At 42.7% G+C, this 55,741-nt stretch carries 69 protein-coding genes, 1 rRNA gene and 2 other annotated features (2 of these 72 cut by a window edge); of the genes, 68 read left to right on the forward strand and 2 right to left on the reverse strand.

The annotated features are described in order from the left end of the window. From GOP56_RS16620 to pssA, 10 genes are all read left to right on the forward strand, one after another. Positions 1-368, forward strand: a 23S ribosomal RNA gene (locus tag GOP56_RS16620) (it extends 2,562 nt beyond the left edge of the window). A 408-nt stretch (positions 369-776) separates the two neighbouring features. Further along, the gene (locus GOP56_RS16625) at positions 777-1,877 is read left to right on the forward strand and encodes an MGDG synthase family glycosyltransferase (RefSeq protein ID WP_163246096.1); all 1,101 of its coding nucleotides are present in this window, start codon (positions 777-779) and stop codon (positions 1,875-1,877) included. A 52-nt stretch (positions 1,878-1,929) separates the two neighbouring features. Further along, on the forward strand, positions 1,930-2,601 hold the full coding sequence (locus GOP56_RS16630) for an HAD family hydrolase (protein WP_101667182.1): 672 nt from the start codon (positions 1,930-1,932) through the stop codon (positions 2,599-2,601). Positions 2,602-2,826: 225 nt separating this feature from the next. Then, complete coding sequence (locus GOP56_RS16635) at positions 2,827-3,291, forward strand: CtsR family transcriptional regulator (protein WP_163246097.1); 465 nt, start codon at positions 2,827-2,829, stop codon at positions 3,289-3,291. A gap of 77 nt (positions 3,292-3,368) precedes the next feature. Continuing rightward, positions 3,369-3,905: a protein-arginine kinase activator protein McsA gene (locus tag GOP56_RS16640; RefSeq protein ID WP_022585128.1), complete on the forward strand. Its 537-nt coding sequence runs from the start codon at positions 3,369-3,371 to the stop codon at positions 3,903-3,905. A gap of 26 nt (positions 3,906-3,931) precedes the next feature. Then, positions 3,932-4,996, forward strand: coding sequence for a protein-arginine kinase McsB (locus GOP56_RS16645; protein WP_003345125.1), 1,065 nt, complete (start codon positions 3,932-3,934; stop codon positions 4,994-4,996). Between the two features lie 27 nt (positions 4,997-5,023). Next, the gene (locus GOP56_RS16650) at positions 5,024-7,486 is read left to right on the forward strand and encodes an ATP-dependent Clp protease ATP-binding subunit (RefSeq protein WP_022585126.1); all 2,463 of its coding nucleotides are present in this window, start codon (positions 5,024-5,026) and stop codon (positions 7,484-7,486) included. 191 nt (positions 7,487-7,677) lie between these two features. Continuing rightward, positions 7,678-9,042 (forward strand): DNA repair protein RadA, encoded by a 1,365-nt coding sequence (gene radA, locus GOP56_RS16655; RefSeq protein WP_096888201.1) that lies wholly within the window; start codon positions 7,678-7,680, stop codon positions 9,040-9,042. Between the two features lie 9 nt (positions 9,043-9,051). Further along, positions 9,052-10,098 (forward strand): DNA integrity scanning diadenylate cyclase DisA, encoded by a 1,047-nt coding sequence (gene disA, locus GOP56_RS16660; protein WP_121473234.1) that lies wholly within the window; start codon positions 9,052-9,054, stop codon positions 10,096-10,098. A 140-nt stretch (positions 10,099-10,238) separates the two neighbouring features. Continuing rightward, the gene (gene pssA / locus GOP56_RS16665) at positions 10,239-10,958 is read left to right on the forward strand and encodes a CDP-diacylglycerol--serine O-phosphatidyltransferase (RefSeq protein WP_003345131.1); all 720 of its coding nucleotides are present in this window, start codon (positions 10,239-10,241) and stop codon (positions 10,956-10,958) included. A 101-nt stretch (positions 10,959-11,059) separates the two neighbouring features. On the opposite strand, the gene GOP56_RS16670 is transcribed toward pssA, so the two are convergent. Continuing rightward, entirely contained in the window at positions 11,060-11,452 is a 393-nt protein-coding gene (locus tag GOP56_RS16670) for a nucleoside triphosphate pyrophosphohydrolase family protein (protein WP_003345132.1), read from the reverse strand. Between the two features lie 307 nt (positions 11,453-11,759). On the opposite strand from GOP56_RS16670, the gene GOP56_RS16675 reads away from it, so the two are divergent. The 26 genes from GOP56_RS16675 to GOP56_RS16800 all read left to right on the forward strand — a co-directional run bounded on the left by GOP56_RS16675 (position 11,760) and on the right by GOP56_RS16800 (position 38,513). Next, entirely contained in the window at positions 11,760-12,851 is a 1,092-nt protein-coding gene (locus tag GOP56_RS16675) for a PIN/TRAM domain-containing protein (RefSeq protein WP_163246098.1), read from the forward strand. Between the two features lie 30 nt (positions 12,852-12,881). Continuing rightward, on the forward strand, positions 12,882-13,583 hold the full coding sequence (ispD, locus tag GOP56_RS16680; RefSeq protein ID WP_003333825.1) for a 2-C-methyl-D-erythritol 4-phosphate cytidylyltransferase: 702 nt from the start codon (positions 12,882-12,884) through the stop codon (positions 13,581-13,583). Continuing rightward, positions 13,580-14,053 carry a 2-C-methyl-D-erythritol 2,4-cyclodiphosphate synthase gene (gene ispF, locus GOP56_RS16685; protein WP_003333824.1) on the forward strand — a complete coding sequence of 158 codons (474 nt, stop codon included), beginning with the start codon at positions 13,580-13,582 and terminating at the stop codon, positions 14,051-14,053. The genes ispD and ispF overlap by 4 nt, the downstream gene beginning before the upstream one ends. Before the next feature lie 50 nt (positions 14,054-14,103). Further along, the gene (gltX, locus tag GOP56_RS16690; RefSeq protein ID WP_163246099.1) at positions 14,104-15,567 is read left to right on the forward strand and encodes a glutamate--tRNA ligase; all 1,464 of its coding nucleotides are present in this window, start codon (positions 14,104-14,106) and stop codon (positions 15,565-15,567) included. A gap of 17 nt (positions 15,568-15,584) precedes the next feature. Next, positions 15,585-15,836: a binding site (T-box leader), on the forward strand. A gap of 151 nt (positions 15,837-15,987) precedes the next feature. Beyond that, positions 15,988-16,653: a serine O-acetyltransferase gene (gene cysE / locus GOP56_RS16695; protein ID WP_003333821.1), complete on the forward strand. Its 666-nt coding sequence runs from the start codon at positions 15,988-15,990 to the stop codon at positions 16,651-16,653. Continuing rightward, entirely contained in the window at positions 16,634-18,040 is a 1,407-nt protein-coding gene (cysS, locus tag GOP56_RS16700) for a cysteine--tRNA ligase (RefSeq protein ID WP_003333820.1), read from the forward strand. Before cysE ends, cysS begins: the two co-directional genes overlap by 20 nt. Before the next feature lie 11 nt (positions 18,041-18,051). Continuing rightward, a complete protein-coding gene (locus tag GOP56_RS16705; protein ID WP_096888199.1) occupies positions 18,052-18,459 on the forward strand; it encodes a Mini-ribonuclease 3 in 408 nt (135 codons plus the stop codon). 5 nt (positions 18,460-18,464) lie between these two features. Beyond that, a complete protein-coding gene (gene rlmB / locus GOP56_RS16710) occupies positions 18,465-19,220 on the forward strand; it encodes a 23S rRNA (guanosine(2251)-2'-O)-methyltransferase RlmB (RefSeq protein WP_003333818.1) in 756 nt (251 codons plus the stop codon). 1 nt (position 19,221) lies between these two features. Further along, positions 19,222-19,746 (forward strand): NYN domain-containing protein, encoded by a 525-nt coding sequence (locus GOP56_RS16715; protein ID WP_003333817.1) that lies wholly within the window; start codon positions 19,222-19,224, stop codon positions 19,744-19,746. A gap of 79 nt (positions 19,747-19,825) precedes the next feature. Beyond that, a complete protein-coding gene (gene sigH / locus GOP56_RS16720; protein ID WP_003333816.1) occupies positions 19,826-20,476 on the forward strand; it encodes an RNA polymerase sporulation sigma factor SigH in 651 nt (216 codons plus the stop codon). A gap of 288 nt (positions 20,477-20,764) precedes the next feature. Then, positions 20,765-20,914: a 50S ribosomal protein L33 gene (rpmG, locus tag GOP56_RS16725; RefSeq protein WP_003333815.1), complete on the forward strand. Its 150-nt coding sequence runs from the start codon at positions 20,765-20,767 to the stop codon at positions 20,912-20,914. 29 nt (positions 20,915-20,943) lie between these two features. After that, a complete protein-coding gene (secE, locus tag GOP56_RS16730; protein ID WP_003333814.1) occupies positions 20,944-21,138 on the forward strand; it encodes a preprotein translocase subunit SecE in 195 nt (64 codons plus the stop codon). Positions 21,139-21,186: 48 nt separating this feature from the next. Further along, a complete protein-coding gene (gene nusG, locus GOP56_RS16735) occupies positions 21,187-21,723 on the forward strand; it encodes a transcription termination/antitermination protein NusG (RefSeq protein ID WP_003345138.1) in 537 nt (178 codons plus the stop codon). 169 nt (positions 21,724-21,892) lie between these two features. Further along, positions 21,893-22,318 carry a 50S ribosomal protein L11 gene (gene rplK, locus GOP56_RS16740; RefSeq protein WP_003333812.1) on the forward strand — a complete coding sequence of 142 codons (426 nt, stop codon included), beginning with the start codon at positions 21,893-21,895 and terminating at the stop codon, positions 22,316-22,318. A gap of 98 nt (positions 22,319-22,416) precedes the next feature. Then, entirely contained in the window at positions 22,417-23,100 is a 684-nt protein-coding gene (gene rplA, locus GOP56_RS16745) for a 50S ribosomal protein L1 (RefSeq protein WP_003333811.1), read from the forward strand. A gap of 48 nt (positions 23,101-23,148) precedes the next feature. Continuing rightward, positions 23,149-23,297, forward strand: a sequence feature (ribosomal protein L10 leader region). A gap of 28 nt (positions 23,298-23,325) precedes the next feature. Then, complete coding sequence (gene rplJ, locus GOP56_RS16750) at positions 23,326-23,841, forward strand: 50S ribosomal protein L10 (protein WP_068794002.1); 516 nt, start codon at positions 23,326-23,328, stop codon at positions 23,839-23,841. Between the two features lie 31 nt (positions 23,842-23,872). Beyond that, positions 23,873-24,232 carry a 50S ribosomal protein L7/L12 gene (gene rplL, locus GOP56_RS16755; protein WP_003333809.1) on the forward strand — a complete coding sequence of 120 codons (360 nt, stop codon included), beginning with the start codon at positions 23,873-23,875 and terminating at the stop codon, positions 24,230-24,232. 108 nt (positions 24,233-24,340) lie between these two features. Further along, positions 24,341-24,937: a class I SAM-dependent methyltransferase gene (locus GOP56_RS16760; protein ID WP_163246100.1), complete on the forward strand. Its 597-nt coding sequence runs from the start codon at positions 24,341-24,343 to the stop codon at positions 24,935-24,937. A 336-nt stretch (positions 24,938-25,273) separates the two neighbouring features. Further along, entirely contained in the window at positions 25,274-28,810 is a 3,537-nt protein-coding gene (rpoB, locus tag GOP56_RS16765; protein WP_163246101.1) for a DNA-directed RNA polymerase subunit beta, read from the forward strand. Positions 28,811-28,840: 30 nt separating this feature from the next. Continuing rightward, a complete protein-coding gene (gene rpoC / locus GOP56_RS16770; protein WP_163246102.1) occupies positions 28,841-32,458 on the forward strand; it encodes a DNA-directed RNA polymerase subunit beta' in 3,618 nt (1,205 codons plus the stop codon). 164 nt (positions 32,459-32,622) lie between these two features. Further along, positions 32,623-32,877, forward strand: a complete 255-nt coding sequence (locus GOP56_RS16775) for a 50S ribosomal protein L7ae-like protein (protein ID WP_003333804.1) — start codon at positions 32,623-32,625, stop codon at positions 32,875-32,877. A gap of 118 nt (positions 32,878-32,995) precedes the next feature. Continuing rightward, positions 32,996-33,418, forward strand: coding sequence for a 30S ribosomal protein S12 (rpsL, locus tag GOP56_RS16780; protein WP_003333803.1), 423 nt, complete (start codon positions 32,996-32,998; stop codon positions 33,416-33,418). Positions 33,419-33,469: 51 nt separating this feature from the next. Further along, positions 33,470-33,940 (forward strand): 30S ribosomal protein S7, encoded by a 471-nt coding sequence (rpsG, locus tag GOP56_RS16785; protein ID WP_003333802.1) that lies wholly within the window; start codon positions 33,470-33,472, stop codon positions 33,938-33,940. Positions 33,941-34,010: 70 nt separating this feature from the next. Next, entirely contained in the window at positions 34,011-36,089 is a 2,079-nt protein-coding gene (gene fusA, locus GOP56_RS16790) for an elongation factor G (RefSeq protein WP_003333800.1), read from the forward strand. Between the two features lie 164 nt (positions 36,090-36,253). Continuing rightward, positions 36,254-37,444 (forward strand): elongation factor Tu, encoded by a 1,191-nt coding sequence (gene tuf, locus GOP56_RS16795; protein ID WP_003333799.1) that lies wholly within the window; start codon positions 36,254-36,256, stop codon positions 37,442-37,444. 145 nt (positions 37,445-37,589) lie between these two features. Further along, on the forward strand, positions 37,590-38,513 hold the full coding sequence (locus GOP56_RS16800) for a DMT family transporter (protein WP_163246103.1): 924 nt from the start codon (positions 37,590-37,592) through the stop codon (positions 38,511-38,513). Between the two features lie 45 nt (positions 38,514-38,558). Here the strand turns inward: GOP56_RS16800 and GOP56_RS16805 are convergent, their stop codons facing one another. Next, a complete protein-coding gene (locus tag GOP56_RS16805; protein WP_003333797.1) occupies positions 38,559-38,963 on the reverse strand; it encodes a globin domain-containing protein in 405 nt (134 codons plus the stop codon). Positions 38,964-39,224: 261 nt separating this feature from the next. On the opposite strand from GOP56_RS16805, the gene rpsJ reads away from it, so the two are divergent. From rpsJ to GOP56_RS16965, 32 genes are all read left to right on the forward strand, one after another. Then, positions 39,225-39,533 carry a 30S ribosomal protein S10 gene (rpsJ, locus tag GOP56_RS16810; RefSeq protein ID WP_003333796.1) on the forward strand — a complete coding sequence of 103 codons (309 nt, stop codon included), beginning with the start codon at positions 39,225-39,227 and terminating at the stop codon, positions 39,531-39,533. Positions 39,534-39,681: 148 nt separating this feature from the next. Continuing rightward, complete coding sequence (gene rplC / locus GOP56_RS16815) at positions 39,682-40,308, forward strand: 50S ribosomal protein L3 (protein WP_003333795.1); 627 nt, start codon at positions 39,682-39,684, stop codon at positions 40,306-40,308. 17 nt (positions 40,309-40,325) lie between these two features. Beyond that, complete coding sequence (gene rplD / locus GOP56_RS16820) at positions 40,326-40,949, forward strand: 50S ribosomal protein L4 (protein WP_003333794.1); 624 nt, start codon at positions 40,326-40,328, stop codon at positions 40,947-40,949. After that, positions 40,949-41,239 carry a 50S ribosomal protein L23 gene (gene rplW, locus GOP56_RS16825; RefSeq protein ID WP_003333793.1) on the forward strand — a complete coding sequence of 97 codons (291 nt, stop codon included), beginning with the start codon at positions 40,949-40,951 and terminating at the stop codon, positions 41,237-41,239. The genes rplD and rplW overlap by 1 nt, the downstream gene beginning before the upstream one ends. A 33-nt stretch (positions 41,240-41,272) precedes the next feature. Beyond that, positions 41,273-42,103 (forward strand): 50S ribosomal protein L2, encoded by an 831-nt coding sequence (gene rplB / locus GOP56_RS16830; protein ID WP_003333792.1) that lies wholly within the window; start codon positions 41,273-41,275, stop codon positions 42,101-42,103. Positions 42,104-42,156: 53 nt separating this feature from the next. Further along, positions 42,157-42,438, forward strand: a complete 282-nt coding sequence (rpsS, locus tag GOP56_RS16835) for a 30S ribosomal protein S19 (RefSeq protein WP_003333791.1) — start codon at positions 42,157-42,159, stop codon at positions 42,436-42,438. A 30-nt stretch (positions 42,439-42,468) separates the two neighbouring features. After that, positions 42,469-42,801: a 50S ribosomal protein L22 gene (rplV, locus tag GOP56_RS16840; RefSeq protein WP_003345155.1), complete on the forward strand. Its 333-nt coding sequence runs from the start codon at positions 42,469-42,471 to the stop codon at positions 42,799-42,801. 13 nt (positions 42,802-42,814) lie between these two features. Then, on the forward strand, positions 42,815-43,477 hold the full coding sequence (gene rpsC / locus GOP56_RS16845; protein WP_003333788.1) for a 30S ribosomal protein S3: 663 nt from the start codon (positions 42,815-42,817) through the stop codon (positions 43,475-43,477). Positions 43,478-43,479: 2 nt separating this feature from the next. Continuing rightward, complete coding sequence (gene rplP, locus GOP56_RS16850; RefSeq protein ID WP_003333787.1) at positions 43,480-43,914, forward strand: 50S ribosomal protein L16; 435 nt, start codon at positions 43,480-43,482, stop codon at positions 43,912-43,914. Then, positions 43,904-44,101, forward strand: coding sequence for a 50S ribosomal protein L29 (rpmC, locus tag GOP56_RS16855; protein WP_003333786.1), 198 nt, complete (start codon positions 43,904-43,906; stop codon positions 44,099-44,101). Before rplP ends, rpmC begins: the two co-directional genes overlap by 11 nt. Before the next feature lie 22 nt (positions 44,102-44,123). Then, complete coding sequence (rpsQ, locus tag GOP56_RS16860) at positions 44,124-44,390, forward strand: 30S ribosomal protein S17 (protein WP_003333785.1); 267 nt, start codon at positions 44,124-44,126, stop codon at positions 44,388-44,390. Between the two features lie 59 nt (positions 44,391-44,449). Further along, positions 44,450-44,818, forward strand: coding sequence for a 50S ribosomal protein L14 (gene rplN / locus GOP56_RS16865; RefSeq protein WP_003333784.1), 369 nt, complete (start codon positions 44,450-44,452; stop codon positions 44,816-44,818). A gap of 48 nt (positions 44,819-44,866) precedes the next feature. Then, complete coding sequence (gene rplX / locus GOP56_RS16870; protein WP_003333783.1) at positions 44,867-45,181, forward strand: 50S ribosomal protein L24; 315 nt, start codon at positions 44,867-44,869, stop codon at positions 45,179-45,181. Positions 45,182-45,207: 26 nt separating this feature from the next. Further along, positions 45,208-45,750: a 50S ribosomal protein L5 gene (rplE, locus tag GOP56_RS16875; protein WP_003333782.1), complete on the forward strand. Its 543-nt coding sequence runs from the start codon at positions 45,208-45,210 to the stop codon at positions 45,748-45,750. A gap of 24 nt (positions 45,751-45,774) precedes the next feature. After that, positions 45,775-45,960: a type Z 30S ribosomal protein S14 gene (locus GOP56_RS16880; RefSeq protein WP_003333781.1), complete on the forward strand. Its 186-nt coding sequence runs from the start codon at positions 45,775-45,777 to the stop codon at positions 45,958-45,960. 27 nt (positions 45,961-45,987) lie between these two features. Next, complete coding sequence (gene rpsH, locus GOP56_RS16885) at positions 45,988-46,386, forward strand: 30S ribosomal protein S8 (RefSeq protein ID WP_003333780.1); 399 nt, start codon at positions 45,988-45,990, stop codon at positions 46,384-46,386. A gap of 30 nt (positions 46,387-46,416) precedes the next feature. After that, positions 46,417-46,953: a 50S ribosomal protein L6 gene (gene rplF, locus GOP56_RS16890; RefSeq protein ID WP_003333779.1), complete on the forward strand. Its 537-nt coding sequence runs from the start codon at positions 46,417-46,419 to the stop codon at positions 46,951-46,953. 33 nt (positions 46,954-46,986) lie between these two features. Further along, positions 46,987-47,349, forward strand: coding sequence for a 50S ribosomal protein L18 (rplR, locus tag GOP56_RS16895; protein WP_003333778.1), 363 nt, complete (start codon positions 46,987-46,989; stop codon positions 47,347-47,349). 29 nt (positions 47,350-47,378) lie between these two features. After that, positions 47,379-47,876, forward strand: coding sequence for a 30S ribosomal protein S5 (rpsE, locus tag GOP56_RS16900; protein ID WP_003333777.1), 498 nt, complete (start codon positions 47,379-47,381; stop codon positions 47,874-47,876). 16 nt (positions 47,877-47,892) lie between these two features. Next, positions 47,893-48,081, forward strand: a complete 189-nt coding sequence (gene rpmD, locus GOP56_RS16905) for a 50S ribosomal protein L30 (protein WP_003345160.1) — start codon at positions 47,893-47,895, stop codon at positions 48,079-48,081. Between the two features lie 31 nt (positions 48,082-48,112). Then, positions 48,113-48,553, forward strand: coding sequence for a 50S ribosomal protein L15 (gene rplO, locus GOP56_RS16910; protein ID WP_003333776.1), 441 nt, complete (start codon positions 48,113-48,115; stop codon positions 48,551-48,553). Next, the gene (gene secY / locus GOP56_RS16915) at positions 48,553-49,848 is read left to right on the forward strand and encodes a preprotein translocase subunit SecY (RefSeq protein WP_003333775.1); all 1,296 of its coding nucleotides are present in this window, start codon (positions 48,553-48,555) and stop codon (positions 49,846-49,848) included. The genes rplO and secY overlap by 1 nt, the downstream gene beginning before the upstream one ends. Before the next feature lie 108 nt (positions 49,849-49,956). Next, positions 49,957-50,601 carry an adenylate kinase gene (locus GOP56_RS16920; protein WP_163246104.1) on the forward strand — a complete coding sequence of 215 codons (645 nt, stop codon included), beginning with the start codon at positions 49,957-49,959 and terminating at the stop codon, positions 50,599-50,601. A 6-nt stretch (positions 50,602-50,607) separates the two neighbouring features. Then, positions 50,608-51,354, forward strand: a complete 747-nt coding sequence (gene map, locus GOP56_RS16925) for a type I methionyl aminopeptidase (protein ID WP_003333773.1) — start codon at positions 50,608-50,610, stop codon at positions 51,352-51,354. 136 nt (positions 51,355-51,490) lie between these two features. Next, the gene (gene infA, locus GOP56_RS16930; RefSeq protein WP_003333772.1) at positions 51,491-51,709 is read left to right on the forward strand and encodes a translation initiation factor IF-1; all 219 of its coding nucleotides are present in this window, start codon (positions 51,491-51,493) and stop codon (positions 51,707-51,709) included. A 31-nt stretch (positions 51,710-51,740) separates the two neighbouring features. Continuing rightward, positions 51,741-51,854 (forward strand): 50S ribosomal protein L36, encoded by a 114-nt coding sequence (rpmJ, locus tag GOP56_RS16935; protein ID WP_003333770.1) that lies wholly within the window; start codon positions 51,741-51,743, stop codon positions 51,852-51,854. A gap of 23 nt (positions 51,855-51,877) precedes the next feature. Next, positions 51,878-52,246 (forward strand): 30S ribosomal protein S13, encoded by a 369-nt coding sequence (rpsM, locus tag GOP56_RS16940; RefSeq protein WP_003333764.1) that lies wholly within the window; start codon positions 51,878-51,880, stop codon positions 52,244-52,246. 16 nt (positions 52,247-52,262) lie between these two features. Further along, positions 52,263-52,661 carry a 30S ribosomal protein S11 gene (rpsK, locus tag GOP56_RS16945; RefSeq protein ID WP_003333762.1) on the forward strand — a complete coding sequence of 133 codons (399 nt, stop codon included), beginning with the start codon at positions 52,263-52,265 and terminating at the stop codon, positions 52,659-52,661. 158 nt (positions 52,662-52,819) lie between these two features. Then, positions 52,820-53,764: a DNA-directed RNA polymerase subunit alpha gene (locus tag GOP56_RS16950; protein WP_003333761.1), complete on the forward strand. Its 945-nt coding sequence runs from the start codon at positions 52,820-52,822 to the stop codon at positions 53,762-53,764. Positions 53,765-53,890: 126 nt separating this feature from the next. After that, positions 53,891-54,253, forward strand: coding sequence for a 50S ribosomal protein L17 (gene rplQ, locus GOP56_RS16955; protein ID WP_003333760.1), 363 nt, complete (start codon positions 53,891-53,893; stop codon positions 54,251-54,253). A 151-nt stretch (positions 54,254-54,404) separates the two neighbouring features. Then, positions 54,405-55,241 (forward strand): energy-coupling factor transporter ATPase, encoded by an 837-nt coding sequence (locus GOP56_RS16960; RefSeq protein WP_031309258.1) that lies wholly within the window; start codon positions 54,405-54,407, stop codon positions 55,239-55,241. Continuing rightward, positions 55,217-55,741: the 5' portion of an energy-coupling factor transporter ATPase gene (locus GOP56_RS16965; protein WP_003333758.1), read on the forward strand. It continues 354 nt past the right edge of the window; the window shows 525 of its 879 coding nt (coding positions 1-525); the start codon lies at positions 55,217-55,219; the stop codon falls past the right edge of the window. The genes GOP56_RS16960 and GOP56_RS16965 overlap by 25 nt, the downstream gene beginning before the upstream one ends.

Raw genomic sequence — 55,741 nt, forward strand, 5'->3', positions numbered from 1 at the left:
GTAGGTCCCAAGGGTTGGGCTGTTCGCCCATTAAAGCGGTACGCGAGCTGGGTTCAGAACGTCGTGAGACAGTTCGGTCCCTATCTGTCGCGGGCGTAGGAAGTTTGAGGAGAGCTGTCCTTAGTACGAGAGGACCGGGATGGACGCACCTCTGGTGCACCAGTTGTCACGCCAGTGGCACAGCTGGGTAGCTATGTGCGGACGGGATAAGCGCTGAAAGCATCTAAGCGTGAAGCCCCCTTCAAGATGAGACTTCCCATAGCGCAAGCTAGTAAGACCCCTTATAGACGATGAGGTTGATAGGTTCGGTGTGGAAGTGCAGTAATGCATGGAGCTGACGAATACTAATCGGTCGAGGACTTATCCACATTGCCTTTATGCTGACTTTCATTATCTAGTTTTCAGAGAATGAAGATCATGAATAGATTCTCTCAACAGATTATTGTTGAGAGATTTTTCGTTTTATGAAAAGATTATTTAGATAGAATCATAGTGTATCTTATTGCCGTGTTAAATCGTATTACATAAGAGAACATTAGAACATATATGCACATGAAGATATGACTTAGGTTATAACCAATGGTATGATATGCTAAGGATAAGAATCAAATCCGGCTAAATATACTTTTCCTACATGAATTAGGCCTTCCTCATCTTCGTACCCCAATCATAGGACACCCATTGAAGCCTTACAGAACGTGTAAGGCATACTGGTATGTAAAAAGAATTGGGGGCAAGTGAACTGATGTTGGAATAGACAGCAAAGGAGAGTCGAAATGAAAAAGATACTCATCTTTTCCGCCTCCATTGGCAACGGTCATAACCAGGCTGCTCGTGCGATTCAGGAAGAGTTAAGCGAACTTGGTTATGCTTCTATGGTAATTGACACCCTTGAATATATAAGTCCAACCTTCCATAAAATCTTATTGGAAAGCTATACGAATATATTAAAGCTCTCTCCAAGTGTTTGGGGTAAAATTTATCATAATACAGAGAAAACCAGACTTTTTGATATGAACGTTTTTGTTAATAAGCTACTAGCAAATAATTTAAAACGATTGATTAACAGTGTAGAACCGGATGCTTTTATTGCTACGCATCCATTTGCTAGCTGTATGCTCTCTGTATTAAAGGGACGCAATCAATGGACGGAACCAATTTATACAATTATAACGGATTATACAATTCATCCATCCTGGGTAAATCATCATATTGACCATTATTTTATTGCTAGTGAACAGCTTTTTTACTTAGTTGATCTTTATCATGAAAATCGGCAAAAATTTAAACCAATGGGTATTCCGATTATGCGCAAATTTAGAGAAGAGGTTCATAAACAGGAGCTTCGTGCTAAATTTGAAATTAAGCCAGACCAAAAGGTGTTAATATTGTCCGGTGGTGGATTGGGTTTAGGCCCCATGGATAAAGTATTGCAAGGTCTCGATGCCTTACATATTCCTTTAAAAATTTTCGTCTTAACAGGTCTAAATGAAAAATTATATAGAAGTGTTACAAACCGTTCGTATTCTCATGATGTAGAGGCATTACAATATGTAGATAATTTTCATGAGTATTTAGAAGTAGCCGATGCGATTGTGACAAAATCAGGTGGTCTAACAACTGCTGAGGTATTAAGCAAACGTGTCCCGATGGTTATATTTAATCCATTGCCAGGTCAAGAGGAACGAAATAGTCACTTTTTGTTAAACAATGGCTGTGCTGTCCACGCTACAGAGAGTCGAGATTTGATATACTCAATTGAGCAAGTGCTTTTAGATGAACAAAAGTCTAAAGCAATGCGACAACATGCAGAGATGATTGCACGTCCGTTTGCCGCTTATGACATTGCTGCATTTATTAAGCAAGATATGCAGTAGATGAGTGAGTTCTATGAAAATCGGTCTAACAACACGATATTGAGGTGGTAGAGTGAGCATACAGCATGCCGTTATTTTTGATATGGATGGTACTTTATTACAGACAGAGTCTATGGCTATTCCAGGTTTTAGACGCACCTTTCAAGATTTACGAGATCGCCAGCTATGGGATGGTGAACTTCCTGATGATCGTGCAATTACTAATACTCTGGGCATGGTTCTAGATGAAATATGGGATGTACTGCTACCGGAAGCAGATGAAAAGACAAGAGAACTGGCTACGGAGTTATTAGCTAAGCATGAAGAGAAATTATTGGATGAAGGTGTTGTTTCCCTGTATCCGGGAGTGGTAGAACAACTAACAGCACTGCACGAGAAGGGAATTGCGCTTTTTGTAGCATCTAATGCCATGGACGGTTATGTCGAAGCAATATGTGAGCACTTTAACATCACGCATCTTTTTACTGATCTATACTCAGCCGGACGTTTCCAAACCGAGTCAAAAGTAGATCTAGTAGCCCTTCTTCTAAAAACATACGATATTAAGCAGGCAGTCATGGTAGGAGATCGTAAGTCAGATGTTGAGGCAGGTAAAAAAAATCATTTATGGACAATAGGCTGTGATTTTGGATTTGCTGATTCTGGTGAGTTGAAAAACGCAGATGTAGTCATTCAAGGCTATGCGGAATTACTTCAACAAGTACCATTTTATCAATCTAAATAAACAGGTAAAAGTGAACCACCTTTTTGAAGGTGGTTTTTTTGATTGATGCAGGTTGAAATAGACCTTTTTTGACCAAAATAAAGGAGTAAGGGAAATAAGGGTTGAAAGTAAATAAAAAAGTAATTATAATAAAAGTCAAAGATAGTCAAAGTCAAATTGACTAACTAAAAAATCAATTTTAACGCCCTTAGTTTCACTCATATTCTTAGGCAAGGAGGCGACACTTTGCGAAATATATCGGACATCATTGAGCGGCATTTAAAGAACATACTGCAGGAGAGTCCGAATGGAGCTATTGAAATTCAGCGGAGTGATATTGCCGAAAAGTTTCAATGTGTACCGTCCCAAATTAATTACGTCATTAACACTCGTTTCTCTATTGAAAAAGGATATATTGTTGAAAGTAAACGTGGCGGTGGAGGCTTTATCCGGATTCGAAAGGCACAAATTTTGTGTAAGGATACATTACAGGAGCTTTTGACGGAAGAAATGATTGGGGATAGTATAACTCAATCATACGGTTACTCTATCATTGATCGATTGGTGGAAGAAAGATGGATTAGTTTACGAGAAGCCACCTTAATGAAGGTAGCCACCTCAAGACAGGTGCTGATGGTTAATACATCTTTACGAGATCAGCTAAGAGCTAGTATCTTAAAGCATATGATTACATCGATTCTCATAACATAGAAGTTACACCTTTGCAAAAAATAGAATTAACCCTAAAAGTCTGGTTGTACCGATTGACTTGTAAGGAGGTTCTTATTATGAATTGTGAAGAGTGCGGCAAACGTCCCGCAACCTTACATCTTACCAAAATCGTAAATGGTGAAAAGTCTGAGACGCACATTTGCGAGCAATGTGCCAAGGAAAAAGGCGAATATTTCTCAGGCTTTGGTAATTTTGGTCTAAATAATTTATTGGCTGGTCTATTAAATTTTGACCCAATGAACAAAGGTGTCAGCAATCAACAGATGAACCAAAATACAGTTTCTCCGCTTACGCGTTGCGAAACTTGCGGATTAACCTATACACAATTTAGCAAGAGTGGTCGTTTTGGTTGCAGTGATTGTTATAACCATTTTGGAGCTAAACTTGACCCGCTTTTTAGAAGAATTCATGGAAATACCCAGCATATGGGAAAAGTACCTGAACGTACAGGTAGCCAATTAAAGATAAAAAAGGATTTACAGCAACTAAAAACTGCTCTTCAACAGCATATTGCTACAGAGGAGTTTGAAAAGGCAGCGGAAATTAGAGACCGTATTCGTGCATTGGAACAAAAGATTGAACAATCCAAGTGAATAAATGGTGGAGGTGAACATCAAGTATGTCCCTACAGCGTTTTACCCAGCACCCATGGAGTAATTGGATGAAAGGCGAGGGTCCTGATTCTGATATTGTTATTAGTACGCGGTTGCGAATCGCTAGGAACCTACGTCAGCATCCTTTTCCACTCTTAGCTACTGACTCACAAGCAGAAGAGGTCGTACGTAAAGTAAAAGAAGTAATCGATTCGTCTTCTATGAAGAAGAAAGGCGCCTTCGAACTGTTGTCCATGGAGGACATGAAGCCTCTCGAAAAGAGAGTGCTGGTAGAAAAACATCTTATCAGCCCCAATTTGGCAGAGGAATCCAGAAAAGGTGCCGTCATTTTAAGTGAGGACGAATCCATCAGTGTATTGGTCAATGAAGAAGATCATCTACGTATTCAGGTTTTCTTGCCAGGTTTTCAATTACGGGAAGCCTGGGAAAAAGGAAGCAAGATGGATGATATCTTCGAAAAACAAGTCAATTATGCTTTTGATGAAAAACGAGGCTATTTAACTAGTTGTCCTACAAACGTAGGTACTGGTATACGTGCTTCTGTCATGTTACATTTACCGGCACTTGTGATGACCCAGCAGATTAATCGAATTTTGCAGGCAATTACTCAGGTAGGCTTGGTTGTTCGCGGTTTGTATGGGGAAGGAAGCGAAGCTGTTGGCAACCTCTTTCAACTTTCCAATCAAGTGACACTCGGTATGTCGGAAGCAGATATTATTTCAAATCTATACAGCGTCGCAAGCCAAATTATTGAACAAGAGCGAGAAGCGCGACAGTATTTGCAAGAGCATAGTCGCATATCTATTGAGGATAAGATTTTTCGTTCTTATGGGATTTTGACTCATGCCAGAACGGTCGAATCAAAAGAAGCGGCTCAGCGCTTATCTGATGTACGCTTGGGAATAGATTTGGGTTATTTACAAGCATGCAGCCCATTTGTTGTAAATGAACTGTTAGTTAGCACACAACCCGGTTTTTTACAATATGATGCGGGACAGAAATTAACAGCAGAACAACGAGATGAGCGCAGAGCTTATGTCATTCGAGAACGACTAAAATGCAATTCATAAGAGAAGAGTAATGGAGGTGCTTATACTATGATGTTTGGACGATTTACAGAGCGTGCACAAAAAGTATTAGCTTTAGCATTGGAAGAGGCAGTTCGTTTAGGTCACAAAGATATTGGAACCGAACATGTTCTTTTAGGTCTGATCCGAGAGGGAGAAGGAATTGCGGCAAAAGCACTTCAAGCACTCGGTCTCGGACTTGATAAAATTCAAAATGAAGTGGAATCTTTAATCGGTCGTGCTCCTGAACAACCGGCAAACACGACGAATTATACACCAAACTACACCCCACGAGCTAAGAAAGTAATTGAGCTGTCCATGGACGAAGCTCGCAAGCTTGGTCATACGTACGTGGGAACCGAACATATTTTGTTAGGTCTAATTCGCGAGGGAGAGGGAATTGCTGCGCGAATTATGAACAACTTAGGCATTAGCCTAAATAAAGCACGTCAACAGGTATTGCAATTATTGGGCAGCTCAGAAATGATGTCATCTCATCAGCCTTCTGGAAGCAACGCATCGGCAAATACTCCTACTTTAGATGGATTAGCACGGGACTTGACGGCTATTGCTAAAGAAGGTTCACTTGATCCGGTGATCGGTCGTCAGAAGGAAATTGAACGTGTGATTCAGGTATTGAGCAGACGGACAAAGAATAACCCCGTATTAATTGGTGAACCGGGTGTTGGTAAGACAGCGATAGCTGAGGGTCTAGCCCAAAAAATTGTTAATAATGAGATTCCAGAAACATTGCGTGATAAACGTGTCATGACCTTAGATATGGGTACAGTGGTAGCCGGCACCAAATATCGTGGAGAATTCGAGGATCGTCTGAAAAAAATTATGGATGAAATTCGCCAAGCAGGAAATATAATTTTGTTCATTGACGAGTTGCATACATTAATTGGAGCAGGTGGGGCTGAGGGAGCAATTGATGCATCCAATATTCTTAAACCAGCACTTGCTCGCGGCGAGCTACAATGTGTCGGTGCTACCACGCTGGATGAGTATCGTAAATACATTGAGAAGGATGCCGCGCTCGAACGCCGCTTCCAACCCATTCAAGTAGATGAACCGACTCCTGAAGATGCGATTAAAATCTTAAGCGGTTTACGTGATCGTTATGAAGCTCATCATCGTGTAAAAATTACAGATGAAGCTATTAATCAGGCGGTAAAAATGTCAGATCGTTATATAACGGATCGCTTTTTGCCAGATAAAGCTATTGATTTAATTGACGAGGCAGCTTCCAAGGTTCGCCTGCAATCCTTTACCGTACCACCTAACCTAAAAGAGCTAGAAGCACGATTAGAAGAGGTTCGCAAAGAAAAGGACGCAGCCGTACAATCTCAGGAATTTGAAGAAGCTGCAGCGTTAAGAGATAAGGAACAAAAACTACGCGAGGAGCTCGATTCCACGAAGAAGGATTGGAAAGAGAGACAAGGAAAACTAAACATGGAGGTTACTCAGGAGGATATCGCTCATGTGGTAGCTAACTGGACTGGTATTCCTGTTTTAAAATTGAAGGAAGAAGAAACAGAACGTCTATTAAAAATGGAAGATATTCTACACGACCGAGTTATTGGACAGGACGAGGCTGTTAAATCAGTTGCCCGTGCAGTACGTCGCGCTCGTGCTGGCTTAAAAGATCCAAAGCGTCCAATTGGTTCGTTTATCTTCTTAGGCCCTACAGGGGTAGGTAAAACAGAATTAGCTCGTGCTGTGGCTGAAACATTATTCGGTGATGAAGATGCCATGATCCGTGTAGACATGTCCGAGTACATGGAGAAGCACACCACGGCCCGTCTAGTCGGTGCGCCTCCAGGATATGTGGGTTATGATGAAGGCGGTCAATTGACAGAAAAGGTTCGCCGTAAACCATACTCAGTTATTTTGCTAGATGAAATTGAAAAGGCACATCCAGATGTCTTTAATATTTTATTACAAGTGCTTGATGATGGAAGATTAACAGATTCTAAAGGACGGACAGTTGATTTCCGCAATACGGTAGTCATCATGACATCCAATGTGGGTGCAAGCATGATTAGGAAAAATAGCTCCCTTGGCTTTACTACAAATGATTCTGAAAAGAAATATCAAGATATGAAAGATAAAGTCATGGATGAATTGAAACGTAGCTTCCGTCCAGAGTTCCTGAACCGTATCGACGAAATTATTGTGTTCCACTCTCTAGAACAGGAGCATATTGAAAAAATCGTTACCTTGATGACCGAGGACTTGCGCAAACGCCTAGTCGAACAGGAGATTGATTTCAAACTAAGCGAAGAGGCTAAGAAAATTCTCGCTAAAGAGGGCTTTGATCCCGCCTATGGTGCACGACCTCTACGTCGGGCAATTCAACGAAATATTGAAGACCGCTTATCTGAGGAATTGCTCAAGGGAACGATCACAAAAGGAGATACCGTTCAAATTGATGCGGAAGACGGCAAATTAACGGTAAAACGCTTGGAACAAGTAAAAGTAACAAAATAAACAAATCCTGAAGCAAAACATGGTATAATTTCAGGAGAAAGCAGTACGTATCCCCGAAGATGATTCGGGGATATTTTTTATACATCTAGCATACATGTAAGGTGATATAAAAATGCTGTCCATTAGCAGGATTTAACAGTAGTTGCACGAACAACAAGTAGAATGAATTTATAGATACGGGAGTATGTTATATGTCAAAAGTAAAAACAAAGTTTGTGTGTCAGGAATGCGGGTACGAAAGTCCTAAATGGCTGGGCAAATGCCCAGGCTGTAATAATTGGAATACAATGGTTGAGGAATTAGAGCGTAAACAAGCCGGTGGTAGAGATCGTGGTATGTCCACTAAACAAAAGGCACAGCCCATCACAGAGGTCATAAGTGAGGAGGAACCACGGTTAGATACCACCTTAGGTGAATTAAACCGTGTCTTAGGTGGCGGTTTAGTTTTGGGATCGTTGGTGCTTGTTGGGGGAGATCCGGGGATCGGAAAGTCTACCTTACTTCTCCAAACTTCCTTTGCTCTTGCCCATCAGAATAATAAAGTGTTGTATATCTCCGGTGAGGAGTCTGTTAAACAAATTAAAATGCGAGCTGATCGGCTTGGTGTACAAACATCAAATCTGCTAGTAGTGACGGAGACTGATTTGGAGCAGGTGGAGGAGCAGATCACGTTTGTCGACCCTGATGTGGTCATTATTGACTCAATCCAAACCATTTTTCATCCTGCTGTCACATCCGCAGCAGGGAGTGTAGCTCAAGTCCGAGAGTGTACCAGCCATCTGATGCGAATAGCAAAAAGTAAAGGTATCGCTATCTTTATTGTCGGACATGTTACAAAAGAAGGAGCAATCGCTGGACCGCGTATGCTTGAGCATATGGTTGATGCTGTTCTTTACTTTGAAGGAGATCGACATAATACCTTCCGTATTTTACGAGCGGTTAAAAATCGATTTGGTTCTACAAATGAAATGGGTATTTTTGAAATGAAAGAAAAAGGGCTAGCTGAAGTAGAAAACCCATCTGAGCTATTCTTAGCGGAACGACCAATTGGAGTTGCTGGATCAACGGTAGTAGCAAGTATGGAAGGAACTCGCCCCGTGCTTGTTGAACTACAGGCATTAGTTTCCCCAACCAGCTTTGCTACTCCTCGTCGCATGGCAACAGGGGTAGACCATCAGCGAATCGCTATGATTATGGCAGTTTTGGAGAAACGAGTAGGCTTAATGCTACAAAATCAAGATGCCTATGTAAACGTAGCAGGTGGGGTTCGGTTAGATGAGCCTGCTATTGACTTAGCGATTGCGGTAAGCATTGCTAGTAGTTTTCGAGATCATTCAACGAACCCATATGATGTAGTGATTGGAGAAATAGGTTTAACAGGCGAAGTCCGCGGTGTTTCACGAATTGAGCAACGTATACGCGAAGCGGAAAAACTGGGCTTTAAGCGGGTCATTATTCCAGAGAGAAGCATACGAGGACTAGATAAGCCTGCTGGGATTGAGGTAATTGGTGTGAAAAATGTGGAGGAAGCTTTGCAATATGCATTAAGGGGGTAGCTATATTTGATGTTGGATGCTTTGCGTTTTGTCGCTCCAGGCACGCCTTTTCGTGAGGGTCTGGAAAACGTTCTACATGCCAAAACAGGCGCTTTAATTGTTGTGGGATGTAGTCCACAGATGAAAAACATCATTGACGGTGGTTTTTTTATTGACTGTGAGTTTACTCCAGCCCATTTATATGAATTGGCCAAAATGGATGGAGCTATTATTGTCAGCGAGGACGCTAAGCGGATTTTATATGCCAACACACAGCTATTGCCCAGTGGGGCTGTTGTTTCGAATGAAACGGGAACAAGGCATCGTACAGCCGATCGTACAGCGCGATTAACGAACCATTTGGTTATTGCCATTTCGCAAAGGCGCAATGTCATTACGTTATACCAAGGAACTCAGCGCTATGTTATTAAAGATATTAGCGTTATTTTGGCGAAAACGAATCAAGCACTGCAAACTTTGGAAAGATATAAGATGGTATTAGAGCAGGGGCTTACGAATCTAAGTGCGTTAGAATTTGAACAATTAGTCACTGTTCATGAAATTGTATCGGTTATGCAACGGATTGAGATGGTTATCCGTATAAAGTTAGAGATGAAAAAATATATCCTGGAATTAGGTACGGAGGGTCGATTAATTACTCTACAGCTAGAAGAGCTTGTGTTCAATGTGGAGCAAGAGGCAGAGTTACTCATTTTAGACTATGCAAAAGATGATAAGGTGGATACTAAGCAAGTCTTAAACGAAATGAGTAAGCTAAGTCCAGAGGAATTAATGGATCCAAGTGTCTTTCTTCGACTATTGGGGTATATAAATATGAATAAGCTGTCGGACGAGATAGTAATGACACGTGGATATCGATTGCTTAGCAAAATATCTAGACTTCCTTCCACTGTGATTTGCAATCTCATTTGCCACTTTGGTAATCTACACTTCATTATGATGGCTACTATCGAGGAATTGGACGACGTAGAAGGAATTGGTGAGATTAGAGCGCGTGCCATTAAGGACGGATTGAAAAGAATCCAGGAACAAGTGTTCATTGACAGGCACATTTAGTTCTATTAGTATGAAGGAATTATGCTACGGTTTTCTTTTTAAAGTCAACAGGTATAAATTACCCCCTTTTTCTACTCTTACCAATTATGATTAGCCGTAGGGATAGAATATCGCGGGATGATAATTAACGGAGGTAGACTATGATTGTGAAAGCATTGCCGAACATGCTCACTCTAGGCAACCTATTTTTAGGTATAGTAGCAATGATATTGGCATTTAACGATTATGTTGATTTCGCAGCCATTACAGTAATCGTCGGTATGCTGTTGGACGGTTTGGATGGGCGTGTAGCACGTATGTTAAATGCACAAAGTGAATTTGGAAAAGAATTGGACTCATTATCGGACGTTATATCTTTTGGGGTCGCACCGGCCTTTATCATGTATGTAGTTGCATTGCAGGAAATCAGTGTAGTAGGTATTATCATCACGGCTCTTTTCCCCATTTGTGGAGCTTGTCGTTTAGCACGCTTTAATGTACAAGCGGGTGTTCCTGGTTACTTTATCGGCTTGCCTATTACGGCTGCTGGTGGTGTACTAGCTACACTGGCATTATTTCATGAAGTATTTCCAACAACCATCTTGGCACTTGGGATGCTGATGCTTGCTTACCTTATGGTATCTCGCGTTAAATACCCGAACTTCAAAAAAGTAGGGATTCCGAAGTCAGCATATTGGATTGCTCCCATCATCATCGTTGGTGTGATTGTTATTGCGATTATGTTCCCGAATCAAATTTCCAAACTGGTATTTGTGCCACTCGCACTATATGCTTTGTATGGGATAAAAAAAAACGTTGAATATTTTATTCGCAAGGTAAGAAAAAGAGAATCGCAAGAAGAGAAAAAGCATTATCTATAACTTGATAGGATCAAACAACAACCCCCCGTTTAACGCAAACGGGGGGTTGCAACTTTCTTGCCGGTTCATCCGTAGTATAGAGAGAACAGAACAATTGGATGCTAGGAGAGATTAAAAACTCCTAACGTATTGAGTCGATCTGTTTCAACTTCGAGTACTTTGGATAAGGAAATATCAGTGACGTTGCAAAGGGCAGCCAAGTAAAACAAGTTTTTTCCAATTTCAGCGGTTAGGATATCCCGGCAGTGCTCACAAAGCTGTCCCGAAAAATGCGTGTCTAGATGAGGTTGGTTATCGTGTAAGGAACTTGCTGGATCAAAAGCTTGCTTTAAGGCAGTAATCTCCACGCATCCACAATCAGTTACTGCTTTCGTCAAGGCCCGGTTTGTTCGAGCGCCGGACTCCTGCAGCTTAGACATGACATCTAAAATACTCCGATGTCTAATCAGTAGGTTGGAAACTTGTTCTTGAAAATCCTTGATTTCACTAGACAATAGTATTCACCTCTGTTCTCTGATGAGGGGGAGTCAGAAAATTCTATTCACTTGATTATGGTTTATTATAGAAACTCCATAATCCATCTGTCAAACCTTAGAATTTTTGCTGGCTTTTTCAAATTTATGTTTTTTTGATTGACGTATATGTTTAAGCTGTGTTAAAATTTCCGGCTATTTGACACTATAAAAAATATTTTGTTATAGTGAGGGGAAAGAGATATGAGACAAACCATTCAAATCATTTGCAGGAGACTAGGTTTTTTTGTTAGATCTTCTGTCTATATTAATAAGAGGAGGTGAGCCTATGTTAAAACGAATCTGTAAGTTTTTCTTTGTTATCATTGGTGGAGGACTGGGGTATCAGTTTGGGCCTGCATTTTTCTCATTTTTGAATGATTTGCTCAATTTTGGAGAAGTTCCACGTCCAGCATACATTGGGGCTTTACTAGGGGTGATTTTGTTTTACCTATTGGCAAATACGTTGGTGGATTATTTGGTGAATGCAATCCGCTGGGGTGAAGAAAGGCTATTGACACTCCCTATTACTGATGTCATGTTTGGAGCCTTGGGTTTGATTATCGGACTTATCGTTGCCTTTTTATTATTCCTACCGATCAATAGTATACCTGTCCCAGTTCTCGGTGATTTCTTACCACTTCTTGTTTCCGGTTTGCTTGGTTACTTAGGCTTTCAGGTGGGATTTCGTAAAAGAGACGAAATTATGGCGGTATTTTCTATAGGTCGCAAGGAGAAAAGCAAAAAGGAAAGCGGAGGCATTGGTGCCAACGTTGAGCATAAAGTTCTGGATACTAGCGTCATTATCGACGGTCGCATTGCTGATATCTGTCGCACCGGCTTTATCGAGGGAGCGCTTGTTATCCCAGGGTTCGTACTTGAAGAATTACAACATATTGCTGATTCGTCTGATGCACTAAAAAGAAACCGTGGTCGCAGAGGTTTGGACATTCTAAACAAAATTCAAAAAGAATTAAAAGTTAATGTTCAAATTTATGAAGGAGATTTTGAAGAGATTGCGGAAGTGGATAGTAAATTAATTAAGCTAGCAAAGGTCCTTAATGGTAAAGTGGTTACCAATGACTTCAACTTAAATAAGGTCTGTGAATTGCAAGGTGTTCCAGTTCTTAATATCAATGATTTGGCCAATGCGGTTAAACCTGTGGTCCTGCCGGGTGAAGAATTACATGTGCAGGTAATTAAAGACGGAAAAGAGTACGGTCAAGGTGTAGCTTATCTTGATGACGGTACTATGATCGTAGTAGAAGGCGGCCGTGATTATATTGGGTTAGAGATTGATGTGCTGGTAACCAGCGTGCTACAGACATCGGCAGGCCGCATGATCTTCGCGAAGCCAAAGATGCTGGAGAAGGCATTGTAGCGCATTGATAACATAATGGAGAGGGTACGTGTGGAAACAAGCGTGGTGATTGTTGCCGCTGGAAAAGGGAAACGAATGAAAGTTGGTAAGAATAAGATATGGTTGCATTTACAGCATAAGCCGATTTTTCAGCATACGGTTGAAGCTTTCATTCAACATCCGGGAATTTCCGAGGTGGTTCTGGTGATAAATGAACAAGATTACGAGGATATGGATCGATGGCGAAAGAGCATGCCATATTCAGTGATCTTGGCTATAGGTGGTGCAGAGCGTCAAGATAGTGTGCGAAATGGACTTGAAGCTCTATCAAAGAGCTGTACGCATGTATTAATCCATGATGCAGCAAGACCTTTTATCACAGCTGAGCAAATTTCTGGAATCATAACCAAATTAAAAGATCATCAGGCAGTTGTTGTAGCGGTTCCTGTAAAGGATACGATTAAAATCGTAGGTCCAGATGGAATCGTGCAAGCAACCCCGGCACGCGAGAGCTTGTGGGCGGTTCAGACCCCACAAGCTTTTCCACTTTCACTCGTAAAAGAAGCGCACCAGTTTGCACTTGAACAGGGAAAAGCAGGAACAGATGATGCGATGCTCGTAGAAATGCTTGGATACCCAGTTACAATTGTTGATGGTAGCTATGAAAACATCAAGGTGACAACTCCTGATGATCTCTGGTTTGGGGAAGAGATTATGAAGAGGCGTTTGGAAGAGAGGAAGAGGAGAAAATGAGGATCGGACAAGGTTTCGATGTACATCAACTAGTTGAAGGCAGGCCCTGCATCATTGGCGGTGTAACGATTCCATATGAAAAAGGTTTATTAGGACACTCAGATGCAGATGTACTATTACATACGGTTTCTGATGCACTTCTTGGCGCGATTGGAGAGGGAGACATTGGACGGCATTTCCCTGATACTGATCCAGCTTTTAAGGATGCCGATAGTTTAGAGCTACTCATCCATGTATGGAATTTGGTAAAAGAGCGAGGATATCAATTAGGAAATGTTGATGCTACGATCATCGCACAAGCGCCTAAAATGGCACCATATATTCCGCAGATGCGTGAAGTAATTGCTAAAGCGCTTGATGCGGATACTGCTCAGGTGAATATTAAAGCAACTACAACTGAAAAATTAGGCTTTACTGGACGTGGCGAGGGTATCGCTGCACAGGCTGTATGTTTGCTTGTCAATGCGTAAGTCTAGTAGTATCATAAGTTTGGAAGAGATGGGATAAGGATGGTGTCATCATGACAAAGGAAGTTCGTTTGCGCTATGCTCCGAGTCCAACCGGTCATTTGCATATTGGCGGTGCTCGTACAGCGCTATTTAATTATTTGTATGCACGTCGTTTAGGCGGAAAATTTATTGTGCGCATCGAGGATACAGATCAAGTGCGCAATGTGGAAAATGCCGCAGAGAAACAAATGGAAAACTTGAAGTGGCTCGGTGTCGAGTGGGATGAGGGCGATGACATTGGTGGCCCATATGGCCCATATCGTTGCATGGACCGCTTGGATATTTATAAAGGATATGTTGAACAATTATTAAAAGAGGGTAAAGCATATTACTGTTATGCAACAAAGGAAGAGCTCGATGCAGAACGCGAAGAGCAGCTTGCACGTAATGAAACCCCTCGTATTTTAGAAAAGCACCGCCATACAACACCAGAACAAAAAGCTGCCTATGAAAAAGAAGGACGAGTTCCTTCTGTTCATTTCATTATGCCAGAAAATCGTTCTTATACAGTAAACGATCTTGTTCGTGGTGAAGTAACCTTTGATTCAAATGAAATGGGCGGAGATTTCGTTATCTGTCGTCCAGATGGCATCCCAACCTATAACTTTGCGGTTGTAATCGATGACCATCTCATGAAAATCAGTCATGTTGTTCGAGGAGAAGAGCATCTATCCAACACCCCTCGTCAATTGATGATCTATGAAGCATTCGGTTGGGAAGCACCTCAATTTGCTCACTTAGCCCTTATTTTAAATCAAGAGGGTAAAAAGATGAGTAAACGCGATGAAAGCATTATTCAGTTCATTGAACAATATCGCGATATGGGCTACTTGCCAGAAGCTATTGTGAATTTCCTTGTGTTATTAGGATGGTCTCCAGGTGGGGAACAAGAGATCTTCTCATTAAAAGAGTTGAGCGAGCGATTTAGCTTCGATCGAGTTAGCAAATCCCCGGCTGTATTTGACAGCACCAAAATGAATTGGATGAATAATCATTATCTCAAAGCTAAATCAGTGGATGAGATCGTGGACATGTGTATTCCTCATCTTCAAGAAGCGGGCTTCTTAGAAGAATTGACTACTGAACGTAGAGAATGGGCAAAACAAATCGTAGCGCTATATCAAGAGCAGATGTCTTATTGCGCACAGATTGTACCTCTTTCCGCTCTCTTTTTCTTGGAAGAAGTAGTGTATGAAGAGGATGCCAAGGCAGTATTAAAAGAACCTCAAGTAAAAGAAGTACTTGTGAGCTTTAAGGAGCACATTGAATCTGCAGATGAATATAGTGTAGAAACAATTAATGCTTCTTTAAAGGCAGTCCAAAAAGCAACTGGATATAAGGGAAAAGCACTATTTATGCCAGTACGTGTTTCCATTACAGGTCAGGCGCACGGACGTGATCTTGGCCAATCCATTTACTTAATTGGCCGCGAAAAAGTATTGGCACGTCTACAGCAAGTGATTTCTAGTCTATAATAAAAACAACATAGATTTTGCATGCGTTGAACAGGAGAAGTACAAGAAAGAGGATTCAATAGAGAGAACGGGATAGGTGGAAGCCGTTTGTAGACTCTTCTTGGAAATGCACCTGGGAGCAACCAATTGAACACAATGTCTATTGCAAGTAGATTGGTCGGGGGACCCGCCGATAAAGGGTATTGAGCGAGATGGACTCTAGTCTTCTTTGGGGTAGAGTTTGATTCATCTAAGCAGAGTGGAACCACGGTAAAAACACCGTCTCTGCGTCTATATAGGCGTAAGAGGCGGTGTTTTTTGCATTCATCTGAGAAAAGCAACATCCTGCCCTGCTGAAGCCTTGTCAAAACGTAAAGCCTGCTTCGTTTACGATGAAACGTTAAGAAACCGGTGGTCAGGCAAAAGAATAGGGGGAGTCCCATGTTTGCTAGGATGAAGGAAGACATACAGATCGTGTTTGAGCGTGACCCTGCTGCACGGAGTACGTGGGAAGTGGTGCTAACTTATGCAGGGCTTCATGCCATTTGGGGACACCGAGTGGCGAATAGCTTATGGAAAAGAGGATGGAAAACCTCAGCTCGTTTCGTTTCTCAAATCACGCGCTTTTTTACAGGAATCGAGATACATCCAGGAGCAACGATTGGTCGGAGAATGTTTATTGACCATGGAGCGGGTGTTGTAATTGGGGAAACTTGTGAGATTGGCGATGATGTAACCATATATCAAGGGGTTACCCTTGGAGGTACAGGGAAAGAAAAAGGAAAGCGTCATCCGACGGTAGGAAACAATGTTATTATTGCCTCCGGAGCAAAGGTGCTCGGTTCATTTAAAATTGGAGATTACTCTAAAATTGGAGCGGGCTCTGTCGTCCTCCAGCCTGTACCTTCCCACTCAACAGTAGTTGGGATTCCGGGCCGTATTAAGGTGCAAAATGGTCAAAAGGTAGAATGTGATTTGGACCATGTTAATTTACCAGACCCGATATTAGAAATGATTCGGGATATGCAAAAGGAAATTGCTCAATTAAAGGTGGAGCTTGATCAAGTTAAAAAGGAGAAATCAAATAATGAGCATACGCTTATATAACACGATGTCACGCGAAAAAGAGACCTTTGTCCCGTTAGAGGAAGGCAAAGTGAAAATGTATGTTTGCGGCCCAACCGTTTATAATTATATTCATATAGGAAATGCGCGTCCTGCCATCGTATTTGATACATTGCGCCGCTATTTGGCATACAAAGGCTATGAGGTTACATTTGTACAAAATATCACCGATGTAGATGACAAACTCATTCGCAAAGCAAATGAAGAGCAGACAACAGTGGCCGAATTGGCTGACCGCTATACGGTAGCATATAATCAGGATCTACAGGGAGTAAATGTCCTGCCACCTGATATTCAACCGCGAGTTATGAATACGATTCCAGAAATTATTTCCTTTATTGAAGGGTTAATTGAAAAAGGGTTTGCCTACGAGAGTGAGGGCGATGTCTATTTCCGCACTAATCGCTTTAACGAGTATGGCAAACTATCTCATCAGCCCCTAGATGATTTGCAAGCAGGGGCACGCATTGAAGTAAATGAAAAGAAAGAGAACCCGCTTGACTTTGCCTTGTGGAAAGCGGCTAAGCCTCAAGAAATTTCTTGGGAGAGCCCTTGGGGAGCGGGTCGTCCTGGCTGGCATATTGAGTGCTCTGCGATGGCCCTTCGCTTCTTAGGAGAGTCCATTGATATTCATGCAGGTGGAACAGATCTTACTTTCCCTCACCATGAAAATGAAATTGCACAGTCAGAGTGCTTTACAGGCAAACCGTTCGCTCGATACTGGATGCATAACGCAATGCTTAATATCGACAACGAAAAGATGTCTAAGTCCTTGGGCAATTTTTTATTAGCACGCGACCTGATTGCAAAATACACTGGTCAACTCATTCGCTTTTTCATGCTAAGCGGCCATTATCGCAGTCCGATTAATTTTAGCGATGAAATGCTGGAGCAAGCAGCTAATGGATTAGATCGGATTAAAAATGCATATGTAAATCTAGGGCATCGTCTCAATACGGCGCGCGAAGAAGAGCCAAATGGCTTAGCACAGGAGCAAGCGCAGTTAATTGAGAGCTTGCGTAAGCGTTTTGAGGAAGAGATGGATGATGATTTAAATACTGCTAATGGAATTACGGTATTGTTTGACATCGCCAAGGAAGCTAATCTATATACGCGTCATGATAACGTAGGGGCTACGGAAATCAAGGCTTACCGTCAGTTGCTAGAAGAGCTAAGTTCTGTATTAGGGTTAATTTTGCAGGAAGAGGCTACGTTACTAGATGAAGAGATTGAGCTTTTAATAGCAGAACGCACAGAAGCTCGAAAGGCTCGAAACTTTGCTCGTTCTGATGAAATCCGCGATCAACTACAAGAGATGGGAATTATCCTTGAAGATACACCACAGGGTATTCGCTGGCGTCGAAAATAAGGAGCAATAACATGATAATAGAAAGAGATACACTAGCCCGTGATCCTAAACTTATTAATCCGCTAGTGCTCGCCTATTTAGGGGATGCTACGTACGCTCATTACGTGCGCTGTCATTTGATAACGCAAGGGATTGCAAAACCAAATCTGCTGCATAAAACGGCAAACCGCTATGTGGCTGCAAAAGCGCAGGCGACTATCCTGCACCATCTCCTTCCTTCTTTGACGGAGGAGGAGGTGGCGCAAGTAAAGCGGGGAAGAAATGCTAAATCGGGATCGAGTGCCAAGAATGCTAACATTGTTGATTATCGGCATGCTACAGCATTTGAAGCCTTGATCGGTTATTTATATTTGAATGGTGAAGACAAGCGATTGCAGGAGATTATTCAACAAGCGTTTGCGATCGTGGAAGGAGAATAAATGAAATGAATGAAGAGTGGATTTTGGGTAAAAACCCCGTTATCGAAGCTTTGCGCTCAGGACGTACTATTAATAAGATATGGATGGCAGAAGGTGCTAATAAAAACCAGATGGGGCCTATCTTCACGCTAGCAAAGGAGCTTGGAGTGGTGATTACCACGGCTAACCGAAAGAAGCTGGATCAATTGGTTAACTCAGATAACCATCAAGGAGTTATTGCTTCAGTAGCGGCGTACGACTATGTGGAGATAGATGATATTTTGGCTAAGGCAGAAGAGAGAAATGAAGTACCTTTTGTCATTATTTTAGATGAGCTGGAAGATCCGCATAATTTAGGCTCGATTCTGCGAACTGCTGATGCGGTTGGAGCGCATGGCGTCATTATACCAAAACGCCGATCTGTTTCTTTGACAGCGACCGTTGCGAAAGCATCTGCTGGAGCGATTGAATATGTACCGGTTGCCCGTGTGACCAATATTGTACGTGCCATGGAGGAACTAAAGGAAAAGGGCTTCTGGATTGGTGGTACAGATGCGGCAGGAAAACAGGATTTCCGAGAAGGGGATTATACCATGCCGTTTGCTTTGGTAATTGGTAGTGAGGGGAAGGGAATGAGTCGTCTTGTACGCGAGAATTGCGACTTCCTTTACCGTTTACCGATGGCTGGACAAGTTACTTCGCTGAATGCTTCGGTTGCGGCGGCTATTCTAATGTATGAGGTATATCGAGGACGAAACCCACTCTTACCTAGAGGAAAATGAAATGGCTAAAAGAAAGAGCAAGCAACTGCTCATTGTAGATGGCTATAACATTATTGGGGCTTGGCCACAGTTGCGCGTCTTAAAGGATCAGGATCAGATGGATGAGGCGCGCGACATCCTCATTTCTCAATTAGCTGAATACCAAAGCTACTCAGGAATCAAAGTCATTGTAGTTTTTGATGCCTATAAAATACCGGGAATTGGAAAAAAACAGGAAGATTTTAAGATTGAGGTTTATTTTACGAAGAAAAAAGAGACGGCTGACGAAAAAATTGAACGACTAGTTCATGAATTTTTCGAGAAAAATCGACAAATATATGTAGCTACATCCGACTATACCTCGCAGCGGGTCATTTTTGGACAGGGAGCTCTGCGGAAATCGGCACGAGAGCTGTTATTAGAAGTAGAAAATGCCCAAAAGGAAATCAATCAAACAGTAAAAGAAACAAATGAAGACCAGTATTTTTCACGGATTCCGTTAAATGATGAAATAGCGAAAATCTTCGAAAAATGGAGAAGAGAGTAAAACGCATTTGGTTGACGCTATTTTATCGATTCATGTATAATAACACTATCTTATGTAACCAGGTGTCGGAGGGATAATAGTGAGTGTTGACCTCAAGGAGTTGAAACATACTCAATATGATCTGATGTCCGACGAAGAAGTAGTAGAGTTAGTACGAGAGAACGATGCTGAGGCCCTAGAATACCTGATCAATAAGTACAAAAATTTCGTACGGGCCAAAGCTCGTTCTTATTTTTTGATCGGGGCGGACCGTGAAGATATTGTACAGGAGGGCATGATTGGCCTATACAAATCTATACGGGATTTTAGAGGGGACAAGCTCACTTCGTTTAAGGCATTTGCCGAGTTATGCATTACCCGTCAAATCATTACAGCGATAAAGACGGCAACAAGGCAGAAGCACATTCCTCTTAACTCTTACGTATCGTTGGACAAGCCCATCTATGATGAGGATTCGGATCGAACATTGCTTGACGTGATTTGTGGAACAAAGGTAACTGATCCTGAAGAGCTGTTTATTAATCGAGAAGAATTTGACGACATTGAAGGCAAAATGAGTGAAATTCTTAGCGATTTGGAACGTCAGGTACTGATGCTTTATCTGGATGGACGTTCCTATCAACAGATCGCAGTTGAGTTGGATCGCCATGTAAAGTCTATCGACAATGCATTGCAACGAGTGAAACGGAAGTTGGAACGATATCTAGAAGGTAGAGAAGTGCAACTGTAATTTGGAGTTTTACAAGATTGTCTATAGCATGTATTCGGCTATAAACGCAAAAATCCTGTTTTTTGTCGAATTATATTCAAGGAAAAATTAGTTAGAACGATAGTGTATAAAATTGTCAAGGCATTTCGTTGACATTATGCTAGCTGATGTGATAAATTTGTTTGGTAGCCATAGAGTAGATTCTATGGTTACTTCTATGAACATACGGAAAAAAGTAGCGGTTTTTCCCGAGTTTATTTGGGTTGTAGTTATAGTCTTTAGGTAACAGAAAAGATGGAGGTGGCAATGATGCGAGTAAACATTACATTAGCGTGCACCGATTGCGGTGATCGTAACTATATCAGCACGAAGAACAAGCGTACGAACCCTGAGCGCATCGAAAAGAAGAAGTATTGCTCCCGTGATAAAAAGCACACAGTTCATCGTGAAACTAAATAATGATGAACGAAAAGTCTGGAGGTAGCAATATGAATATCTTTTCCAGAACAGGTTCGTTTTTAAAAGATGTTGTCTCTGAATTGAAAAAAGTCCGCTGGCCGAATCGCAAAGAGCTGGTTAGCTATACAACAGTCGTTGTGCTTGCGATTACGTTCTTAGCGGTATTTATGTTTGTGGTGGACTTTGGAATTTCAGAGCTAATCGGTCTTATTATTAAGAAGTAGGTAATATTCGGGTCTTAGGAGGGACGGACGTCTAACGTCCTCGTGGATATGGAAAAAGCGTGGTATGTCGTTCATACTTACTCTGGGTATGAAAACAAGGTTAAAGCGAATCTGGAAAAACGTGTTGAGTCTATGGGCATGGAAGACAAAATCTTTCGGGTGCTTGTTCCTACTGAGGAAGAAGTAGAGAATAAAGACGGTAAAAAACGCACAGTTACCAAAAAGGTATTTCCTGGATACGTGCTTGTTGAAATGGTTATGACGGACGATTCATGGTATGTCGTGCGGAATACCCCAGGGGTCACGGGTTTTGTCGGATCCACTGGAGCTGGTTCCAAACCAACAGCGTTGCTTCCTGAAGAAGCGGATACAATTCTCAAAACAATGGGATTTGAAGCGCCGAAAGTTAGGATCGATTTTGAGCTTCGCGACATGGTTACTGTAAAGGATGGTCCTTTCACAGGTCGTGATGGAGAAATCATTGAAATTCTGGCCGACAAACAAAAAATTCGCGTGCTATTGGATATTTTCGGTCGCGAGACACCAGTTGAATTAGATTATACACAAGTTGAAAAAATGGATTAAGAACTCATCTTGAAAAGTATCGTGTCATATGATACAGTTCTTGATGATTCTAGAATCTGCAGACGAATGCGGTTCTCAATCTCACTACTGATTGACTTATATGGTTTTTTGGTAGAGTGGGAGGGGCGAGTACCCCGCATTACCACACACGAAGAAGGAGGTGTATTACGTGGCTAAGAAGGTAATCCGCGTAATTAAACTACAAATTCCAGCAGGTAAGGCAAACCCTGCACCTCCAGTAGGTCCGGCACTCGGTCAAGCTGGGGTTAATATCATGGGCTTCTGTAAAGAATTTAACGCTCGTACAGAGAGTGAAGCAGGAATGATCATTCCAGTAGAAATTACTGTATTTGAAGATCGTTCTTTCACATTCATTACAAAAACTCCACCGGCAGCAGTTTTGTTGAAAAAAGCAGCAGGAATCGAGTCTGGTTCTGGCGTGCCTAACAAAACAAAAGTTGCTACTTTGAAACGTGATAAAGTTCGTGATATCGCGATCTTGAAACAACCGGATCTAAACGCAGCTTCTGTTGAAGCAGCTATGCGTATGGTTGAAGGTACTGCCCGTTCTATGGGTATCGTAATCGAAGACTAATTTGTCTTTGATTGCTTGTTAAGGGTGAGTAACAAGCTTTGGAACTCACCCTGTGGGAGGATTAAACCGCTACGACCACATTGAAGGGAGATTTGCAAATGCCTAAGCATGGTAAAAAATATCTAGAAGCTACAAAGCAGATCGATAAGACTAAAGTTTATCCTGTAACTGAAGCGATCGAGCTAGTGAAAAACGTAGCTTCTGCTAAATTTGATGAAACAGTTGAGGCAGCATTCCGTTTGGGTGTAGATCCAAAACGTGCTGACCAACAAATTCGTGGTGCTGTTGTATTGCCACACGGTACTGGTAAAGTACAACGTGTTCTTGTATTTGCTAGAGGTGAAAAAGCGAAAGAAGCTGAAGCAGCTGGAGCAGATTATGTAGGCGATGCAGACATGCTTGCTAAAATCCAAGGTGGATGGTTTGAGTTCGACGTTATCGTTGCTACTCCAGACATGATGGGTGAAGTAGGTAAATTGGGTCGCGTATTAGGTCCTAAAGGTCTAATGCCAAACCCTAAAACTGGAACTGTAACATTCGATGTTACAAAAGCAGTTAATGAAATCAAAGCTGGTAAGATCGAATACCGTGTAGAAAAAGGTGGTATCATCCACGCTCCTATCGGTAAAGTATCCTTTGATGTTCAAAAACTAACTGAAAACCTTGCGGCTCTGACAGATGCGCTTAACCGTGCAAAACCAGCAGCAGCTAAAGGTATTTACATGAAGAGCGTATCTATCAGCTCCACTATGGGTCCTGGTGTACGCGTTGATGTAAAATAATTACAGTTGACTTCTACTAGAGAAGTTGATAATATATAACCTGTTGTTAAAGAGAATATTGTCATGCTGCAGACAGAGGGTGCAATGAACCGAATGGTAAGTTGCTTAATTTCCTTCCGAGGTGTGTACTGTTAATAGATTAGCTCTGTTGATATGTGCCCTCGCGAACGTCTGCGAGGGCATTTTCAATTTACATTAGGATTGATTGCACGGGAGGTGTAACAAATGGCAGAAATTCGTCCAACTGTTATCCGTGAAGAGAAAGCACAAGTTATCAGCGAAATCGCTACTAAGTTACGCGAAAGCCAAACAATTGTAGTAGCTGACTATCGTGGTCTTACAGTTGCTCAGGTAACTGAACTTCGTAAACAATTGCGTGAAGCTGGCATTGAATTTAAAGTATACAAAAATACTTTGGCTCGTTTAGCTACAGCTCAAGAAAACTTGAGCGATTTGGACCAATACCTTTTGGGACCAAACGTAATTGCTTTCTCCAAAGATGACGTGATTGCTCCTGCGAAGATCATCGCTGACTTCGCAAAGAAAAATGAAGCACTTGAAATCAAAGGTGGAGTTATTGAAGGTAAAGTAGTAGGCGATGCTGAAATCAAAGCACTTGCTGCACTACCATCTCGCGAAGGCTTGTTGTCTATGCTTCTCAGCGTACTACAAGCACCAGTTCGCAACTTCGCGCTTGCGGTTAAAGCTGTTTCCGAACAAAAAGAAGGCCAAGGTGCCTAATTCGTTATAAGAAAGATTGGAGGACAATAAAATGAATCATGAACAAATTTTAGAAGCTATCAAAGGTATGTCCGTTCTTGAATTGAACGATCTAGTAAAAGCAATCGAAGAAGAGTTTGGTGTAACTGCTGCAGCTCCTGTAGCTGTTATGGCTGGTGGCGCTGAAGCAGCTGCTGAGCAAACTGAGTTCACTGTTAACCTAGTTAGCGGCGGAGCTTCCAAAATCAACGTAATCAAAGTTGTTCGCGAAATCACTGGTCTTGGCTTGAAAGAAGCTAAAGACTTGGTAGATAACGCTCCTAAAGCTCTTAAAGAAGGCGTTTCTAAAGACGAAGCTGAAGGCATGAAAGCTAAGCTTGAAGAAGCAGGTGCAACTGTAGAAGTTAAGTAATTCTTCTACTGTCTATAGAAAAATCCCCCTTACCTATAAAGGTTGGGGGATTTCTGCTATCTAGGCTTATTTCATTTTAATGAATTGCTTGGGAAAGGAGGCAAGAGGATGAGTGATCATTATTACACAAACCGACCACAATCGGCACATGAGGAAGCTGAATTTGATTTTGAGATGCGTGGAAAAACCTATCACTTTACTACCGATAGTGGTGTTTTTTCTCGGGAACGAATTGATTTTGGGAGCGTGCTCTTAATAGAAACCATGCAGTTTTCGGAACGTGCACGCGTTCTTGATGTAGGCTGTGGCTACGGTCCGATAGGTTTTGCAGCTGCATCGATAGCTAACAAGGGTCTCGTTACCATGATTGATATAAATGAACGAGCAGTAGCGCTTGCGAAACGGAATGCAGAGCGAAATGGTATTTCCAATGTGGAGATTATGGCCAGTGACCTTTACGAACAAGTAGAGGGTAGAGAGTTTGATGTTATCTTAACCAATCCTCCCATCCGAGCTGGAAAAGAGACGGTGCATCACATTTTCACGGAAGGCTATAAGCTTTTAGCGCCTGATGGTGAGATGTGGGTTGTTATTCAAAAAAAGCAAGGCGCACCATCTGCAATTAAAAAATTAGAAGAATATTTTCGAGAGGTAGAAACTGTCGAAAAAAGCAAGGGTTATTTTATCATTCGAGCAAAAAAATGACCAAATCTCCTTGACGAGGCATTTTCCTTATGTTAACATTATAAAATGTCAATATGGGTTAAATGTCTAAACTGAGCGATTCCTGATTTGTCAATACCTTTTTATGCTGATTTTTTAGCGTTGAGGGTTAAAGCTGTAAAAGGTTGGGAATTCTTTTAGAATAGAGTTTTTTATCAAAAATGAGGTTAAATGGTTAACCCATTTTTATTTTTGTGTCTTCAGCGTCTGGTGTTATATTACTAGATGCTTTCCGTTTTCCTAAATATTAAGAGGGAAGACATGTTGCGGTCAACATCTAATAAAGGATGTTGCAACAAATAGTGAGGGGTGAATGAGTTGGCAGGTAAACTGGTCCAGAGCGGTAAGCACCGCCAGCGTCGCACGTATTCTCGAATCAACGAAGTACTGGGACTACCTAACCTAATCGAAATTCAGCAAAAATCCTACCAATGGTTTTTGGATACTGGTTTAAGAGAAATGTTCCAAGACATTTCGCCAATCCAAGACTTTACTGGTAATTTAGTGCTGGAGTTTATTGATTATAGTCTTGGTGAGCCTAAATACGGCGTAGACGAGTCGAAGGAACGTGATGTAACGTATGCTGCTCCATTGCGTGTTAAAGTACGTCTTCTAAACAAAGAGACGGGCGAAGTGAAGGAGCAAGAAGTCTTTATGGGAGATTTCCCACTGATGACAGAAACGGGTACCTTCATTATAAATGGAGCGGAGCGCGTTATTGTCAGTCAGCTCGTTCGTTCCCCTAGTGTTTACTATAACACTAAAATTGATAAGAACGGTAAACAGACTTTTAGCGCTACTGTTATTCCGAACCGTGGAGCATGGCTTGAACTTGAAACCGATGCGAAAGATATTATTTATGTACGTATCGATCGTACTCGTAAAATTCCAGTTACAGTATTACTTCGTGCTTTAGGTTTTGGAACTGATAAAGATATTCTAGACCTGCTGGGTCATGACGAGAAATTCGTTAACAACACGCTTGAAAAAGATAACACCGATTCTACTGAGAAAGCTTTGATCGAAATCTATGAGCGTTTGCGTCCAGGTGAACCACCTACAGTAGAGAACGCGAAGAGCTTATTGATTTCTCGCTTCTTTGATCCAAAGCGCTATGATTTAGCATCAGTAGGTCGCTATAAAATGAACAAAAAGCTCCATATTAAAAACCGCCTATTCAACCAACGTCTTGCTGAGACGCTGATTGATAAATCAACAGGTGAAATCCTTGCAGAAGCAGGTCAAATTATTGACCGTCGTGTTATGGAAAAGATTCTTCCTATGTTGGAGGGTGGCGTAAACTATGTGGACGTACGTACACATGGTGGAGTTTTAGAAAATGAAACGATTACTCTTCAATCTATAGATATCTTTGATGAAGAAGGTAAAGTAGTTAAGGTTATCGGTAATGCGAATATAGATATGTCTGTAAAGCATATTACTCCAGCAGACATCGTTTCGGCAATTAACTATTTTATTAACCTACTGCATCGTGTAGGTACTACAGACGATATCGACCATTTGGGTAACCGTCGTCTGCGTTCTGTAGGTGAATTGTTACAGAACCAATTCCGTATCGGTCTTTCTCGTATGGAACGCGTGGTTCGTGAACGCATGTCCATTCAAGATCAAAATCAAATTACACCGCAGGCTTTGATTAACATCCGCCCTGTGATTGCGGCAATCAAAGAGTTCTTTGGTAGCTCCCAGCTTTCACAGTTCATGGATCAAACGAATCCGCTTGCTGAGTTAACACATAAACGCCGTTTGTCCGCATTAGGACCTGGTGGTTTGACGCGTGAACGCGCTGGTTTCGAAGTGCGAGACGTGCATCACTCTCACTATGGACGTATGTGTCCGATCGAGACTCCAGAGGGACCAAACATCGGTTTGATCAACTCCTTGTCTACGTTTGCTCGTATTAATGATTACGGCTTTATTGAAACACCTCGCCGTAAAATTAATCCTGAAACAGGCGTTGTATTGTCTGAGATTGATTACCTGACTGCTGATGAAGAGGATGTATATAACGTAGCTCAGTCGAATCAGCCACTAGCTGAAGATGGCAGATTTGCTAACGAGATGGTTATTTGCCGCCGTAAAGGTGAAATCCTTAACGTTCCTCGTGATAAGGTAGACTTTATGGACATCTCTCCTAAGCAGGTTGTATCGGTTGCGACAGCGTTGATTCCGTTCCTTGAGAACGATGACGCCAACCGCGCCCTAATGGGATCAAACATGCAACGTCAGGCCGTTCCTTTGCTAATTCCTCAAGCTCCATTTGTAGGAACTGGTATGGAACATAAAGCAGCGCAAGACTCCGGTGTTGCGGTTGTTGCAAAATGGCCTGGAAAAGTAGAGCGTGTAACAGCTCGCGAAGTAACTGTTCGACGTTATATAGAGGTTGATGGCAAACAAGTTCTTGGAGACCTAGATAAATATAAAATGCACAAATTTATCCGTTCTAACCAAGGGACTTGCATTAACCAACGTCCGATTGTAATGCCTGGCGATATTATCGAAAAAGGCGATATTATCGGTGATGGTCCGTCCACTGAGAAGGGCGAATTGGCGCTTGGTCGCAACGTTATCGTAGCGTTTATGACTTGGGAAGGTTATAACTACGAGGATGCGATCTTGCTAAGTGAAAAACTGGTTAAAGATGACGTCTACACGTCCATTCATATTGAAGAATATGAATCAGAAGCACGTGATACGAAACTAGGACCAGAAGAGATTACACGCGATATTCCGAACGTAGGGGAAGAGGCGCTGAAGAATCTTGATGAACGTGGTATCATTCGCGTTGGTGCCGAGATCCGCGATGGCGATATCCTGGTTGGTAAAGTAACGCCTAAGGGTGTAACAGAGCTAACAGCAGAAGAGCGTCTATTGCATGCGATCTTCGGTGAAAAGGCACGCGAAGTTCGTGATACATCACTGCGTGTACCACACGGTGGCTCCGGTATTGTTGTTGATGTAAAAGTATTTACGCGCGACAATGGCGACGAATTGCCTCCAGGTGTTAATCAACTAGTGCGTGTATACATTGCTCAAAAACGTAAGATTTCCGTTGGGGATAAAATGGCCGGTCGACATGGTAACAAAGGGGTTATTGCCCGCATCATGCCGGAAGAAGATATGCCGTTCCTACCGGATGGTTCTCCAGTTGAGATCGTCTTGAATCCACTGGGCGTACCATCGCGTATGAACATCGGTCAGGTACTTGAAACACATTTAGGTATGGCTGCTAAATTGTTGGGTATTCACGTAGCGACTCCTGTATTCGACGGTGCACGTCAAGACGATGTTCTTGATACGCTTGAAGAAGCTGGATTAGACCGTGACGGTAAAACCCTTCTATACGATGGCCGTACAGGTGAATCATTCGATCGCCGTGTAACAGTAGGTTGCGTGTACATGCTGAAACTGGCTCACTTGGTTGACGATAAGATTCATGCTCGTTCAACTGGACCATACTCTCTTGTTACGCAACAACCATTGGGTGGTAAAGCCCAATTTGGTGGCCAGCGCTTCGGGGAGATGGAGGTATGGGCGCTTGAAGCATACGGTGCCGCATATACTCTGCAAGAGATCCTCACCGTTAAATCTGACGATGTTGTTGGTCGTGTTAAAACGTACGAAGCGATCGTTAAAGGTGAAAACGTACCAGAACCGGGCGTTCCAGAATCATTCAAAGTATTGATTAAAGAACTTCAAAGCTTAGGTATGGACGTAAAAATTCTCTCTGGTGACGAGCAGGAAATTGAAATGCGCGAAACCGATGATGAGGATGAAGGAACTGGAGAAAAGTTAAATCTCTTACCTGAAAGCATAGGCGCACAAGATGAGTAAGATTCCGGTACAAGAGGGAGGTAACGCCCTGTGATTGACGTCAATAATTTTGAATATATGAAGATTGGTTTAGCTTCTCCCGATAAGATCCGTTCGTGGTCTTTCGGGGAAGTTAAAAAACCTGAAACAATTAACTACCGTACCCTGAAGCCTGAGAAGGATGGTTTGTTCTGTGAGCGTATTTTCGGACCAACCAAGGATTGGGAATGTCATTGCGGTAAATACAAGCGCGTTCGTTATAAAGGTGTAGTCTGTGATCGATGCGGCGTTGAGGTAACTCGTGCAAAAGTGCGTCGTGAACGTATGGGACACATTGAGCTTGCTGCTCCTGTTTCCCACATCTGGTATTTCAAAGGTATCCCAAGCCGTATGGGTCTGGTACTGGATATGTCTCCACGTTCCCTTGAGGAAGTTATCTACTTCGCTTCTTATGTAGTAGTAGATGCCGGGGATACTCCTTTGGACAAAAAACAACTTTTGTCTGAAAAAGAATACCGTAACTATCGCGAGAAATATGGTCAATCCTTCCAAGCAGCAATGGGTGCTGAAGCAATTCGCCGTTTGCTAGCTGAAATTGATCTTGAAAAAGAAGTAAGCACATTGAAGGAAGATTTAAAAACCGTACAGGGTCAACGCCGTACTCGTGCGATTAAACGTCTAGAGGTGCTGGAAGCATTCCGTAACTCTGGTAATCGCCCTGATTGGATGGTACTTGACGTATTGCCTGTAATTCCTCCAGAATTGCGCCCGATGGTACAGTTGGATGGTGGACGTTTTGCGACATCTGACCTAAATGACTTGTATCGTCGTGTGATCAACCGTAACAACCGTCTAAAACGCCTGCTTGAACTTGGCGCGCCAGACATTATCGTACAAAACGAAAAACGTATGCTACAAGAAGCAGTGGATGCGTTGATTGATAACGGTCGTCGCGGACGTCCTGTTACTGGTCCTGGTAACCGTCCATTGAAATCCTTGAGTCATATGCTTAAAGGTAAGCAAGGTCGTTTCCGTCAAAACCTTTTGGGTAAACGTGTTGACTACTCTGGTCGTTCCGTTATCGTAGTAGGACCGAACCTTCGCATGTACCAATGCGGTCTGCCTAAGGAAATGGCGTTGGAACTGTTCAAGCCTTTCGTAATGAAGGAGCTTGTAGCAAAAGGCCTAGCTCATAACATTAAGAGTGCGAAACGTAAAGTTGAGCGTATACAACCTGAGGTATGGGACGTATTGGAAGAGGTAATCAAGGAACATCCTGTATTACTAAACCGCGCTCCTACCTTGCACCGTTTGGGTATTCAAGCATTTGAGCCAGTATTGGTTGAGGGACGTGCGATTCGTCTACATCCGCTCGTATGTACAGCTTATAACGCTGACTTTGACGGTGACCAAATGGCGGTTCACGTACCGTTGTCTGCGGAAGCACAAGCTGAAGCTCGTATCCTAATGCTTGCTGCTCAAAACATCTTGAACCCGAAAGATGGTAAACCAGTTGTTACACCTTCTCAGGATATGGTGCTTGGTTCTTACTATCTGACGCTGGAGCGTAAAGGAGATGTGGGTGAAGGTTCTATCTTCCGTGACCCTGCTGATGCGATTGCAGCTTATGAGAATGCATATATCACGCTGCAAACACGTATCCTTATTCCGGCTAGTAGCTTGAGCAAAACTTCATTTACAGAAAAACAACAGGATGCATTGCTAGCAACTACTGTAGGTAAAGTAATCTTTAATGAAATTTTCCCTCCAGAGCTGCCATACATCAATGCTCCTACAAGAGACAACCTTCAGAACCAAGTTTCTGATGAGTACTTTATGTTTGAAAAAGGTCAGGATACCACAGCTTTTATTAAGAGTTTGAAGGATCCGGGTGCTGTTAAAAAAGGCTTCTTGGGAACAATCATTGCTGAATGCTTCCGTCGCTTTGGAACAACCATGACCTCTGAAATTCTTGATAAAATAAAAGAATTGGCATTTAAATACTCAACAAAAGCTGGTATTACGATTGCCGTTGCCGATATCGTAGTTCCATCTGAAAAACAATCCATTCTTAGCAGTGCTGATGAGAAAGTAAATGCGGTAATGACGCAATTCCGTCGCGGTTTAATTACTGAAGACGAACGTTATGACCGTGTTATCTCCATCTGGTCAAAAGCTAAAGATGAAGTAACTGACGTTCTCATGAAATCCATGGATCAATTCAATGCGATTTACATGATGGCTAACTCCGGAGCCCGCGGTAACGTGTCCCAGATTACTCAGCTAGCTGGTATGCGTGGTCTGATGGCAAACCCGTCAGGTCGAATCATCGAGTTACCGATCAAATCCAACTTCCGTGAAGGTTTAACGGTATTGGAATACTTCATCTCTACGCATGGTGCGCGTAAAGGTTTGGCCGATACAGCCCTGCGTACTGCTGACTCAGGTTACTTAACTCGTCGTCTGGTAGACGTAGCGCAAGACGTTATCGTTCGTGAAGAAGATTGCGGAACAGATAAAGGTATTCGCGTAAGTGCTATTAAAGATGGTAAAGAAGAAATCGAAAAGCTGTCTGACCGATTAGAAGGTCGTACCTGCTTTGAAACTGTTCGTCATCCTGAAACAGGTGAGATCCTTGTTCATCGTAATGAGGAAATTACTGAGGAGATGGCTGAATTAATCGTTAAGCTTGGCATTCAAGACGTATACATTCGTAACGTACTTGCTTGCCGCACAAGTCACGGGGTCTGCAAACGTTGCTATGGCCGTAACCTAGCAACAGGAGCAGAGGTAGAAATCGGTGAAGCAGTAGGTATTATTGCTGCACAATCTATCGGTGAACCAGGTACTCAGTTAACAATGCGTACGTTCCATACCGGTGGGGTAGCAGGGGACGATATCACGCAAGGTTTGCCGCGTATCCAAGAGTTGTTTGAAGCTCGTAACCCGAAAGGTCAAGCGGTTATTACCGAAATCGACTCAGAAGTGGTTAGCATCCGTGAAGATAAAGATAAACGCATCATCGAGGTTCGCGGTGAAGCAGAAAACAAAGAATACGCAGCGCCATACGGTGCACGTATCAAGGTATCTGTTGGCCAAAAACTTAATGCCGGTGATGAGTTAACAGAGGGTTCTGTAGACCCGAAAGAAATGCTGAAAGTACGCGGTCAGCGCGGTGTATCCAACTACATCCTGCAAGAGGTTCAGAAAGTTTACCGTATGCAAGGGGTAGAAATCAACGACAAGCACGTTGAGGTAATGATTCGTCAGATGCTTCGCAAGTTGCGCGTCATTGATAGTGGAGAAACTGATCTGTTGCCAGGTTCCTTCGTAGAGGTTCATGAATTTGAGCAAGCCAATGCGAAAGTGCTTATGTCTGGTAAGAGCCCAGCAGTTGGACGTCCAGTGTTGCTTGGTATCACAAAAGCTTCCTTGGAGACAGATTCCTTCTTGTCTGCAGCATCCTTCCAAGAAACAACACGTGTTCTTACAGATGCAGCGATTAAGGGTAAAGTAGATAAGCTACTTGGATTGAAAGAGAACGTAATTATTGGTAAGCTGATCCCAGCTGGTACCGGTATGAACCGTTATCGCAACTCAAGACTCTTAAACCGCGAACAAGCAGAAGGTAACTCTGACGTACTAGAAACAGTATCAGTAGAATCTTAGTTTGCTATATTGATAAAGAGGCGTTTCCTCTCTGGGGAAACCGCCTCCTTATCAATTTAATAGAAAGTAATTTTTTATAGAATAATAGGTTGACTTCTATAAAAATAGCTGGTATGATACTTGAGTGTGCCTGATACTCAATTACTTTGGAGGATATGATCATCATGTCTTATGAAAAAGTAGAGTGGGCAAAGGAGTTAACGATCGGTATTAATCAGACCACCAAAGCGATCGAACACGGACTTATTGAGGAAGTGTTTTTGGCTAAGGATGCAGATAGACGTTTAATACAAAAGATCGCACTTCTATGTAAAGAAAAGGGTGTTCCCGTCAACTTTGTTGATTCCATGAAGCGCTTAGGTAAAGCGTGCGGAATACAGGTTGGGGCAGCCGCTTGTGCAATAAAAAAGAGTGGTTAAGTCATGTTTTTGTTGAAGAACGTTATGTTTTTCTGGCAAGAGCATCTTATTTTGCCCATATGTGATTCACCTGGATCTGTGGTCTTACAATAAAGAATGAGGAAGGAGGAAAAAGATCATGCCTACAATTAACCAATTAGTGCGCAAAGGTCGTAAAGATAAAGTCGTAAAGTCTAAGTCCCCAGCTCTACAAAAAGGGTACAACAGCTTTAAGAAATCTCAAACGAACCAAAGCTCGCCTCAAAAACGTGGTGTATGTACTCGTGTAGGTACAATGACACCTAAAAAACCGAACTCCGCGCTTCGTAAGTATGCTCGTGTACGTTTAACTAACGGAATCGAGGTTACAGCTTACATCGGAGGTATCGGTCACAACCTTCAAGAACATAGTGTTGTACTAGTTCGTGGTGGTCGTGTAAAAGACTTACCAGGGGTACGTTATCATATCGTACGTGGTGCGCTTGATACTGCGGGTGTTAACAACCGTATGCAATCTCGCTCCAAATATGGTACAAAACGTCCGAAGGCTGCAAAAAAATAATCACGTTGCGTGATTACATTATATTAACTCTAGGAAAAGGAGGGAAACTTGATGCCGCGTAAAGGTCCAGTTGCTCGACGCGACGTATTGCCAGATCCAATTCATAACAGCAAGTTGGTTACTCGTTTAATCAACCGTTTGATGTTGGATGGTAAGCGTGGAGTTGCGCAAAATATCCTATATAACTCGTTTGACATCATTCAAGAACGTACAGGACGCAACCCTATGGAAGTGTTCGAAGAAGCTCTTAAAAACATCATGCCTGTACTTGAGGTAAAAGCTCGCCGTGTAGGTGGTGCTAACTACCAAGTACCTATCGAGGTTAAACCTGAGCGTCGTACGACTCTTGGTCTTCGTTGGTTAGTTAACTACGCTCGTCTTCGTGGTGAAAAAACTATGGAACAGCGTTTGGCTAGCGAAATTATGGATGCAGCAAACAGTACTGGTGCAGCTGTTAAGAAACGTGAGGACACTCACAAAATGGCTGAAGCAAACAAAGCGTTTGCACACTATCGCTGGTAGAATGCAAAGGCGGGTATCCTTTAGATACCCGCATATTCTCACATATGAGTATGGAAGGAGCAATTCCTAAATGGCTCGCGAATTCTCTCTAGCGAATACGCGTAATATCGGTATCATGGCACACATCGATGCCGGTAAAACGACAACAACCGAGCGTATTCTTTTTTATACCGGTCGCGTTCACAAAATCGGTGAGACACACGAAGGTGCCGCAACGATGGACTGGATGGAACAAGAACAAGAGCGCGGTATCACAATCACTTCTGCTGCTACGACTGCTCAATGGAATGGTCACCGCATCAACATCATCGATACACCTGGGCACGTAGACTTCACAGTTGAGGTTGAACGTTCTCTGCGTGTACTTGATGGTACTGTTGCGGTTTTTGACGCGAAGGGCGGCGTAGAACCTCAGTCTGAGACTGTATGGCGCCAAGCAGACCGTTATGGTGTTCCACGTGTTTGTTACGTAAACAAAATGGATATCATGGGTGCAAACTATGATATGTGTTTAGAACAAATTAAAGAGCGTCTAGGCGCTAACCCTGTAGCTATCCAATATCCAATTGGTGCGGAAGATAATTTCACAGGTATCGTTGACCTTGTTGAAATGAAAGCTCACATCTATGTAGATGACTTGGGTAAAACTTCTGAAACTACAGAGATTCCTGCTGAGTTGAAAGAAAGATGCGAAGAACTTCGCATGCATCTTGTTGAAGCAGCTGCAGAACAAGACGAAGAATTAATGATGAAATACCTTGAAGGCGAAGAGTTAACGATTGAAGAAATCAAAGTTGCTCTACGTAAAGGTACTATCGCAGTTAATCTAGTTCCTGTTCTTTGTGGTTCTTCCTATAAAAACAAAGGTGTTCAATTGATGTTGGATGCAGTAGTTGACTACTTGCCAGCTCCAATTGACGTACCAGCTATCAAAGGTACTCTTCCTGATAGTGAAGAAGAAGTAGTTCGTGAATCCGATGACAATGGTCCGTTCTCTGCTCTTGCATTTAAGATCATGACTGACCCTTACGTTGGTAAACTTACATTCTTCCGTGTATACTCTGGTACACTAGCTTCCGGTTCTTACTTGCTGAACTCTACTAAGGGTAAACGCGAGCGTATCGGACGTATCCTACAAATGCACGCTAACCACCGTGAAGAAATCCCTATGGTTTACTCCGGTGACATTGCAGCGGCTGTAGGTTTGAAGGATACTACAACTGGGGATACATTGTGCGATGAGAAGTCGCCAGTTATCCTTGAGTCTATGGTATTCCCTGAGCCAGTTATCCACGTTGCTATTGAACCAAAATCCAAAGCAGACCAAGATAAGATGGGTATTGCCCTTTCTAAACTTTCTGAAGAGGATCCAACGTTCCGTACGCACACTGATGAAGAAACTGGACAAACCATCATCGGTGGTATGGGTGAGCTTCACCTAGATATCATCGTTGACCGTATGAGACGTGAATTCAAGGTAGAAGCTAACGTGGGTGCTCCACAAGTAGCTTACCGTGAAACATTCCGCGGATCTGCTAAGGTTGATGGTAAATTCGTACGCCAATCCGGTGGTCGTGGTCAATACGGTCACGTTGTGGTTGAGTTCTCTCCACTTGAGCCAGGTCAAGGCTTCATGTTTGAGAACAAAGTTGTTGGTGGTGCGGTTCCTCGTGAATACATCCCAGCAGCTCAAGCGGGTATCGAAGAATCTATGAAAAATGGTGTTCTTGCAGGATTCCCACTTGTAGACATTAAAGCTGTTCTTGTAGACGGTAGCTACCATGATGTAGACTCCTCTGAGATGGCGTTTAAAGTTGCAGGTTCCTTGGCACTTAAAGAAGCAGCTAAGAAGTGTGGAGCTGTTCTTCTTGAGCCAGTTATGAAAGTAGAAGTTACTGTACCTGAGGACTACATGGGTGACGTAATGGGTGACCTTAACTCTCGTCGTGGACGCATTGAAGGTATGGATGCTCGTGCAAACGCACAAGTTATCCGCGCAATGGTTCCACTTTCTGAGATGTTTGGTTACTCTACAGTACTACGTTCCCGTACTCAAGGTCGCGGTCAGTACTCTATGCAAATCGACCACTACGAAGAAGTACCAAGAAATATTTCTGATGAAATCATCAAGAAGTCCAAAGGTGAATAATCAGTATCTATTTTTTGGGAATTTACTTCCAGTGTAGATTTCTCTCTTTATCTTCAAAGAAGAAAGGTTTACAATATTGTTTGGTTACAGCCAAATTCGTGTAAACCTTTCTCTCTATACTTATTATAAAAAAACCTTTAATCTTTAAGGAGGCACAAATTCTCATGGCAAAAGCTAAATTTGAGCGGAATAAACCCCACGTTAACATCGGTACTATCGGTCACGTTGACCATGGTAAAACAACTCTAACTGCTGCTATCACTACTGTTCTTTCTGTAACTGGTGGAGCAACTGCTATGGACTACGGTAGCATCGACGCTGCTCCTGAAGAGCGCGAGCGTGGTATCACAATCAACACTGCACACGTTGAGTACGAAACTGAAACTCGTCACTATGCACACGTTGACTGCCCAGGCCATGCTGACTATGTTAAAAACATGATCACTGGTGCTGCACAAATGGACGGAGCGATCCTAGTAGTATCTGCTGCTGACGGTCCAATGCCACAAACTCGTGAGCACATCCTTCTTTCTAAACAAGTAGGTGTTCCTTACATCGTAGTATTCATGAACAAATGCGACATGGTTGACGATGAAGAGTTGCTAGAACTAGTTGAAATGGAAATCCGTGACCTATTGTCTCAATACGAGTTCCCAGGTGACGACACTCCAGTAATCAAAGGTTCTGCTAAAGAAGCTTTGGATAACCCTAATGGCGATTGGGCTAAGAAAATTCTTGAGTTGATGGAAGCTGTTGATTCTTACATCCCAACTCCAGAACGTGCTACTGACAAACCATTCTTGATGCCTGTAGAGGACGTATTCACAATCACTGGTCGTGGTACAGTTGCTACTGGTCGCGTTGAGCGCGGTGTTATCAAAGTTGGTGACGCTATCGAAATCATCGGTCTTCAAGAAGAAACTCGCAACTCCACTGTAACAGGTGTTGAGATGTTCCGTAAGCTTCTTGATCAAGCTGAAGCTGGGGATAACATTGGTGCTCTTCTACGTGGTGTTGAGCGTAAAGACATCGAGCGTGGACAATGTCTAGCTAAACCAGGTTCCGTTAAACCTTACACTAAATTCAAATGTGAAGTTTACGTTCTATCTAAAGAAGAAGGTGGACGTCATACTCCATTCTTCGCTAACTACCGTCCGCAGTTCTACTTCCGTACAACTGACGTAACAGGTATCGTTCAATTGCCAGAAGGCGTTGAAATGATCATGCCTGGTGACAACACTGAGTTCACTGTTGAACTTATCGCTCCAGTTGCAATGGAACAAGGTACTCGTTTCGCGATTCGCGAAGGTGGCCGTACAGTAGGCGCTGGCGTAGTATCTACTATCGTTGAATAGTATTTACTTGATATAAAAACCCGAGGATATGCTCCTCGGGTTTTTTGTATGCTTTGTAAAAAATTACTTTTCAGCCACCCTATAGTCAAATCATTATCAACCTGTTACAATACCTTTCATATTTTGCTTGAGGAGTGGAACAGAAGTGGGCAAGAAAGATTCATACATCTATGTCATATTAACATCTGTAGTATGCTTCTGGGGACTTAATGTAGTAATGATCAAATATCTATCTTTTTTTCCTCCAGTGGTCATTGCAGCGATTCGAATGTTGATTGCCGCAATTGTATTGACGCCAATCCTATTTATTAGGAAAGAAAAATGTAAGATCTCAGTAAAGCAATGGCTGTTTATAGTAGCTATCGGCTCTACATCAATTGCTCTGCATCAGATTCTTTTAGCTTGGGGGCTTCAACATAGTACGGCTGGAAGCTCCTCATTGATTATGGCATTAAATCCTTTAGCCACTACCTTATTAGCCGCTATGTTTTTTGGAGAAAAGCTGGATTTGCGCAAGGGCTTAGGTATTTTACTTGGTTTTACTGGTGTAATTATTGCAGTTACATCAAAAGGGAATGGACAGATCTCCTTTGGATTGGGAGAGATTATTATTTTTGGATCTATGCTGATGTACGTAGTAGGTGGTTTGTTGGTAAGAGGAGCTAAATCTACTGGTCTGTCCGTGTGGGAGCTGACGGCGTATTCTCAGTGGATAGGTGCTATCATGTTAGGGATTTTGAGCGTGGGGATGTATCCTACATATATCTATCAGGAGATGAATATCAGTTGGTTTACCTGGTTTGTCATTTTTTGCTCAGGTGGCATTTCAAGTGGACTCGGATCATTAGGCTGGAATTATGGCATTCAAAAGATAGGGGCTAGTCAAACGTCCATTTTTCTCAATGGCATGCCAATAGCGAGCTTGCTTTTTGCTGCTTTGCTTATTGATGAGCCGTTTACTTATTTGGCTATAATTGCATTACTATGCACGGTTGCGGGAGTTTATCTAGGTTCTACAAAGTCGCATCCTGTGAAAATTCCACTACCTATCAAAGAAAGAGAAGTTTAAATGAAGCTCCAAGAGTGAAAAACTTATATTATATAGAAGGAACGCCTAGGAAGGCGTTCCTTCTTGTTGATTCCATTGATTAATCATATGGTGCGCTGTCAAAGTAAGTCGTTCAAAAATCTGAGATTTCATCGGTTCCTCTATCTCAGTATGATCTAGAGCTTGTTCCATACAAAGAAGCCAAGCTCCTGCTCGTTTTGGAGTAATTTCAAAAGGCAAGTGACGCGCGCGAAGCATGGGATGTCCATGTTTTTCAGAATAGAGAGAAGGTCCACCAAGAAATTGAGTAAGAAACAAATATTGCTTTGCTTTTACTTCTGTAAGATCGGATGGAAAAATAGGAATTAAGTCTTCATGCTTGGCAACCAAATCATAGAAGTGATTTACTAGTTTCCTAAGGGTGGGAGCTCCTCCAATTTGGTCATAAAGGCTTCCAGACTTTTCAATCACATGAAGGCTCCTTTCTATTGTATAATAGCAAAAGTCGTAGCTCGCATAACTCTATTATACTTGTTTGATTAGAAATTCATAGGAATTACAAAAAAAACTTGCAATGCCTATATTTCTTTAGTAAAATAGTGAATGTTGGTCATGGACTTGCGATGATGCGGGAGGTTGCTGACACACCCGGCTCCTTTGCCATTGCTGGGGTGCAGGATATTTTCGCGGAGAAATGTCCGTTATAATATGGGCGAAAAAGGAGGGACTACAATGGCAAAACAAAAGATTCGTATCCGATTGAAAGCATATGATCATAAGATTCTAGATCAATCAGCAGAAAAAATCGTAGAAACTGCGAAACGTTCCGGTGCAAATGTATCTGGTCCGATTCCACTTCCTACTGAGAAAGCTGTGTACACAATTCTTCGTGCGGTTCATAAGTATAAAGATTCTCGTGAGCAATTCGAAATGCGTACGCATAAGCGTCTAATTGATATCTTGAATCCAACACCACAAACGGTTGATGCACTAATGCGTTTGGATCTACCATCTGGTGTTGATATTGAGATTAAGCTTTAATCTCTACCTAGAGCGCGACACGCTAGCTAGCGTTGTCTTGATGAGTACGGAAGTTAAAGGATTCACCATATAGCTCCCCTGCTCGTCAGTAGGGACTTGATACAACAAAGGTCATTTTATGAAAATGTTAATGTAGGAGGTGGCACAAATGACCAAAGGAATCTTAGGAAAAAAACTTGGAATGACTCAAGTTTTCGCTGAAAATGGTACAGCAACTGCTGTAACTGTAATCCAAGCAGGTCCTTGCGTGGTTCTTCAAAAGAAGGATCAAGCGACTGATGGATATGAGGCAATTCAGATCGGTTACGACGATAAGAAAGAAAATCGTACGAACAAACCTGAAAAAGGGCATGCAGCTAAAGCTAACACTGCACCTAAGCGCTTCATCCGTGAAATCAACGGAATTAACCTCGCTGATTATGAGGTAGGTCAAGAACTTAAAGCCGATATTTTTGCCGCAGGAGAGTTTGTAGACGTGTCCGGCGAGTCAAAAGGTAAAGGTTTTGCAGGTTCTATCAAACGCCACAACCACGCTCGTGGACCAATGGCTCACGGTTCTCGTTACCATCGTGGACCAGGTTCCATGGGTTCTATCGCAGCTAACCGTGTATTCAAAGGTATGAAATTGCCTGGTCAAATGGGTGGCGAAAAAGTAACAATCCAAAATCTTGAGGTTGTTAAAGTTGATACAGACCGTAACTTGATTCTTGTTAAAGGTTCCATACCTGGACCTAAAAACAGCTACGTAGTCGTGCGTACGGCTGTCAAGAAATAAGGAAAGGAGGAACTGACATGCCAAAAGTAGCTCTTTATAACCAAACAGGTGCGCAAGTAGGCGACATCGAATTGGCTGAAGCTGTATTCGGTATCGAACCAAACAACGCTGTACTGTTTGATGCAATCGTTATGCAACAAGCTTCTCAACGCCAAGGTACTCACGATGTTAAAAATCGTTCTGAAGTACGTGGTGGTGGACGCAAACCATGGCGTCAAAAAGGTACTGGTCGTGCACGCCAAGGATCTATTCGCTCTCCTCAATGGAAAGGCGGCGGCGTAGTATTCGGACCTACACCTCGTAAATATGGATATAAGCTAAACCGTAAAGTTCGTCGTTTGGCTCTTAAATCCGCTCTATCTACAAAAGTACAAAACAATGAATTGTTGGTACTAGATGCATTGACTTTGTCTGCTCCTAAAACTAAGGAATTTGCTGGTATTCTTTCTAGCTTGAAAGTTGATCGTAAAGTTCTTATCGTAACAGCAGACTTTGATCAAAACATCGCTCTTTCTTCTCGCAACATCCCAGGTGCTAAGTGCATTGATGCTGCTGGCGTTAACGTTCTTGACCTAGTTGCTCATGATAAAGTAATCGTAACTAAAGAAGCGGTTGCTAAAGTAGAGGAGGTGCTCGCATAATGAAGAGCCTTCATGATGTTATCAAGCGCCCTATCATTACTGAGCGCACCACCGATATGATGGCTGACAAGAAGTACGTTTTCGAAGTACCTATGAAAGCCAACAAAACGGAAATCAAACAAGCTATTGAGAAAGTTTTCGGCGTAAAAGTTGAAGCAGTTAACACAATTCGCGTTGCTGCAAAACCTAAACGCTATGGTAAATATGCTGGATACACTTCTGAGTGGAAAAAAGCAATCGTTAAATTGACTGCTGATAGCAAAGAGCTAGAATTCTACGAAGGTATTTAAGCTCGACGACTTTCTATAAGGAGGGAATAAGGAATGGGTATCAAGAAGTTTAAACCGACTTCTCCGAGTCGTCGCCATATGACGGTTTCTACCTTCGAAGAGATCACAACCTCCACTCCGGAGAAATCTCTTCTACAACCGCTTAACAAAAAAGCTGGACGTAATAACCAAGGTAAGATTACTGTTCGTCATCAAGGTGGCGGCCATAAGCGTAAATATCGTGTTATCGATTTCAAACGTAACAAAGATGGTATCGTAGGTCGCGTAGCTACTATCGAATACGATCCAAACCGTTCTGCAAACATCGCGTTAATTAACTACGTTGATGGTGAAAAGCGTTACATCATCGCTCCACATGGTTTGAAAGTTGGAGATGAGATTGTATCTGGCGCAGATGCAGACATCAAAACAGGTAACTGCTTACCACTTGTAAACATTCCTGTTGGTACAACAATCCACAACATCGAGTTGAAACCAGGTAAAGGTGCTCAGTTGGTTCGTGCAGCTGGTACTTCTGCTCAATTGCTAGGTCGCGATGGCGAATTCGTAATCGTGCGTCTAGGTTCTGGTGAAACTCGCCGTATCCACAACGTATGCCGTGCTACTATCGGTCAAGTTGGTAACTTGGATCATGAGTTGATCAACATCGGTAAAGCTGGTCGTAAACGTTGGTTGGGCGTACGTCCTACTGTTCGCGGTAGCGTAATGAACCCTAACGATCACCCACACGGTGGTGGTGAAGGTCGCGCTCCTATCGGTCGTAAAGCACCAGTTACTCCTTGGGGTAAACCTGCATTGGGTCTTAAGACTCGTAAGAAGAAAAACAAGAACGATAAATACATTATCCGTCGCCGTAAGAAGTAAGATCGGATAATACAATAAACCGAACGCCTTTGGCGAAGGGAGGTTTCTGAACTATGGGTCGTAGCTTGAAGAAAGGTCCTTTCGTGGACGACCACTTGATGAAAAAGGTTGATGCTTTGAACGAGAAAAACGAGAAGAAAGTTGTCAAAACTTGGTCTCGCCGTTCTACTATCTTCCCTGATTTTATCGGTCATACATTCGCTGTATACGATGGTCGTAAACATGTTCCTGTATACGTGACTGAAGATATGGTCGGACACAAATTAGGTGAATTCGCACCTACTCGTACCTTCAGGGGTCACGTCGACAACGACAAAAAATCCAAGAAGCGCTAATTATTCTCTTCATAGAGGGGAGGTACAAACATGGAATCTAAAGCAGTTGCTCGTAATATTCGAATCGCGCCTCGTAAAGTGCGTCTAGTTATCGATCTAATCAGAGGCAAGAAAATTGGAGAAGCTCTAGGTATTTTGAAACACACTCCTAAAGCAGGTTCTCCAGTAGTAGAGAAGCTTTTAAACTCTGCGATTGCTAATGCTGAGCACAACCACAACATGGACGTTGAGAATCTTGTTGTGAGTCAAATTTTCGTAGATCAAGGTCCTACCTTGAAACGATTCCGCCCACGTGCAATGGGTCGTGCTAGCCGTATTCATAAGCGCACTAGCCACATTACAGTGGTACTAAACGAAAAATAAGGAGGGAAATTGAGTGGGACAAAAGGTAAGTCCGGTCGGTCTGCGAGTTGGCGTAATTCGTGACTGGGAATCCAGATGGTATGCTGATAAGGACTTCGCAACTTTGTTGCATGAAGACCTTCACATTCGTAAATACATCAAAGGTCGTCTTAAAGACGCTGCTGTATCTACAGTTGAAATCGAACGCGCTGCAAATCGCGTAAACGTAACAATTCACACTGCTAAGCCTGGTATGGTTATCGGTAAAGGTGGCTCTGAAGTTGAAACACTTCGTAAAGCTCTTTCCCAACTTACTAGCAAGCGTGTACACATCAATATCAATGAGATCAAGAAACCTGATCTTGACGCTACTCTAGTAGCTGAAAACATTGCTCGTCAATTGGAAAACCGTATTTCTTTCCGTCGTGCACAAAAGCAAACAATCACTCGTTCTTTGCGTGCAGGTGCGAAAGGTATCAAAACACTTGTTAGTGGTCGTCTAGGTGGAGCTGATATCGCTCGTTCTGAAGGTTACAGCGAAGGTACTGTACCTCTTCATACATTGCGTGCTGACATCGACTATGGTACAGCTGAAGCTCACACTACTTATGGCCGCATCGGTGTAAAAGTATGGATCTACCGTGGTGAAGTTCTTCCAACTAAGAAGAACGTTGCACGAGTGGAAGGAGGCAAGTAAACATGTTGATGCCTAAACGCGTGAAGCATCGTAAACAACATCGTCCGAAGTTGTCCGGTAACGCTAAAGGCGGTACAACTGTTGCTTTCGGTGAATATGGCCTCCAAGCTCTTGAACCAGCTTGGGTAACGAATCGTCAAATCGAGGCAGCACGTATTGCGATGACACGTTATATCCGTCGTGGCGGTAAAGTTTGGATTAAAGTTTTCCCAGACAGACCGATTACACAAAAACCTCTAGAAGTCCGCATGGGTTCTGGTAAAGGTTCCGTTGAAAAATGGATTGCTGTAGTTAAACCAGGTAAAGTTATGTTTGAACTTGCTGGTGTATCTGAAGAAGTAGCGCGTGAAGCTATGCGTCTTGCTATGCACAAACTACCTGTTAAGTGTAAGTTTGTTAAGCGCGAAGAAGTGGGTGGTGACGCACATGAAGGCTAATGAATACCGCAATCTAACCACTGCCGAGATCGAACAAAACGTTTCTTCTTTGAAAGAAGAATTGTTCAACCTTCGTTTTCAATTAGCTACTGGCCAATTGGAAAACACGGCTCGTATTAAGCAAGTGCGTAAGGATATCGCATGCGCGAAAACTATCCTACGCCAACGTGAATTAGGAATCGGCTAATATAAGGAAGGAGGTTCCAACGATGACCGCACAACGCAATTTGCGTAGAACGCTGGTAGGTCGTGTAGTATCAGACAAAATGGATAAAACCGTTGTTGTTCTGGTTGAAACCTACAAAAAACATACGTTGTATGGTAAGCGTGTGAAGTACTCTAAAAAGTTCAAAGCACACGATGAAAACAATACAGCTAAAATCGGTGATATCGTAGAAATTATGGAAACTCGTCCGCTTTCTAAGGACAAGAGATTCCGTCTTGTAAAAGTAGTACAAGAAGCTGTCATTGTATAAGATAGCTTACTATATGATAGACTCGGATAAAACATCACATCCGAAGGGAGTGACTCAGAATGATCCAAACTCAATCCAGACTAGCAGTTGCTGACAACTCTGGTGCTAAAGAATTAATGTGCATTAAGGTTCTTGGTGGATCTGGCCGCAAGACTGCTAACGTAGGCGACATTATCGTTTGCTCTGTCAAAGCTGCTACACCCGGAGGAGTTGTCAAGAAAGGTCAAGTAGTTAAGGCTGTTATCGTTCGTACCGTTAGTGGTGTACGTCGTAACGATGGTTCTTACATCCGCTTCGACCAGAATGCAGCGGTAGTTATCAAAGATGATAACTCTCCACGTGGTACACGTATCTTTGGACCGGTTGCTCGTGAGCTTCGTGAAAAAGATTTCATGAAGATCATCTCTCTGGCTCCTGAGGTTATCTAAATTAACGTAACAAATTTGTATTTTGTTCGATAGGAGGTGCACCCAGCGATGCACGTAAAAAAAGGCGATATGGTTATCGTTACTGCGGGCAAAGACAAAGGTAAAAAAGGTCAAGTATTGGCTGCTTTACCTAAAAAAGACCGTGTGTTGGTAGAAGGTATTAATCTTGTGAAGAAGCATGCTCGTCCTTCTCAAGCGAATCCTCAAGGCGGAATCGTAACACAAGAAGCTGCTATCCACGTTTCTAATGTCTCTCTAATTGACCCTAAAACAGGAAAACCTACCCGCGTAGGTTACAAAGTATTAGAGAACGGTAAAAAAGTTCGGGTTGCGAAAAAATCTGGCGAAGTAATCGATAAGTAGTCAGGTCGGAAAGGAGGTTGTCTTAAATGGCAGCAAGATTGAAAGATAAGTACTTGCAGGAAATCGTTCCTAGCTTGATGACTAAGTTTAACTACAAAACTGTCATGCAAGTTCCTAAAGTAGAGAAAATCGTAATCAACATTGGTGTTGGTGAAGCAGTTGCTAACGCAAAAGCTATCGATACAGCCATTGAAGATTTGCAATTAATCGCTGGTCAAAAACCAATTGTTACTCGTGCGAAGAAGTCTATCGCTGGTTTCAAATTGCGTGAAGGTATGCCAATCGGTGCGAAGGTAACACTTCGTGGTGAGCGTATGTACCAATTCCTCGATAAATTGATGAACGTATCTCTACCACGTGTTCGTGACTTCCGTGGTATTTCATCCAAAGCTTTTGACGGTCGTGGAAACTATACTCTTGGTCTTAAAGAGCAATTGATTTTTCCAGAGATCGAATACGATAAAATTGATAAGGTTCGCGGTATGGACATCGTAGTGGTAACATCTGCGAAAACTGACGAAGAAGCTCGTGAACTTCTAACTCAGATGGGTATGCCATTCCGTAAATAAACCCTATCGTAAGGAGGGACAATTGTGGCAAAGAAATCTATGATCGTGAAGCAACAGCGTGATCCAAAGTTTAAAGTTCGTGCGTATACTCGTTGCGAACGTTGCGGTCGTCCGCACTCTGTGCTTCGCAAATTTAAACTGTGCCGTATTTGCTTCCGTGAATTGGCTTACAAAGGCCAAATTCCAGGTGTAAAGAAAGCCAGCTGGTAATATAGACGGGAAGGAGGTTTTTCTCTCATGGTAATGACTGATCCAGTTGCTGATATGCTAACTCGTGTCCGCAATGCGAACATGGTTCGTCACGAGAAAGTTGAAATTCCTGCATCTAACCTGAAGAAGGAAATTGCTCGTATTTTGAAAGAAGAGGGCTTTATCCGTGATGCGGAATTTATTGAAGACAACAAGCAAGGAATCATTCGTTTGTTCCTTAAATACGGGGTTAACAACGAACGTGTAATCACTGGCCTAAAACGTATCAGTAAGCCAGGACACCGTGTTTATGCTAACAACAATGAAATTCCTCGTGTATTAGGCGGACTAGGTGTCGCTTTGATCTCTACTTCCAAAGGTGTTTTGACTGACAAGCAAGCTCGTCAAGCGCATGTTGGTGGAGAAGTACTAGCTTATATTTGGTAATCTTAGATTTACGCACAGGAGGTGCAAGTCATGTCACGTGTCGGTAAAAAACCGATTACGGTTCCTGCAGGCGTTACTTTAACTCTGAACGGTACAGAGTTGACAGTAAAAGGCCCTAAGGGTACTCTCGTTCGTAACTTTCATCCGGACATCAAAATCAACATTTCTGAATCTGAAGTAAACGTTGAACGTCCGTCTGACAATAAACTTCATCGTTCTCTCCATGGTACTACTCGTGCCTTGGTTTCGAACATGGTTGTAGGTGTATCTGAAGGTTTCACTCGTACACTTGAACTAGTAGGTGTAGGTTATCGTGGAGCTAAGTCTGCTAACGGTGTAACTCTTTCTTTAGGTTTCTCTCACCCAGTTGAGGTAACTCCTGAAAAAGGAATCGAATTAGAATTAACTAACCAAACAACACTTGTTGTTAAAGGTATCGATAAAGAGCGTGTAGGCCAAGTGGCTGCTGAAATCCGTTCTCTACGTAAACCTGAGCCTTACAAAGGTAAAGGTATTCGTTACAGCAATGAAGTTGTTCGTCGTAAAGAAGGTAAAAAAGGTAAATAAGCCGCATAGTTTCATCAGAAAGGAGGCCGCTTAATGTTTACGAAAAACGATAAAAACAAAGCACGGAAAAAACGTCAACTGCGTATTCGTAAGCGTGTAATGGGTTCTGCTGCTCGTCCACGTTTGAACGTTTTCCGTTCTTCTAAGCATATCTATGCTCAGTTAATCGATGATGTAGCAGGTACAACTCTTGCAGCTGCATCTTCACTTGATAAAGAGCTTAACTTAAATAACGGTTCTAATACCGAAGCAGCAACTGCTGTTGGTAACTTGATCGCAGCACGCGCTCAAGAAAAAGGTCTCACTGAAATCGTCTTTGACCGTGGTGGTTACTTGTACCATGGACGTGTTAAAGCACTAGCTGATGCAGCACGTGAAGCTGGTCTGCAATTCTAGGAGACAATAAGATACAAGGAGGGAAAAGAATGCGTATCGACGCTAGCAAATTAGAGCTAGAAGAAAGAGTCGTCGCTGTTAACCGCGTAGCGAAAGTGGTTAAGGGTGGTCGTCGCTTCAGCTTTAGCGCACTAGTAGTAGTAGGCGATAAGAACGGCCATGTTGGCTCTGGTATGGGTAAAGCCCAAGAAGTACCAGACGCTATTCGTAAAGCAATTGATGACGCGAAGAAAAACATGATTCGCGTACCTTTAAAAGGAACTACCATCCCTCACGAAGTTTTGTGCCATTTCGGTTCTGGCCGCGTATTGATCAAGCCAGCTTCTGAAGGTACAGGAGTTATCGCGGGTGGCCCAGTTCGTGCGGTACTTGAACTTGCAGGTGTAGGTGACGTGTTGAGTAAATCTTTGGGTTCTAACAACCCAATCAACATGGTTAGCGCTACTCTTGAAGGTCTTAGCCGTCTGAAAACTGCTGAGGACGTAGCTAAACTTCGCGGAAAAACTGTCGCAGAACTTTTAGGATAGAAGGAGGGAAAGGGACATGGCGAAATCATTACAAATCACGCTAAAACGTAGCCTAATCGGTCGTCCGGCTGACCAGAAGGAAACGGTGAAAGCCCTTGGCCTTCGCAAAATCCATCAAACAGTAGAAAAACAAGACAACGTAGCAATGCGTGGTATGATTTTCAAAGTTAAACATCTTGTAGATGTAAAGGAAATCGGAGAATAAGCTACAGATTGATAGTGAGGAGGTGCAACCTATGAAATTGCATGAACTTAAACCAGCAGAAGGTTCCCGTCATGAGCGTAAACGTCTAGGACGTGGTATCGGAAGCGGAACTGGTAAAACAGCTGGTAAAGGTCACAAAGGTCAAAATGCTCGTTCTGGTGGTGGCGTACGCCCAGGATTTGAGGGTGGTCAAAACCCACTATTCCGTCGTTTACCTAAACGTGGCTTCCACAACATCAACCGCAAAGAGTTTGCAATCGTATCTCTAGATGCATTGAACCGCTTTGCTGAAGGTACAGTGGTTACACCTGAGTTGCTTAAAGAAACAGGAGTTATCAGTGCTCTTCGTGATGGCGTGAAAGTTTTGGCTAACGGTGAATTAACAGTGAAGCTAACAGTAAAAGCTCACAAATTCTCTGGTGCTGCTGCTGAAAAGATTGCTCAAGTCGGTGGAACCACTGAGGTGATCTAATGTTAGGATCTTTTTCTAACATCTTTAAGATAGGCGACCTGCGTCGAAAGGTGTTTTTCACTCTTTTGATGCTTGTCGTCTTCCGAATTGGAACCCACGTTCCTGTGCCTAACATCAATGTTGATTTACTTCAAGGTAATACCAACAATTTTGTAGGTCTTCTGGATACATTCTCTGGTGGTGCATTGAAAAAGTTCTCTATCTTCGCGATGGGAATTATGCCATACATCACTGCTTCGATCATTATGCAGCTTCTTTCCATGGATGTGGTTCCGAAGTTTACGCAATGGTCGAAGGAAGGAGAAGTGGGACGTCGCAAAATTGCGCAGGTAACACGCTACGGTACGATTGTTCTTGGATTTATCCAATCACTTGGTATGACCTATGGTTTTAACCGAATGATGAACGGATTAGTTACTGATACATCTTGGAGCAGCTTTTTGTTAATTGCTTTGACTCTAACAGCAGGAACTGCTTTTTTGCTGTGGTTAGGTGAGCAAATTACCGAAAAGGGCATTGGTAATGGTATTTCCATTATCATCATGGCGGGTATCGTCGCCAATATACCTGGTGGGATTCATACGATCTATGAGATGCAGTTTAACAATCCCAACTCGCAAGTTTTCTTTGGAGTTATTAAAATCTTGCTGATTCTACTTGCAGTTCTATTACTGATTGTAGGGATTATCTACATGCAACAAGGCTTGCGTAAGATTCCTGTTCAGTATGCGAAACGTGTTGTAGGACGCAAGATGTATGGTGGACAGTCTTCTCATATTCCACTAAAAGTCAACTCAGCAGGGGTTATTCCGGTAATCTTCGCTGTGTCGCTAGTAGTGTTCCCGTCAACAATCGCTAGTTTCTGGGTTAAACCAACTGGTGAAGGAATTGCTAACTGGATTTATAACAACTTCCAAGTTAGCGCTCCGCTTGGTATGACGCTCTATGCGGTGTTAATCATTGGCTTTACGTTCTTCTATACATTTGTTCAGATGAATCCTGCTCAAATGGCAGAAAATATGAGAAAGAATGGCGGTTACATTCCTGGAATTCGCCCTGGTACTAACACCGAGGTATATATTACTCGTACATTAACTCGCCTAACGTTCGCCGGTGCTATATTCCTGACTATCATCTCACTATTGCCTTTCGCTTTTAGTAAGATGTTTGGATTACCTAACACGATTTATATCGGTGGTACTTCCATCTTGATTATGATTGGGGTTGTTCTCGACACCATGAAACAAATCGAGAGCCAGCTTATACAGCGTCATTACAAAGGCTTCATTAAATAACGAGTATAATAATCACCTCTGAACCTCCTAATGGGAGAGGATCTGGTGCAGAAAGAATTCTTTAAGGATTTCCTTATAGGGTCTTTCGTAAGTGGACGGGGGATTGACATGAATATAATTTTGATGGGTCTTCCTGGAGCCGGTAAAGGCACACAGGCAGAGCGTATCGTAGAAACCTTTAACATTCCACACATCTCTACCGGAGATATGTTCCGGGCTGCTATTAAGAACCAGACTCCATTAGGCTTGGAAGCAAAGTCCTACATGGATAAAGGTAACTTGGTACCGGATGAGATTACGATCGGCATTGTGCGGGAACGTTTAAGTAAAGATGATTGTGCAAAAGGATTTCTTCTCGATGGTTTTCCGCGCACAGTTCCACAAGCTGAAGCATTAAGCTCCATGCTAAAAGAACTGGGACGTGAACTTGACCACGTGATTAACATCGAGGTTCGCCGCGAGTTGTTAATTGAACGTCTTACTGGTCGCTGGATCTGCCCAACTTGCGCTGCGAGCTACCACACAGTGTTTAACCCACCTCAAGTGGATGGAATCTGTGACAAAGATGGCAGCAAGCTATTCCAACGAGATGATGACAAAGCAGAAGTAGTAACACAACGTTTAGATGTTAATATTTCTCAAGCTAATCTTTTAGTTGATTACTACTCCAAAGAGGGTATCTTGCGTACAACCAATGGGGAACAGGATATCGACAAGGTGTTTGAAAATATTGCCACGTTATTGCGAGGGTAAGCGATAATGATTAATATAAAGTCTAAAGCTGAACTTGAGATAATGAGGGAAGCTGGCCGAATTGTCGCTTTAACTCATCAACAACTGGCAAACTTCATAAAGCCGGGTGTTACTACAAAGGAACTTGATGAGCTGGCCGAAACTTTTATTCGCAGTCATAATGCGATTCCGTCGTTTAAGGGCTACGGTGGGTTTACAGGCAGTATCTGTGCCTCAGTCAATGAGGAACTCGTACATGGAATTCCAGGAAAACGGGCATTGCAAGAAGGAGATATCATCAGCATAGATATTGGTGCTAAGTTCCAAGGTTATCATGGTGACTCAGCCTGGACCTATGCTGTTGGTAACATCTCTGTGGATGATCAGCGCCTGATGCAAGTCACGGAAGAGTCCTTATATAAAGGTTTAGCGAAAGCAATTCCTGATGGACGTCTTTCTGATATCTCTCATGAGATTCAACTACATGCGGAAGCTGCTGGTTATTCAATTGTCCGCGAGTACGTGGGACATGGAATCGGTCAAAGTTTGCATGAAGATCCACAAATTCCTAATTATGGTTCTCCTAACAGAGGGCCAAGATTAAAGCCAGGAATGGTTTTAGCAATCGAGCCGATGGTGAATGCTGGCGAGCGTTATGTCCGCACATTGGAGGACAATTGGACGGTCGTAACAGTGGATGGGAAAAAGTGTGCGCACTATGAACACACCATCGCGATTACGGAAGATGGCTATGAGATCTTGACTAGACCCTAAACGAAGGTGAACTGGAAGATTGTCGTTCAACGTGTTGACGATAAGTTTGTTCAAGTAGCCGAGAAGTTTCTCGAGGCATTATGATGATGCCAAACTCATGGTCTGACTGTATAAACAGTTGAAAGGAGACTAGCCAATGGCCAAAGACGACGTAATTGAAGTAGAAGGTACCGTCATCGAACCATTGCCAAATGCAATGTTCCGTGTTGAGCTGGAAAATGGACATAAAGTATTGGCACATGTATCTGGAAAAATTCGAATGCACTTCATTCGTATTCTTCCTGGAGACAAGGTAACTGTCGAACTATCGCCTTACGATTTAACTCGCGGGCGTATTACGTACCGTTACAAATAATTTTAACCCCTAGAAAAGGGAGGCAAGAACCATGAAAGTAAGACCGTCGGTAAAACCGATTTGCGAAAAGTGCAAAGTTATCCGTCGCAAAGGTAACGTTATGGTTATTTGTGAAAATCCAAAACATAAGCAAAAACAAGGATAAATTTAAGGAGGTGCTTTAGAAGAATGGCACGTATTGCAGGCGTCGACTTGCCTCGTGAAAAACGAGTGGAAATCGCACTTACCTATATCTTCGGTATCGGTCGCTCTACTTCCAAACGCATTCTTGCGGAAGCTGGCGTAGATGCTAATGCTCGTGTTCGTGATTTGACTGAAGATGAAGTTAACAAACTTCGTGAATTCATCGACAAGAACATCAAAGTTGAGGGGGACCTTCGTCGTGAAATCTCTCTTAACATTAAACGCTTGATGGAAATTGGTTGCTTCCGTGGTATCCGCCATCGTCGTGGTTTACCAGTTCGTGGTCAACGTTCTAAAACAAATGCTCGTACACGTAAAGGTCCTCGTCGTACAGTAGCGAACAAGAAGAAGTAAAGGAGGGTAAATTAACATGGCTAAAAGAAAACAAGTTGCGACTCGTACACGTCGTCGCGATCGTAAAAATGTTGAAGTTGGCATAGCACATATCCGTTCTACGTTCAACAACACTATCGTTACGATCACAGACCCTCATGGCAACGCAATCTCTTGGTCCAGTGCTGGTGCCCTCGGCTTCAGAGGTTCCCGTAAGAGCACTCCATTCGCAGCTCAAATGGCTGCTGAAACTGCAGCAAAAACTGCAATGGATCATGGAATGCGTTCTTTGGAAGTACTAGTTAAAGGTCCTGGTGCTGGTCGTGAGGCTGCTATCCGTTCATTGCAAGCTGCTGGTTTGGAAGTTAACATGATTAAAGATGTTACCCCAATCCCACACAACGGCTGCCGTCCACCAAAACGTCGCCGCGTGTAGTCGGGTTTATAAAGCTCAGAACTTGTCCATAATAGAATGGTAGATTCTGCTTTTTTGGCTTGACATGCATGCAAACGGTAAACCGCCGAAAGAAATTCCTGAGTGGGTCCCTAGGCCCACCCTTGAATTTCGACGTTTTGAAGGAGGGTTTGTTAAGAATGATAGAAATAGAAAAACCTAGAATTGAGGTTGTGGAGTTAGACGACGACAACTTGTACGGCAAATTCGTCGTTGAGCCCCTTGAGCGTGGTTACGGTACAACCCTTGGCAATTCACTCAGACGGATTTTACTGTCTTCTTTGCCAGGCGCGGCGGTTACTTCTGTTCAAATTGACGGAGTACTACACGAATTCTCGACTGTCGAGGGAGTAGTGGAGGACGTAACTGAAATCATCCTCAACATCAAGGGTCTTGCGCTTAAGATCCATTCTGATGAAGAAAAAATTCTTGAGATTGATGCTGAAGGCGAAGGCGTTGTGAAAGCAGGAGATATTCGTGCTGATAGTGATGTGGAGATTTTAAACCCTGATCTGCATATCGCAACGTTAGCAAATGGCGGTCGTCTGCATATTCGCATGACAGCAGGGCGCGGTCGTGGGTATGTTCAAGCAGATGGCAATAAATCTGAGGATCAACCAATTGGTGTTATTCCAATTGACTCCATTTACACTCCAATCAAACGTGTTAACTATCAGGTTGAGAATACCCGCGTAGGGCAAATGACTAACTATGATAAATTAACATTGGAAGTTTGGACAAATGGAAGCATCCGCCCTGAGGAAGCTGTTAGCCTTGGAGCCAAAATCATGACGGAGCATCTTAACTTGTTTGTTGGTTTGACTGACGAAGCGAAAGATGCTGAAATCATGGTCGAAAAAGAAGAAGATAAGAAAGAAAAAGTCTTAGAGATGACTATCGAAGAGCTTGATCTTTCTGTTCGTTCTTACAACTGCTTGAAACGCGCTGGTATCAACACGGTTCAAGAGTTAACTCAGAAGTCTGAAGAAGATATGATGAAAGTTCGTAACTTGGGACGTAAATCTTTAGAAGAAGTTCAAGAAAAACTTCAAGAGCTTGGTCTAGGACTACGTAACGATGACTAAGAGCTTTTAGCATAGTTATCTATACAGATGCTACTATCCACTCCTTGTCTTGGGAGAGGGTCAAATCTGGTGTGAAATGCTGATGCATATTAAGTCACAACATACCAGAAAGAAGGAGGTTAGAACATGGCATACCGTAAACTTGGACGTCGTTCTGCGGCTCGTAAAGCTCTGTTCCGCGATTTGGTAACAGATCTTATCATCAATGAGCGTATCGAAACGACTGAAATGAAAGCGAAAGAACTACGTTCTATCGCTGATAAAATGGTCACTCTTGCAAAACGCGGTGATCTTCATGCACGTCGTCAAGTAGCTGCTTTCGTTCGTAACGAAGTTGCTACTGAGGAAGGCAAAACAGCTGTTCAAAAACTTTTCGATGATATCGCACCACGTTTCGCTGAGCGTAATGGTGGATACACTCGTATCCTTAAAGTTGGTCCTCGCCGTGGCGATGCTGCACCAATGGCTTATATCGAATTAGTTGAATAGTAACTGGTTGCTAGAGAAAGGGTGAGGACAGGGTCTGGTTTTGCCGGGTTCTGATTCAACCCTTTTTTCTTTTATCCAGATTTAGTTCCAAAAACATCTTGTAATTTTGCCTGTGACGAGGGATGTGAGGACTTTGAAAGAACAATCTAACATGATTCAGGCTAGTGGGCTTTCTTTTCAATATCACTCGGAGCTAGCAGAAGCATCCCCCGTGGTAAAAGGTATAGACTTTTCTATTCAGGAAGGTTCTTTTGTTTCAATCATTGGACATAACGGCTCTGGCAAATCGACGTTAGCAAAGCTTATGAACGCTTTGTTGGTACCGACTGCAGGGGTACTGACGGTCACAGGATTTTCTACTGACGATGAGGAACGATTATGGGACATCAGACAGCAGGTAGGTATGGTGTTTCAGAATCCAGATAATCAAATCGTTGGTACGATCGTCGAGGATGACGTAGCCTTTGGGCTTGAGAACCTTGGTATTGAAGCAACTGAGATGCGTAAGCGTATTGACGAATCCTTAGAATCGGTTAAGATGACAGCCTACCTGAAAAGCCAGCCTCAACGGCTATCTGGTGGGCAGAAGCAGCGTGTTGCGATTGCTGGAATTCTGGCAATGCGCCCGTCCATTATTATTTTGGATGAAGCCACAGCTATGCTTGACCCACAAGGAAGGAAAGAAGTTATTCAATTGGTTCACCGGTTGAACCGAGAAGAAGGGCTCACAATCGTTAACATTACACATTTTCCTGAAGAGACATTAGAGTCTGATCGCATTATTGTGATGGATCAGGGGAAGATTTATGCGGATGGTACTCCTGTTGAAGTGTATGCTGACGTAGAGGGTCTGAAGGCTATTGGTCTGGATGTTCCCTTTGCAGGAAGGCTTCGTCACACTTTAAGGCAACAAGGTATAAAACTTCAGACTGTACTGGATCAAGAGGAGTTGGTTGACGAATTATGCAAATATCTTTTGAAAATGTGACCTATTTGTATGGAAAAGGGACTCCGTTTGAAAAAGAGGCACTTTCGCACATCTCCTTTACTATCCCATCGGGTTCGTTTGTAGGTATTATTGGCCAAACCGGCTCCGGAAAATCAACTTTGATACAGCATCTGAACGGTTTAATTAAGCCGACAGAGGGTACTGTGCGGGTCGGCGAGATGGTTGTTACTCCGACAACGAAAAAAACGCGTAATTTGCGCCGCCAGGTGGGGCTCGTGTTCCAATATCCGGAACATCAACTTTTTGAAGAAACTGTACTTAAAGATGTGATGTACGGTCCACTAAATTATGAATTACCCGAACAAATGGCTTATCAAAGGGCAAAAGAATCGCTTGAAATTGTGGGACTTTCCTTCGATGAGGTTAAAGATCGCTCTCCTTTCCATTTAAGTGGGGGACAGATGCGCCGTGTTGCAATTGCAGGGGTATTGGCCATGCAACCAAAAGTACTTGTTCTAGATGAACCGACCGCAGGACTA

Origin of the sequence: Brevibacillus sp. 7WMA2, assembly GCF_010748895.1 — a bacterium.
GTDB lineage: Bacteria > Bacillota > Bacilli > Brevibacillales > Brevibacillaceae > Brevibacillus_B > Brevibacillus_B halotolerans.

What these genes read in the sequence shown, in the direction of transcription:
- GOP56_RS16625 (WP_163246096.1), top strand. Translation starts at nt 777, where the DNA reads ATGAAAAAGATACTCATCTTTTCCGCCTCCATTGGCAACGGTCATAAC.
- GOP56_RS16640 (WP_022585128.1), top strand. Translation starts at nt 3,369, where the DNA reads ATGAATTGTGAAGAGTGCGGCAAACGTCCCGCAACCTTACATCTTACC.
- GOP56_RS16645 (WP_003345125.1), top strand. Translation starts at nt 3,932, where the DNA reads ATGTCCCTACAGCGTTTTACCCAGCACCCATGGAGTAATTGGATGAAA.
- GOP56_RS16650 (WP_022585126.1), top strand. Translation starts at nt 5,024, where the DNA reads ATGATGTTTGGACGATTTACAGAGCGTGCACAAAAAGTATTAGCTTTA.
- radA (WP_096888201.1), top strand. Translation starts at nt 7,678, where the DNA reads ATGTCAAAAGTAAAAACAAAGTTTGTGTGTCAGGAATGCGGGTACGAA.
- disA (WP_121473234.1), top strand. Translation starts at nt 9,052, where the DNA reads ATGTTGGATGCTTTGCGTTTTGTCGCTCCAGGCACGCCTTTTCGTGAG.
- pssA (WP_003345131.1), top strand. Translation starts at nt 10,239, where the DNA reads ATGATTGTGAAAGCATTGCCGAACATGCTCACTCTAGGCAACCTATTT.
- GOP56_RS16675 (WP_163246098.1), top strand. Translation starts at nt 11,760, where the DNA reads ATGTTAAAACGAATCTGTAAGTTTTTCTTTGTTATCATTGGTGGAGGA.
- ispF (WP_003333824.1), top strand. Translation starts at nt 13,580, where the DNA reads ATGAGGATCGGACAAGGTTTCGATGTACATCAACTAGTTGAAGGCAGG.
- gltX (WP_163246099.1), top strand. Translation starts at nt 14,104, where the DNA reads ATGACAAAGGAAGTTCGTTTGCGCTATGCTCCGAGTCCAACCGGTCAT.
- cysE (WP_003333821.1), top strand. Translation starts at nt 15,988, where the DNA reads ATGTTTGCTAGGATGAAGGAAGACATACAGATCGTGTTTGAGCGTGAC.
- cysS (WP_003333820.1), top strand. Translation starts at nt 16,634, where the DNA reads ATGAGCATACGCTTATATAACACGATGTCACGCGAAAAAGAGACCTTT.
- GOP56_RS16705 (WP_096888199.1), top strand. Translation starts at nt 18,052, where the DNA reads ATGATAATAGAAAGAGATACACTAGCCCGTGATCCTAAACTTATTAAT.
- rlmB (WP_003333818.1), top strand. Translation starts at nt 18,465, where the DNA reads ATGAATGAAGAGTGGATTTTGGGTAAAAACCCCGTTATCGAAGCTTTG.
- GOP56_RS16715 (WP_003333817.1), top strand. Translation starts at nt 19,222, where the DNA reads ATGGCTAAAAGAAAGAGCAAGCAACTGCTCATTGTAGATGGCTATAAC.
- rpmG (WP_003333815.1), top strand. Translation starts at nt 20,765, where the DNA reads ATGCGAGTAAACATTACATTAGCGTGCACCGATTGCGGTGATCGTAAC.
- secE (WP_003333814.1), top strand. Translation starts at nt 20,944, where the DNA reads ATGAATATCTTTTCCAGAACAGGTTCGTTTTTAAAAGATGTTGTCTCT.
- nusG (WP_003345138.1), top strand. Translation starts at nt 21,187, where the DNA reads ATGGAAAAAGCGTGGTATGTCGTTCATACTTACTCTGGGTATGAAAAC.
- rplA (WP_003333811.1), top strand. Translation starts at nt 22,417, where the DNA reads ATGCCTAAGCATGGTAAAAAATATCTAGAAGCTACAAAGCAGATCGAT.
- rplJ (WP_068794002.1), top strand. Translation starts at nt 23,326, where the DNA reads ATGGCAGAAATTCGTCCAACTGTTATCCGTGAAGAGAAAGCACAAGTT.
- rplL (WP_003333809.1), top strand. Translation starts at nt 23,873, where the DNA reads ATGAATCATGAACAAATTTTAGAAGCTATCAAAGGTATGTCCGTTCTT.
- GOP56_RS16760 (WP_163246100.1), top strand. Translation starts at nt 24,341, where the DNA reads ATGAGTGATCATTATTACACAAACCGACCACAATCGGCACATGAGGAA.
- GOP56_RS16775 (WP_003333804.1), top strand. Translation starts at nt 32,623, where the DNA reads ATGTCTTATGAAAAAGTAGAGTGGGCAAAGGAGTTAACGATCGGTATT.
- rpsL (WP_003333803.1), top strand. Translation starts at nt 32,996, where the DNA reads ATGCCTACAATTAACCAATTAGTGCGCAAAGGTCGTAAAGATAAAGTC.
- rpsG (WP_003333802.1), top strand. Translation starts at nt 33,470, where the DNA reads ATGCCGCGTAAAGGTCCAGTTGCTCGACGCGACGTATTGCCAGATCCA.
- fusA (WP_003333800.1), top strand. Translation starts at nt 34,011, where the DNA reads ATGGCTCGCGAATTCTCTCTAGCGAATACGCGTAATATCGGTATCATG.
- tuf (WP_003333799.1), top strand. Translation starts at nt 36,254, where the DNA reads ATGGCAAAAGCTAAATTTGAGCGGAATAAACCCCACGTTAACATCGGT.
- rpsJ (WP_003333796.1), top strand. Translation starts at nt 39,225, where the DNA reads ATGGCAAAACAAAAGATTCGTATCCGATTGAAAGCATATGATCATAAG.
- rplC (WP_003333795.1), top strand. Translation starts at nt 39,682, where the DNA reads ATGACCAAAGGAATCTTAGGAAAAAAACTTGGAATGACTCAAGTTTTC.
- rplD (WP_003333794.1), top strand. Translation starts at nt 40,326, where the DNA reads ATGCCAAAAGTAGCTCTTTATAACCAAACAGGTGCGCAAGTAGGCGAC.
- rplW (WP_003333793.1), top strand. Translation starts at nt 40,949, where the DNA reads ATGAAGAGCCTTCATGATGTTATCAAGCGCCCTATCATTACTGAGCGC.
- rplB (WP_003333792.1), top strand. Translation starts at nt 41,273, where the DNA reads ATGGGTATCAAGAAGTTTAAACCGACTTCTCCGAGTCGTCGCCATATG.
- rpsS (WP_003333791.1), top strand. Translation starts at nt 42,157, where the DNA reads ATGGGTCGTAGCTTGAAGAAAGGTCCTTTCGTGGACGACCACTTGATG.
- rplV (WP_003345155.1), top strand. Translation starts at nt 42,469, where the DNA reads ATGGAATCTAAAGCAGTTGCTCGTAATATTCGAATCGCGCCTCGTAAA.
- rplP (WP_003333787.1), top strand. Translation starts at nt 43,480, where the DNA reads ATGTTGATGCCTAAACGCGTGAAGCATCGTAAACAACATCGTCCGAAG.
- rpmC (WP_003333786.1), top strand. Translation starts at nt 43,904, where the DNA reads ATGAAGGCTAATGAATACCGCAATCTAACCACTGCCGAGATCGAACAA.
- rpsQ (WP_003333785.1), top strand. Translation starts at nt 44,124, where the DNA reads ATGACCGCACAACGCAATTTGCGTAGAACGCTGGTAGGTCGTGTAGTA.
- rplN (WP_003333784.1), top strand. Translation starts at nt 44,450, where the DNA reads ATGATCCAAACTCAATCCAGACTAGCAGTTGCTGACAACTCTGGTGCT.
- rplX (WP_003333783.1), top strand. Translation starts at nt 44,867, where the DNA reads ATGCACGTAAAAAAAGGCGATATGGTTATCGTTACTGCGGGCAAAGAC.
- rplE (WP_003333782.1), top strand. Translation starts at nt 45,208, where the DNA reads ATGGCAGCAAGATTGAAAGATAAGTACTTGCAGGAAATCGTTCCTAGC.
- rpsH (WP_003333780.1), top strand. Translation starts at nt 45,988, where the DNA reads ATGGTAATGACTGATCCAGTTGCTGATATGCTAACTCGTGTCCGCAAT.
- rplF (WP_003333779.1), top strand. Translation starts at nt 46,417, where the DNA reads ATGTCACGTGTCGGTAAAAAACCGATTACGGTTCCTGCAGGCGTTACT.
- rplR (WP_003333778.1), top strand. Translation starts at nt 46,987, where the DNA reads ATGTTTACGAAAAACGATAAAAACAAAGCACGGAAAAAACGTCAACTG.
- rpsE (WP_003333777.1), top strand. Translation starts at nt 47,379, where the DNA reads ATGCGTATCGACGCTAGCAAATTAGAGCTAGAAGAAAGAGTCGTCGCT.
- rpmD (WP_003345160.1), top strand. Translation starts at nt 47,893, where the DNA reads ATGGCGAAATCATTACAAATCACGCTAAAACGTAGCCTAATCGGTCGT.
- rplO (WP_003333776.1), top strand. Translation starts at nt 48,113, where the DNA reads ATGAAATTGCATGAACTTAAACCAGCAGAAGGTTCCCGTCATGAGCGT.
- secY (WP_003333775.1), top strand. Translation starts at nt 48,553, where the DNA reads ATGTTAGGATCTTTTTCTAACATCTTTAAGATAGGCGACCTGCGTCGA.
- GOP56_RS16920 (WP_163246104.1), top strand. Translation starts at nt 49,957, where the DNA reads ATGAATATAATTTTGATGGGTCTTCCTGGAGCCGGTAAAGGCACACAG.
- map (WP_003333773.1), top strand. Translation starts at nt 50,608, where the DNA reads ATGATTAATATAAAGTCTAAAGCTGAACTTGAGATAATGAGGGAAGCT.
- infA (WP_003333772.1), top strand. Translation starts at nt 51,491, where the DNA reads ATGGCCAAAGACGACGTAATTGAAGTAGAAGGTACCGTCATCGAACCA.
- rpmJ (WP_003333770.1), top strand. Translation starts at nt 51,741, where the DNA reads ATGAAAGTAAGACCGTCGGTAAAACCGATTTGCGAAAAGTGCAAAGTT.
- rpsM (WP_003333764.1), top strand. Translation starts at nt 51,878, where the DNA reads ATGGCACGTATTGCAGGCGTCGACTTGCCTCGTGAAAAACGAGTGGAA.
- rpsK (WP_003333762.1), top strand. Translation starts at nt 52,263, where the DNA reads ATGGCTAAAAGAAAACAAGTTGCGACTCGTACACGTCGTCGCGATCGT.
- GOP56_RS16950 (WP_003333761.1), top strand. Translation starts at nt 52,820, where the DNA reads ATGATAGAAATAGAAAAACCTAGAATTGAGGTTGTGGAGTTAGACGAC.
- rplQ (WP_003333760.1), top strand. Translation starts at nt 53,891, where the DNA reads ATGGCATACCGTAAACTTGGACGTCGTTCTGCGGCTCGTAAAGCTCTG.
- GOP56_RS16960 (WP_031309258.1), top strand. Translation starts at nt 54,405, where the DNA reads ATGATTCAGGCTAGTGGGCTTTCTTTTCAATATCACTCGGAGCTAGCA.